The sequence below is a fragment of the Streptomyces sp. NPDC059861 genome, assembly GCF_042731435.1.
Classification (GTDB): domain Bacteria; phylum Actinomycetota; class Actinomycetes; order Streptomycetales; family Streptomycetaceae; genus Streptomyces.
Genome location: NZ_JBHWJQ010000015.1, coordinates 7,221 through 64,891, shown reverse-complemented (window position 1 = coordinate 64,891; position 57,671 = coordinate 7,221). Strand labels below are relative to the sequence as shown.

47 protein-coding genes and 3 pseudogenes (1 of these 50 only partly in view) are annotated in these 57,671 nt (G+C 70.1%); 22 read left to right on the top strand and 28 right to left on the bottom strand.

Annotation, left to right across the window (positions count from 1 at the left end):
- Positions 1–1,126 carry the 5' portion of a phosphodiester glycosidase family protein gene (locus ACFV6X_RS15830; protein ID WP_385383210.1) on the bottom strand. It extends 2,240 nt beyond the left edge of the window, so only the first 1,126 of its 3,366 coding nucleotides appear in the window; it begins with the start codon at positions 1,124–1,126; its stop codon lies off the left edge, out of view.
- A 282-nt stretch (positions 1,127–1,408) separates the two neighbouring features.
- Entirely contained in the window at positions 1,409–2,425 is a 1,017-nt protein-coding gene (locus ACFV6X_RS15825) for a LacI family DNA-binding transcriptional regulator (protein ID WP_385383420.1), read from the bottom strand.
- Positions 2,426–2,708: 283 nt separating this feature from the next.
- On the opposite strand from ACFV6X_RS15825, the gene ACFV6X_RS15820 reads away from it, so the two are divergent.
- The 4 genes from ACFV6X_RS15820 (at position 2,709) to ACFV6X_RS15805 (ending at position 7,591) form a co-directional block, all read left to right on the top strand.
- Complete coding sequence (locus ACFV6X_RS15820; RefSeq protein ID WP_385383208.1) at positions 2,709–4,022, top strand: ABC transporter substrate-binding protein; 1,314 nt, start codon at positions 2,709–2,711, stop codon at positions 4,020–4,022.
- A gap of 98 nt (positions 4,023–4,120) precedes the next feature.
- Entirely contained in the window at positions 4,121–5,137 is a 1,017-nt protein-coding gene (locus ACFV6X_RS15815) for a carbohydrate ABC transporter permease (RefSeq protein WP_385383205.1), read from the top strand.
- Between the two features lie 16 nt (positions 5,138–5,153).
- Complete coding sequence (locus ACFV6X_RS15810) at positions 5,154–6,065, top strand: carbohydrate ABC transporter permease (protein ID WP_385383202.1); 912 nt, start codon at positions 5,154–5,156, stop codon at positions 6,063–6,065.
- A 65-nt stretch (positions 6,066–6,130) separates the two neighbouring features.
- The gene (locus ACFV6X_RS15805) at positions 6,131–7,591 is read left to right on the top strand and encodes a GH1 family beta-glucosidase (RefSeq protein WP_385383199.1); all 1,461 of its coding nucleotides are present in this window, start codon (positions 6,131–6,133) and stop codon (positions 7,589–7,591) included.
- A gap of 89 nt (positions 7,592–7,680) precedes the next feature.
- On the opposite strand, the gene ACFV6X_RS15800 is transcribed toward ACFV6X_RS15805, so the two are convergent.
- Positions 7,681–8,139 (bottom strand): hypothetical protein, encoded by a 459-nt coding sequence (locus tag ACFV6X_RS15800; RefSeq protein ID WP_365455883.1) that lies wholly within the window; start codon positions 8,137–8,139, stop codon positions 7,681–7,683.
- A 334-nt stretch (positions 8,140–8,473) separates the two neighbouring features.
- On the opposite strand from ACFV6X_RS15800, the pseudogene ACFV6X_RS15795 reads away from it, so the two are divergent.
- Positions 8,474–8,659, top strand: a pseudogene (locus ACFV6X_RS15795) (NADP oxidoreductase); the annotation flags it as partial.
- 346 nt (positions 8,660–9,005) lie between these two features.
- Here the strand turns inward: ACFV6X_RS15795 and ACFV6X_RS15790 are convergent.
- Both ACFV6X_RS15790 and ACFV6X_RS15785 read right to left on the bottom strand, forming a co-directional pair.
- Positions 9,006–10,811, bottom strand: coding sequence for a sensor histidine kinase (locus tag ACFV6X_RS15790; RefSeq protein WP_385383196.1), 1,806 nt, complete (start codon positions 10,809–10,811; stop codon positions 9,006–9,008).
- A 19-nt stretch (positions 10,812–10,830) separates the two neighbouring features.
- Entirely contained in the window at positions 10,831–11,532 is a 702-nt protein-coding gene (locus ACFV6X_RS15785; RefSeq protein WP_385383193.1) for a response regulator, read from the bottom strand.
- A 229-nt stretch (positions 11,533–11,761) separates the two neighbouring features.
- On the opposite strand from ACFV6X_RS15785, the gene ACFV6X_RS15780 reads away from it, so the two are divergent.
- The gene (locus ACFV6X_RS15780; RefSeq protein ID WP_385383190.1) at positions 11,762–12,982 is read left to right on the top strand and encodes an Ig-like domain-containing protein; all 1,221 of its coding nucleotides are present in this window, start codon (positions 11,762–11,764) and stop codon (positions 12,980–12,982) included.
- 143 nt (positions 12,983–13,125) lie between these two features.
- Complete coding sequence (locus ACFV6X_RS15775) at positions 13,126–13,923, top strand: hypothetical protein (protein ID WP_385383189.1); 798 nt, start codon at positions 13,126–13,128, stop codon at positions 13,921–13,923.
- 26 nt (positions 13,924–13,949) lie between these two features.
- Here the strand turns inward: ACFV6X_RS15775 and ACFV6X_RS15770 are convergent, their stop codons facing one another.
- A complete protein-coding gene (locus ACFV6X_RS15770; RefSeq protein ID WP_365455901.1) occupies positions 13,950–14,390 on the bottom strand; it encodes an OsmC family protein in 441 nt (146 codons plus the stop codon).
- 588 nt (positions 14,391–14,978) lie between these two features.
- Between ACFV6X_RS15770 and ACFV6X_RS15765 the strand changes: the two genes are divergently transcribed.
- Together ACFV6X_RS15765 and ACFV6X_RS15760 are read left to right on the top strand one after the other, a co-directional pair.
- A complete protein-coding gene (locus ACFV6X_RS15765) occupies positions 14,979–16,052 on the top strand; it encodes a hypothetical protein (protein ID WP_385383186.1) in 1,074 nt (357 codons plus the stop codon).
- A gap of 361 nt (positions 16,053–16,413) precedes the next feature.
- Positions 16,414–20,373, top strand: coding sequence for an RICIN domain-containing protein (locus tag ACFV6X_RS15760; protein ID WP_385383183.1), 3,960 nt, complete (start codon positions 16,414–16,416; stop codon positions 20,371–20,373).
- Between the two features lie 181 nt (positions 20,374–20,554).
- Here the strand turns inward: ACFV6X_RS15760 and ACFV6X_RS15755 are convergent.
- Positions 20,555–20,611, bottom strand: a pseudogene (locus ACFV6X_RS15755) (hypothetical protein); the annotation flags it as partial.
- 370 nt (positions 20,612–20,981) lie between these two features.
- Between ACFV6X_RS15755 and ACFV6X_RS15750 the strand changes: the two are divergent.
- Positions 20,982–21,158: a hypothetical protein gene (locus ACFV6X_RS15750; protein WP_365455904.1), complete on the top strand. Its 177-nt coding sequence runs from the start codon at positions 20,982–20,984 to the stop codon at positions 21,156–21,158.
- Positions 21,159–21,281: 123 nt separating this feature from the next.
- Here ACFV6X_RS15750 and ACFV6X_RS15745 read toward each other — a convergent pair whose 3' ends face one another.
- The 8 genes from ACFV6X_RS15745 to ACFV6X_RS15710 form a co-directional block, all read right to left on the bottom strand.
- The gene (locus ACFV6X_RS15745; RefSeq protein ID WP_385383180.1) at positions 21,282–21,515 is read right to left on the bottom strand and encodes a hypothetical protein; all 234 of its coding nucleotides are present in this window, start codon (positions 21,513–21,515) and stop codon (positions 21,282–21,284) included.
- Between the two features lie 27 nt (positions 21,516–21,542).
- Positions 21,543–23,093, bottom strand: coding sequence for a PTS transporter subunit EIIC (locus ACFV6X_RS15740; RefSeq protein WP_385383178.1), 1,551 nt, complete (start codon positions 23,091–23,093; stop codon positions 21,543–21,545).
- A gap of 34 nt (positions 23,094–23,127) precedes the next feature.
- Positions 23,128–24,069, bottom strand: a complete 942-nt coding sequence (gene murQ, locus ACFV6X_RS15735) for an N-acetylmuramic acid 6-phosphate etherase (protein WP_385383176.1) — start codon at positions 24,067–24,069, stop codon at positions 23,128–23,130.
- A 202-nt stretch (positions 24,070–24,271) separates the two neighbouring features.
- Entirely contained in the window at positions 24,272–27,163 is a 2,892-nt protein-coding gene (locus ACFV6X_RS15730) for an FAD-binding and (Fe-S)-binding domain-containing protein (RefSeq protein ID WP_385383173.1), read from the bottom strand.
- 303 nt (positions 27,164–27,466) lie between these two features.
- Positions 27,467–28,390, bottom strand: a complete 924-nt coding sequence (locus tag ACFV6X_RS15725; protein ID WP_385383171.1) for a MurR/RpiR family transcriptional regulator — start codon at positions 28,388–28,390, stop codon at positions 27,467–27,469.
- A 209-nt stretch (positions 28,391–28,599) separates the two neighbouring features.
- A complete protein-coding gene (locus tag ACFV6X_RS15720) occupies positions 28,600–30,030 on the bottom strand; it encodes an FG-GAP-like repeat-containing protein (RefSeq protein ID WP_385383168.1) in 1,431 nt (476 codons plus the stop codon).
- Between the two features lie 234 nt (positions 30,031–30,264).
- A complete protein-coding gene (locus ACFV6X_RS15715; protein ID WP_385383165.1) occupies positions 30,265–31,377 on the bottom strand; it encodes an aminotransferase class V-fold PLP-dependent enzyme in 1,113 nt (370 codons plus the stop codon).
- A 126-nt stretch (positions 31,378–31,503) separates the two neighbouring features.
- Positions 31,504–32,556: a helix-turn-helix transcriptional regulator gene (locus tag ACFV6X_RS15710; RefSeq protein ID WP_385383162.1), complete on the bottom strand. Its 1,053-nt coding sequence runs from the start codon at positions 32,554–32,556 to the stop codon at positions 31,504–31,506.
- A gap of 47 nt (positions 32,557–32,603) precedes the next feature.
- Between ACFV6X_RS15710 and ACFV6X_RS15705 the strand changes: the two genes are divergently transcribed.
- From ACFV6X_RS15705 to ACFV6X_RS15695, 3 genes are read left to right on the top strand one after another with little or no spacing between them, the layout of a single operon-like run.
- On the top strand, positions 32,604–32,909 hold the full coding sequence (locus ACFV6X_RS15705) for an NAD(P)-binding protein (RefSeq protein WP_385383159.1): 306 nt from the start codon (positions 32,604–32,606) through the stop codon (positions 32,907–32,909).
- On the top strand, positions 32,906–34,321 hold the full coding sequence (locus tag ACFV6X_RS15700) for a GMC family oxidoreductase (protein WP_385383156.1): 1,416 nt from the start codon (positions 32,906–32,908) through the stop codon (positions 34,319–34,321). Before ACFV6X_RS15705 ends, ACFV6X_RS15700 begins: the two co-directional genes overlap by 4 nt.
- Positions 34,322–34,368: 47 nt before the next feature.
- Complete coding sequence (locus tag ACFV6X_RS15695) at positions 34,369–35,784, top strand: NAD(P)/FAD-dependent oxidoreductase (protein ID WP_385383153.1); 1,416 nt, start codon at positions 34,369–34,371, stop codon at positions 35,782–35,784.
- Positions 35,785–35,924: 140 nt separating this feature from the next.
- On the opposite strand, the gene ACFV6X_RS15690 is transcribed toward ACFV6X_RS15695, so the two are convergent.
- Both ACFV6X_RS15690 and ACFV6X_RS15685 read right to left on the bottom strand, forming a co-directional pair.
- Positions 35,925–37,499: a glycerol-3-phosphate dehydrogenase/oxidase gene (locus tag ACFV6X_RS15690; protein WP_385383150.1), complete on the bottom strand. Its 1,575-nt coding sequence runs from the start codon at positions 37,497–37,499 to the stop codon at positions 35,925–35,927.
- Positions 37,496–38,113, bottom strand: coding sequence for a TetR/AcrR family transcriptional regulator (locus ACFV6X_RS15685; protein ID WP_385383147.1), 618 nt, complete (start codon positions 38,111–38,113; stop codon positions 37,496–37,498). Before ACFV6X_RS15685 ends, ACFV6X_RS15690 begins: the two co-directional genes overlap by 4 nt.
- A 67-nt stretch (positions 38,114–38,180) precedes the next feature.
- Between ACFV6X_RS15685 and ACFV6X_RS15680 the strand changes: the two genes are divergently transcribed.
- The 6 genes from ACFV6X_RS15680 to ACFV6X_RS15655 all read left to right on the top strand — a co-directional run bounded on the left by ACFV6X_RS15680 (position 38,181) and on the right by ACFV6X_RS15655 (position 44,803).
- A complete protein-coding gene (locus ACFV6X_RS15680) occupies positions 38,181–39,779 on the top strand; it encodes an FAD-binding oxidoreductase (RefSeq protein WP_385383144.1) in 1,599 nt (532 codons plus the stop codon).
- Positions 39,780–39,870: 91 nt separating this feature from the next.
- Positions 39,871–40,752 (top strand): YegS/Rv2252/BmrU family lipid kinase, encoded by an 882-nt coding sequence (locus ACFV6X_RS15675; protein WP_385383141.1) that lies wholly within the window; start codon positions 39,871–39,873, stop codon positions 40,750–40,752.
- A 71-nt stretch (positions 40,753–40,823) separates the two neighbouring features.
- Positions 40,824–41,069 carry a hypothetical protein gene (locus ACFV6X_RS15670; RefSeq protein WP_385383138.1) on the top strand — a complete coding sequence of 82 codons (246 nt, stop codon included), beginning with the start codon at positions 40,824–40,826 and terminating at the stop codon, positions 41,067–41,069.
- Between the two features lie 264 nt (positions 41,070–41,333).
- Positions 41,334–42,776: a family 2B encapsulin nanocompartment shell protein gene (locus ACFV6X_RS15665; protein ID WP_385383135.1), complete on the top strand. Its 1,443-nt coding sequence runs from the start codon at positions 41,334–41,336 to the stop codon at positions 42,774–42,776.
- A gap of 19 nt (positions 42,777–42,795) precedes the next feature.
- Positions 42,796–43,854 carry a family 2 encapsulin nanocompartment cargo protein terpene cyclase gene (locus ACFV6X_RS15660; protein WP_385383132.1) on the top strand — a complete coding sequence of 353 codons (1,059 nt, stop codon included), beginning with the start codon at positions 42,796–42,798 and terminating at the stop codon, positions 43,852–43,854.
- Between the two features lie 82 nt (positions 43,855–43,936).
- Positions 43,937–44,803, top strand: coding sequence for a geranyl diphosphate 2-C-methyltransferase (locus tag ACFV6X_RS15655; protein WP_365447980.1), 867 nt, complete (start codon positions 43,937–43,939; stop codon positions 44,801–44,803).
- Between the two features lie 56 nt (positions 44,804–44,859).
- On the opposite strand, the gene ACFV6X_RS15650 is transcribed toward ACFV6X_RS15655, so the two are convergent.
- From ACFV6X_RS15650 to ACFV6X_RS15630, 5 genes are all read right to left on the bottom strand, one after another.
- Entirely contained in the window at positions 44,860–45,288 is a 429-nt protein-coding gene (locus tag ACFV6X_RS15650; protein WP_385383129.1) for a thioredoxin family protein, read from the bottom strand.
- Positions 45,289–45,295: 7 nt separating this feature from the next.
- Positions 45,296–45,742: a DUF4395 domain-containing protein gene (locus ACFV6X_RS15645; protein ID WP_385383126.1), complete on the bottom strand. Its 447-nt coding sequence runs from the start codon at positions 45,740–45,742 to the stop codon at positions 45,296–45,298.
- A 231-nt stretch (positions 45,743–45,973) separates the two neighbouring features.
- A complete protein-coding gene (locus ACFV6X_RS15640) occupies positions 45,974–46,831 on the bottom strand; it encodes a serine hydrolase (RefSeq protein WP_385383123.1) in 858 nt (285 codons plus the stop codon).
- A 483-nt stretch (positions 46,832–47,314) separates the two neighbouring features.
- Positions 47,315–48,385, bottom strand: a complete 1,071-nt coding sequence (locus ACFV6X_RS15635; RefSeq protein WP_385383120.1) for a biotin/lipoate A/B protein ligase family protein — start codon at positions 48,383–48,385, stop codon at positions 47,315–47,317.
- Between the two features lie 102 nt (positions 48,386–48,487).
- A complete protein-coding gene (locus ACFV6X_RS15630; RefSeq protein ID WP_385383117.1) occupies positions 48,488–49,090 on the bottom strand; it encodes a TetR/AcrR family transcriptional regulator in 603 nt (200 codons plus the stop codon).
- 185 nt (positions 49,091–49,275) lie between these two features.
- Here ACFV6X_RS15630 and ACFV6X_RS15625 point away from each other — a divergent pair, with 185 nt between their 5' ends.
- Positions 49,276–49,827, top strand: coding sequence for an ATP-binding protein (locus ACFV6X_RS15625; protein WP_385383114.1), 552 nt, complete (start codon positions 49,276–49,278; stop codon positions 49,825–49,827).
- 12 nt (positions 49,828–49,839) lie between these two features.
- Here ACFV6X_RS15625 and ACFV6X_RS15620 read toward each other — a convergent pair whose 3' ends face one another.
- Together ACFV6X_RS15620 and ACFV6X_RS15615 are read right to left on the bottom strand one after the other, a co-directional pair.
- A complete protein-coding gene (locus tag ACFV6X_RS15620) occupies positions 49,840–50,736 on the bottom strand; it encodes an RNA polymerase sigma-70 factor (RefSeq protein WP_385383111.1) in 897 nt (298 codons plus the stop codon).
- A 79-nt stretch (positions 50,737–50,815) separates the two neighbouring features.
- The gene (locus ACFV6X_RS15615; protein WP_385383108.1) at positions 50,816–52,015 is read right to left on the bottom strand and encodes an NAD(P)/FAD-dependent oxidoreductase; all 1,200 of its coding nucleotides are present in this window, start codon (positions 52,013–52,015) and stop codon (positions 50,816–50,818) included.
- A 138-nt stretch (positions 52,016–52,153) separates the two neighbouring features.
- Between ACFV6X_RS15615 and ACFV6X_RS15610 the strand changes: the two genes are divergently transcribed.
- Positions 52,154–52,288, top strand: a complete 135-nt coding sequence (locus ACFV6X_RS15610) for a hypothetical protein (protein ID WP_385383106.1) — start codon at positions 52,154–52,156, stop codon at positions 52,286–52,288.
- 215 nt (positions 52,289–52,503) lie between these two features.
- Here ACFV6X_RS15610 and ACFV6X_RS15605 read toward each other — a convergent pair whose 3' ends face one another.
- Positions 52,504–53,874, bottom strand: coding sequence for an aldehyde dehydrogenase family protein (locus ACFV6X_RS15605; RefSeq protein WP_385383104.1), 1,371 nt, complete (start codon positions 53,872–53,874; stop codon positions 52,504–52,506).
- A 35-nt stretch (positions 53,875–53,909) separates the two neighbouring features.
- Positions 53,910–54,350 (bottom strand): GFA family protein, encoded by a 441-nt coding sequence (locus ACFV6X_RS15600; protein ID WP_385383101.1) that lies wholly within the window; start codon positions 54,348–54,350, stop codon positions 53,910–53,912.
- Positions 54,351–54,547: 197 nt separating this feature from the next.
- Between ACFV6X_RS15600 and ACFV6X_RS15595 the strand changes: the two are divergent.
- A pseudogene (locus tag ACFV6X_RS15595) lies at positions 54,548–54,855 on the top strand (RICIN domain-containing protein); the annotation flags it as partial.
- A gap of 64 nt (positions 54,856–54,919) precedes the next feature.
- Here ACFV6X_RS15595 and ACFV6X_RS15590 read toward each other — a convergent pair.
- Both ACFV6X_RS15590 and ACFV6X_RS15585 read right to left on the bottom strand, forming a co-directional pair.
- Positions 54,920–56,143, bottom strand: a complete 1,224-nt coding sequence (locus ACFV6X_RS15590; protein ID WP_385383098.1) for a cytochrome P450 — start codon at positions 56,141–56,143, stop codon at positions 54,920–54,922.
- Positions 56,144–56,182: 39 nt separating this feature from the next.
- Positions 56,183–57,649, bottom strand: a complete 1,467-nt coding sequence (locus ACFV6X_RS15585; protein WP_385383417.1) for an NAD(P)/FAD-dependent oxidoreductase — start codon at positions 57,647–57,649, stop codon at positions 56,183–56,185.
- Positions 57,650–57,671: the final 22 nt, after the last annotated feature.

Below are 57,671 nucleotides of genomic sequence, written 5' to 3'. Positions count from 1 at the left end.
GCTCCGAGCCGTCGGAGGGGCTGTTGACCAGGCCGGTCGTGCTCTCACCCGGCAGGCGGGCGGCCATGGTGGTCGAGCCGCCGCCGTCCATGTTCAGGGCGTTGGCGGCGCCCAGGCCCTTCATGAAGGCGCCGAGTTCGTTGAGGTCCATGCCGCGGCTGTTGGTCTGCTTGCCGTCGATCGCGACCAGGTACATGGTGCGGCCGTCGGCGGAGAAGCCCACGCCGGTCCGCGAGGTGGCGGTGACCGTGTCGCCGTCGGTGAAGCGCTGCACCACGCCGTCGGCGACCAGCACCTGCCCGCCGCCGACGGCGACCGCGACCTCGCCGAAGTCGGCGCGCGGGTGATACGTGACCTCGACGGAGTCACCGGGCACGAGCCCGGCCAACGCGTCGGCGCCCGCCTCCCGTCCGAGCAGCACGCTGACGCCGGCGGGTATCGGGGCGCTGCTGACAGAGGTGCGCACGTCGGTGACCTTGCCGTCACGCAGCCAGACCTCGGCAACCCGATCGGCGCCGCCCACGGGCTTGGTGCGCGGCGAGGGCCCCCACTGGTCGGTGAACAGCGCGATGCCGCCGGCCGCCAGGGTCGGCGAGTTGACGCCGGACAGCTTCAGGTTCCGCGCACCGCCGACGGTCACCTGGCCTTCGAGGAACACCTGGGCGAGCCGGCCGATGCCGTCCGCCCCGATGGCGACGGTCTGGCTGCGGCCCTCGGTGGGCGAGTTGACGAGACCGTCCTTGCGTGACACCGCCGCGCCGATGGGTGCCTCGGTGTCGTTCATGTCGAAGTAGTCACCGTTGATCGCGGCGACGGCTCCGGTGCGCTCGGCCTGTTCGGTCACCCGGGACTTTCCCGTGACAGTGCCGGAGGAGATGTGGTCGACACTCAGCCGGTCGTCGGCCAGGTCCGCGACGAGCACCTGGCCACGCACCCAGCCGTCCTTCCCGAACCGGTCGAACCGGGTCAGACTCAGACCGGGCGCGATCGGTGTGCGGTTCTCCCTGGTGACGATGGACTGCCCGGGGGTGCTCGGGATCAGGTGCGAAGCGGCATCCGAAGCCGGTGCGTCGTGGGGAGCCGATGCCAAACTCTCGGGAGTCAGCGCCTGGGCGGTCGTCACCATCCCGGCACCGATACTGAGCGCTGTGGCCAGGGCGAGGACGACGGAACCCCGCCGTGCTGCGGCACGCGATCGCGGGCCGGGAGGGTCAAGAAGGAACGACACTGGCTGACTTCTTTCGTTTTCGTGCTGAAAGTCGTGGTCAGCGCTCAGTCGACGCTCCGTGGATGTTGAGGCGTCATGAAGTATGTGACGGTCAGTGATGCACGGGGTGAACACTGCGGCACACACCCGCTGCGCGGGGCGTCGATGGTGTAGGCGGCGAGTGCCCAGCAGCCGCTCTGTTCAGGAAGAGTCGCGGACGACCAGTTCCGTAGGCAGGACGACCTGCCGCCTCGCCACCGCGGAATCGGCGACCTCCTCCAGGAGGATGCGTGCGATGGTCGAGCCGATTTCCTCCACCGGCTGCCGGACGCTCGTCAGCGGCGGATAGGCGTAGCGGGCGATGTAGGAGTCGTCGAAGCCGACGATCGCGACGTCCTCCGGTACGCGCCGTCCCTGACGCCGCAGTTCGAGCATGGCACCGGCCGCCATGACGTCCGATGCGGCGAACACGGCGTCGAGGTCAGGCGCACGTTCAAGCAGCGAACGCATGGCGAGCCTTCCGCCGTCCTCCGTGAAGTCGGCCGTCGCGACCAGTTCCTCGTCGGGCGTCATGCCCGCCTCTGCGAGAGCGATCTTCCAGCCCCGCAGCCGGCTGCGGGAGACATCCATGTCGAGGGGCCCGGAGATGGTGGCGAGTCTCGTCCGGCCTCGGCGGATGAGGTGTCGTCCCGCCTCCTTCGCACCTCCCAGGTTGTCCGAGACGGCATGACTCAGGGATTCCGCGGGCGAACGGCGGCCCGCCAGCACCGTCGGCAGGCCCATGTCCTCCAGTATTCCGGGCAGCGGGTCGTGTTCGTGCACCGAGACCAGCAGGACGCCGTCCACCCTGCGCTCCGCGACACTGTCCGTGAGCCGGTCCCGCTCGCCGCTGTCACGGACGAGCATGAGTTGGAGTTGCGTGCCCGTCGTCGCCAGCACCGTGCTCACGCCCCGGATCACTCCGGCGAAATACGGCTCGGCGCCGAGTCTGCTCTCGGACTCGGGGATCACCAGCGCGACGGAGTTGGTTCGCCGCGTCACCAGGCCTCGGGCGACGGAGTTGGGTACGTAGTTCAGCTCCGCTATGGCTGCGAGCACCGCGGCCTTCGCCTCGTCGCTCACGAGCGTCGAACCGTTGATGACCCTTGACACCGTCGTGCGCCCCACGCCCGCCCGCGCCGCCACGGTTTTGATGGTCGGCCGCTGCTGTGCCCCCACGTCCTTCTCCTCGTCCGGCCCCGGTCGCACGCCGGTTCGCCTGCGCATTGTGCCAGAAACCTCCGGCGGTCAACCGGTGCGCGGCGTCCCCGCCGAGCTTCCACTGTGACGGACAACGTTCAAGTTCTTGACACAAGCCTCGTTCAAGCGCGAGTCTTCCGGCACCTGTTGGGCACGTTCCCATCCGCGTTTGGGAACGTGCCCACCCCTCACTCCGGCCGGTCACCCCAGACGACCGGCCCGTACTCGGTGCGTCGGCGCCGCCGCCTGAGAGGACACACTCATGAAGGTCACCCGGAAGCTGTTGCGTACGAGAGGCTCAGCCGTCATAGCGGCTGTCACCGCGCTCGGCCTTCTCACCGCGTGCGGGGGCAGCGACTCCGGTGGGACGGGAGGCGGCGTCAAGGACGGCAAGACCACCATCACCATGGGCCTGTTCGGCGTCATGGGCTTCAAGGAGACCGGTCTCCTCGAGGAGTACATGAAGCTCAACCCGGACGTCCGGATCGAGGCCGAGGTCGCGGGCGACGAGCAGACCTACTACACGGCCTTGCAGACGCACCTGGCGGCCGGCAGCGGCCTGAAGGACATCCAGGGCATCGAGATCGGGCGTGCCAAGGAACTCGTCGACACCCAGGCCGACAAGTTCGTCGACCTCTCCGAGGTGTCCGGCAACGACCACTTCCTGCCGTGGAAGTTGAGCCAGGTCACCGGTAACGACGGCAAGGTCATCGGCCTCGGCACGGACATCGGCCCCATGGCCGTCTGCTACCGCAAGGACTTCTTCGAGAAGGCGGGCCTGCCGACCGACCGCGAACAGGTCGCCAAGTTGTGGGACGGCGACTGGGCGAAGTTCGTCGCCGCGGGCAAGCGCTTCAAGAAGGACTTCAAGGGCGGCGAGGTCGCCTTCATGGACAGCTCCAGCGGGCTGTTCAACGCGATGATCTACGGCAACTCGCAGCAGTTCTACGACAAGGGCGGGAAGCTGATCTACCAGGACAGCCCCGTCATCCAGGAGGCCTGGGACCTCGCCTCCGAAGCCGCGACCTCGGACCTGACCGCGAAGCTGCGGCAGTTCCAGCCCGGCTGGGACCCGGGCCTCGCCAACAGCACCTTCGCCACCACGGTGTGCCCGGCGTGGATGCTCGCCCACATCAGCGAGAAGGCCGGCCCCCGGAACAAGGGCAAGTGGGACGTCGCCAAGGCCCCCAAGGGCGCCAACTGGGGCGGCTCCTTCCTCGGCGTCATGGAGAAGAGCCCCGTGCAGGAAGAGGCGACGAAGCTCGTCGCCTGGCTGACCGCTCCCGAGCAGCAGGCCCGCCTCTTCGAGAAGATCGGCAACTTCCCGTCCTCGCAGAAGGCACTTGAGGCACCGCAGGTGACGGACGCGAAGTCCGAGTACTTCAGCGATGCGCCCATCGGCCAGATCTTCGGCGCCGCCGCGCAGGAGATTCCCGACGAGCAGGTGCTGGGCCGCAAGGACGGAACGATCAAGGACATCTTCTCCCAGGGGCTGACCCTGATCGAGTCCCAGAACCAGAGCCCCGAGAAGGCTTGGGAGACGACCGACGAGCGCATCGAGAAGGCCGTCGGCTGACCCTCCCCCACAGCTCCGGCGGGCGGAGACGCCTCACGCCTGCGCGACGCCCGCCGGAGTACGCCCAACCCGCACACCGTCACGCCTAAGGACCCCTGGTGGCCACTCAGACCTCGACCGCGGCTGCCGGCCAACAGCCCACCAAAGAGCCGGCCGGCCCTGCCCGACCCACCCATGGGCGTCAGCGGAGGCGGATGAACAGCCGGTGGAGCGCGCTGCTCCACCGCCTGGACGTGAACGGGGCGCCCTACGCCTTCATCGTCCCGTTCTTCATCGTCTTCGCCGCCTTCAGTCTGTACCCGCTCATCTACACGGCCTGGATCTCGTTCCATCGCGCCGAACTCGCCTCCATGGACATGATGGAGTGGGTCGCGCTCGACAACTACACCGCTCTTGCACAGGACGACCGCTTCTGGAACGCCCTGGCCAACACCTTCACCATCGGCGTCCTCTCCGCCGTCCCGCAACTGCTGATGGCGCTCGGCCTCGCGCACCTGCTGAACTACCGGTTGCGCGGATCCACCTTCTTCCGGGTGGCCGCCCTGACGCCCTACGCGACGTCGGTGGGTGCCGCGGCCCTCGTCTTCACCATGCTCTTCGAACGCGACTTCGGCATGATCAACTGGCTGCTGAGCCTGGTCGGTTTCGACAACATCGACTGGGAGAGCAACAAGTGGGCCGCGCAGATCGCCATCTCCACGATCGTCATCTGGCGCTGGACCGGCTACAACGCCCTGCTCTACCTCGCCGCCATGCAGGCGATCCCGCTCGACCGCTACGAGGCCGCCGCGATCGACGGGGCCTCACGCTGGCAGCAGTTCCTCAAGGTCACCATTCCCGGCATCCGGCCCACGATCGTCTTCACGATCGTGCTCTCGACCATCGGCTCCACCCAGCTCTTCGGTGAACCCCTGATCTTCGGCCAGGGACCGAACGGCATCACCGGCGGAGCGGACAACCAGTACCAGACCCTCGGACTGCTGCTGTACGAGGAGGGCTGGAAGAACTACCAGATGGGCCGCGCGGCCACGGTGGCGTGGGCGATGTTCCTGCTGCTCATCCTCATCTTCGCTGTCCAGCGCCTGCTCAAGCGGCGCTCCGCGCGCTCGTCCTGACCAGGAGATGCCGACCATGACCACGAACACTCTCCGGGCCGGCCGGGACGTGACCGGGACCGTGCCCGGCAGGCGTCGCCTCCGGCTGCCCAGGGCGATCGGCGCGGGCCGCCAGCACCACGCGGGCCCCGTCACCTACATCATGCTCATCATCGCGGCGGTCACCTCGATCTTCCCGCTGTACTGGACGATGGTGGCGGCCTCCTCCGACAACACCCGTGTATCGCAGACGCCGCCCCCGTTCCTGCCCGGACCCCACCTCTTCGAGAACCTCGGAAGAGCCTGGCAGGACGCCGCACTGGGCAAGGCCATGCTGAACAGCATGATCGTGGCCGGCACCATCGCCACCTGCACCGTGCTGTTCGCGACCCTCGCCGGATTCGCCTTCGCCAAGCTGCGCTTCAAGGGCCGCAACATCCTTCTCACCCTGGTCATCGGAACGATGCTGGTGCCGCCTCAGCTCGCGGTCGTGCCCCTCTTCCTCATGATGACCGACCTCGGCTGGGGTCAGAAGCTGCCCGCAGTCATCTTCCCGACACTGGTCAGCGCGGTCGGTGTCTTCTTCATGCGCCAGTACCTGGCCGACGCGCTGCCCGACGAGCTGGTCGAAGCGGGCAGGGTGGACGGCGCACACTCACTCCGCATCTTCTGGAGCATCGTGCTCCCGGTCGCCCGGCCCGCCATGGCAGTGCTGTTCATGATCACCTTCGTGCACGCCTGGAACGACTTCTTCTGGCCGTTCATCGTGCTGGACATGACGAACCCGACGGTCCCCGTCGCTCTCACCCAACTCAGCGCGGGCTACGTCCGGGACCAGTCCCTGATCATGGCCGGCGCCCTGCTGGGCACCCTCCCCCTGCTCGCGATGTTCATCGTCTTCGGGCGCCAGATCGTCGGCGGCATCATGCAGGGCGCGGTCAAGGGCTGACGAGGCACTCCCCCGGCCCTGCCTCCTCTCCTTCACCCGTCGACCGACACTCCGAAAGGTACTTCGTGGTTATCGCCGCTGGACACGACCTGTCCTCGACCGAGGCCCCCACCGCCCTCACGTTCCCCTCGTCGTTCACCTGGGGCACCGCCACCGCCGCGTACCAGATCGAGGGCGCCGCCACCCTGGACGGACGCACCCCCTCCATCTGGGACACCTACGCCCGCACGCCGGGAAAGGTACGCAACGGCGACACCGGTGACATCGCCACCGACCACTACCACCGGTGGCGTGAGGACGTCGCCATCATGGCCGACCTCGGCGTGGGCGCCTACCGCTTCTCCCTCTCCTGGCCCCGCGTCCAGCCGACGGGACGCGGCCCCAGCGTCCAGAAGGGCCTGGACTTCTACCGCCGGCTCACGGACGAACTGCTGGAGAAGAACATCCAGCCCGTCGCGACCCTCTACCACTGGGACCTCCCCCAGGACCTGGAGGACGCCGGCGGGTGGCCCGAGCGTGCCACCGCCGACCGCTTCGCCGCCTATGCCGCCCTCGCCGCCGAGGCGCTGGGTGACAGGGTGCGGACCTGGATCACGCTGAACGAGCCCTGGTGCAGCGCCTTCCTCGGCTACGCGTCCGGAGTCCACGCCCCCGGGCGTACCGACCCCGTGGCGGCGCTGCGTGCGGCGCACCACCTCAACCTCGGTCACGGCAAGGCCGTCCAGGCCCTCCGCTCGAACCTGCCCTCCTACGCACAGGTCTCCGTCACACTCAACATCCACCATGTGCGGCCCCACTCCCAGGAGGCCGAGGACGTCGACGCCGCGCGCCGGATCGACGCCCTCGCCAACCGCGTCTTCACCGGCCCGATGCTCCAGGGCGAGTATCCGGAGGACCTGCTGCGCGACACCTCGTCCCTGACGGACTGGTCCTTCGTCAAGGACGGTGATCTGCCGGAGATCTGCCAGCCACTCGACTTCCTGGGCGTCAACTACTACACCCCGACCCTGGTCTCGGGAGGCGCCGCCGGCTCCAGCCACCGTTCCGACGGTCATGGCAAGAGCGAGCACACGCCCTGGCCGGCCGCGGATGACGTGACGTTCCACCTGCCGCCGGGCTCCACCACCGCGATGGGCTGGGCCGTCGACCCCACCGGGCTGCACGACCTGCTGGTCCGGATGGGGCGCGACTTCCCTCGCCTGCCTCTCATGATCACCGAGAACGGCGCGGCGTTCGACGACTACGTCGACCCGGCGGGCGAGGTGAACGACCCCGATCGAATCGCGTATCTGCAAGGCCATCTCGCGGCCGTGCACCGCGCCATCGAGGCGGGCGTCGACGTCCGCGGCTACTTCCTGTGGTCCCTGCTCGACAACTTCGAATGGGGTTACGGCTACAGCAAGCGCTTCGGCGCGGTCTATGTCGACTACCCCACCGGCAACCGCATTCCCAAGGCCAGCGCCCGCTGGTACGGCCAGGTGGCACGCTCGGGCGTCCTGTCCTCGCCGGACCCGATGAGCGACTGACACGGGCCGAGGGGCTCGGCGAGTGCGGAGGGGAATCGCACGCGCCGAGCCCTTTGTCGTCTCCGGCGAGAGGGGACACGTCCGGGCCATCAGCTGCAGACCGTGTCACCCCCGTGGTACTTGGTGCCGTTGATCTCCACCCATCCGGAGATGTAGGCGCAGTGGATCTCCGCGTCGGCGACGTAGATCGCTCCCGCGTACCTGTCGTAGTAGCCGTTGTCGTACCAGGAGGTCTGCCAGCCCACGCGGCGGATGCGAACCTCCATGTGGTGAAAGCCGTCCATGCGGTCCATGGTCATCGCACAGAACGTGCCGCTGCCCTCGATCGAGCGCCAGACGCCGATGTACGCGTTGTTGGGACCCGAAATGTGAATGGCGTCGTGTTCGTTGCCCTTGCAGTACGAGAACGGGCCCGCGTAGCCGGGTGGGGCATCGTCCGGATCGGTCGCCGAGGCGACGCCTGCCCCGCCGAGGACGGTGCCCGCCGCCATGGCGCAGACCGCGACGGCCGACACCACGCAGCCTCTGATCTTGTCGATCCTGTTCAACGGGAACCCTCCTGGTCCTCGTGCGACCGCGATCGACGGCCCAGACCCGCAGGACGCGATGACGCGACCCACCCGGGCGAGACCCTCGATCCCGTGCCTGGCCAACCCACCATAGGGCCGGGCAGCCTGAGGCCGTGCCACTTTCCATCGATCGCACGGGCAGCGACGCAGAGCTCACTTCGAGGGGAGCACGGGTCCCGGGTCCATCTCCCTTGCGCCGGCTCGACCGTGTGGCCAGGGGTCACCGCTCCGTGTCCTGGTGATTCGGTCCGGCCGCGTACGCCAGCGGTGGTGCGATGGCTCGGGCATCCGCTCCCTCTCCGACCCACAGCAGCTCGACTGCTCTAATCCGGTCGGGCCGGGCTTTCGGCTACTGGCGGAAGGGGGCCCCTCAGCCGCGCGGCAACTGACCATGGCGGCACCAGGAGCTCAGGTGGTCAAGGCGTTCAACCTCTGCCATGAGGACGTGTGGCGCATGCGGCCGCCCGTCTTCGACGGGAGACCACTGGCCGTACCGGTCCGACGGTGGACCGGTCCCTCCTCTCCACCTCTCGGCGACTCGCGGGAGCGCAAGCGCCGGTCAGGGCTGGTCAGTCGGCGTCGGGTTTCCGCCCCACCGCGGCGTCGTAAGCAGGTTCCGGCGATGGCGAAGCGGTGCCGCTCGGCCCGGAAGCGGTGCCGCTCGGCCCAGCCAACCCGTCCGGTCAGTGAGCGTGGAGTTCTCGGGCCATGGGCGTGAGGCGGTACTCGACCTCGGGCGGCACTCGCCGTCACCGGCCGCACCTTCGACCACGTGCCTCCCCTCCATCCGCCGGCGTGGCGCACATCGCGTCGTGACTGTGAAGCATGAGAACGAGCCAGGGCTCTCAGTCCCGGCTTCGGGCACCGGTCTCCGGCCGTTGGCCGCCGGGGAGGCGCAGGGTGAACGTGGCTCCGGCGCCTGGCGTGCTCGCGGCGGTCACCGTTCCGTTGTGGGCCTCGACGAACTGGCGGACGATGGACAGGCCCAGGCCGCTTCCGCCCGTGCTCCGGCTGCGGGACTTCTCGGCGCGCCAGAAGCGCTCGAAGACATGGGGCAGATCCGGCGGGGCGATTCCGTCACCCGTGTCCCGGACCGTCAGGACCACCTCGTCACCCTCCGGCCGGGCGGTGAGCGTGACGCTGCCGCGCGCGGGAGTGTGCCGCAGGGCGTTGGAGACGAGGTTGCCCATGACCTGGCGCATCCTTACCGGGTCGGCGTCGAGCCACAGGCCGGGGTCGGTGTCACTGCGCAGATCGACGTCCGCGGCGTCGGCCGTGCCGCGGTGGGCGACCACGACCTGGGCGACGAGGTCGTCCGCGCGGACGGGTTCCCGGTGCAGTTCGAAGGTGCCGGCGTCGACCGCGGCGAGGTCCTGCAGGTCGTCGATGATGTGCTGGAGCAGCAGGGCCTCGTCGTGCAGGGAGGCGATGAGGTCCGGCTCCGCGTCGACCAGACCGTCGCGAGTGGCCTCCAGCCAGCCGCGGATGTTGGTCAGTGGGGTGCGCAGCTCGTGGGCTATGTCACTGACCATGGCCCTGCGCTGTGCCTCCAGTTGCTCTCGGCGGGCGGTGAGGTCGTTGAACGCGGCGGCCAGGATTCCGGTCTCGTCCTTGGTGGTGACGGGGACGCGTGTGTGCCGCTGCGGTGGTTGCAGGGCCGCGGTCGTCAGGGCGCGCAGGGGGCGGACGAGGCGGATGGCGACCGCCGCGGTCAGGGCGAGGCTCAGGGTGAGAACCGCCGCCGTCACTCCGACGATCTTGGTCTTGTTGGCCGTGGAGAGGTCGAACACCGAGATGCGCTGGTTCTGGCTGCCCAGGTAGAGGAGTGCCCGGGGCGCGACGAACGGGTCGAGTTGGGTGCGGCGCGCGCTGTCGAGGCAGTCCTTGGCCTTCTGCCGGTCCTCGGCCGAGAGGTCGCCGGAGTAGGCCGGGGCCTTGCTGCTCTCGGTGACGACGTCGATGCCTACGCCGAACTTGAGGGCGTAGGCGATCCGCCCGGAGCCGAAGCAGTCCCGCAGCAGTTCGCCGAGTTCCTCCAGGGCCGCCGCTTCCGTCCGGGTCGGCGTGTTGATCTTCCCGTCGGCGCACTCCAGGGGGACGGCCGCGTCCCCGCCGTCGGGGGTGACCACCGTGCGTCCGCTGGGGCTCCGGTGCAGGGTGCCGTCGCTGCCATGCCGCCGCATGCACGACAGACGTAGCTCGGCCAGTTCCCGGACGAACCTGGCTTCGCCGCGGTCGAGTGCGTACGGTCCCACCGCCCGCGGGTCCACGCCGGAGAGCTGGGCGCCCGGTTCGGTGTAGGTGTCGGTGCGCAGGGGGTCGATGGTGGCCGAGGCACGGTCGGGCAGGGCGGAACCCGCCGGGGCGGAGTCGGCGATGACGCGACCGGTCGCGGTGGTCACCGCTATACGCCGGTCGGTCGTCCGGGAGAGCGCCAGCACGGTGGCCCGGACCCCGTCCCAGTCGGCGTGGCCGGCGGCGAAGCCGCTCAGCTGCCGCAGGATGTCGGTGTCGTCGGAGAGCAGCTGACCGCGTTCCTCCTGCACGGCGCGGGTGGTGGTCTCCACCGCCAGCCATGCCGTGGCGCCCACGGAGAGCGCGGTGATCACCATCGAGGTGAGCAGCAGCCGTACCAGCAGGCTTCTGCGCATGGGGATACCCGGGCGGGGCTCAGCCGTCATCGCGACCGCCGACGAGTTTGTATCCGATACCGAAGACCGTCAGCAGCCGGACCGGTCTGCGTGGGTCCGGTTCGATCTTCTTGCGCAGGTTCATGATGTGCACGTCGATGGCACGCTCGGTCGAGGCACGGTCGTGGCCGCGGGTGTGGTGCAGCAACTGGCGGCGCGTGAAGACCCGGCCCGGTTCCGCGACCATCGCGTGGAGGAGGGCGAACTCGCCGGGCGTGCACGTGACAGCGGTGCCGTCGCAGGTGGCCATGTGCCGGAGCGGATCGACGGTGACCGCGCCGGCGCGCAGGACGTGGGACGGCTCCGAGGGCCGCATGGTGCGGCGCAGCACGGCACGTATGCGTGCCATCAACTCCCGGGGACTGTACGGCTTGGTCATGTAGTCGTCCGCGCCGGTGTCCAGGCCGAGGAGCAGGTCGTCCTCGGTCGAGCGGGCCGTCAGCATCAGGATCGGAATCGGCACGTCCTCCTCCTCGCGCAGCACACGGCAGACCCCGTACCCGTCCACTCCGGGCAGCATCAGGTCCAGGACGACCAGATCGGGCCTGTGGCGGCGGGCCTCGTCGATCGCGGCCCGCCCGTCGGAGACCACGACGGCGTCATGGCCCTCCTTCACGAGCAGTCGACGGATGAGTTCCGCCTGCAGGAGGTCGTCTTCCGCGACCAGGACATGTGCGCACACGACGCCGACTCTAAGCGTCCGCGAGCACCGTACGGCCGGGTGGTCGCCCTTCCCACACCCTGACAACTTCCTGATAAGTCCACGTCAGCCTTGGGGCATGCCCCGGGGGGCGCGCGGTGCGGGCGCTGCCGTGGTGACGTCCAACAGCCTTGCGCGCTCGTCGAAGCCGGGGCCGGTCACGTTCCACGCCTGCGTGGAGCACACCGTTCACGGACACGACGGAGACACGATGCACCACAGCGCTACCGACCTGCCCCGCCTCGCCCGGGCGCTGGCCCTGCTGTCCGTCTCGGCATGCGTGCTGGCCGGATGTGGCCCTGAGGCGCAGTCGGGGGACAACCGCCCGGACGAGTCGTCGGCCTCCGACCGTGCGGCGGGAAAACCCCGCATAGCTCTCCACGCCTCCGACGGGCAGAAGAACGTCTCCGTCCGCAGCGGTGGCCGTGTCGTGGTCGAGCACGGCACGATCACCGAGGCGTCACTGGTCACCGTGGACGGCCGCCCCGTGCAAGGCAGGCTCGCGCGGGGCGAGCGGGCATGGTCCCCGGACGCCGCCCTGGAACACGGCACGACCTACCGGCTGACAGCCGTCGCCACTGACGGCCGCGGAGCGACGGCGACCAGGAGGATCACCTTCACGACCCTCGCCGAGGCCGACCGCTTCACCGCCACCTACACGCCGGAGAACAAGTCCACGGTCGGCGTGGGGATGCCCGTCTCGTTCACCTTCGACAAGGCGATCACCGACCGGAAGGCCGTGGAGTCCGGTATCGAGGTCAGCTCCAGCAGCGGGCAGGAGGTCGTCGGCCACTGGTTCGGCGCGCGTCGCCTCGACTTCCGCCCACAGCACTACTGGAAGGCCGGATCCGAGGTCACGGTCCGCATCCGCCTCGACGGCGTCAGAGGCGCCGAGGGCGCCTACGGTGAGCAGGACAGAACCGTCCGCTTCAGCGTGGGCCGCAGCCAGGTATCGACCGTGGACGCGGCCACGCACCGGATGACGGTCGTCCGCGACGGGCGGACGGAGCGGACGATACCCGTCACGGCCGGTGCCCCGTCCTCACCCACGTGGAACGGCCGCATGGTGATCTCCGAGAAGCTGAGCACCACCCGGATGAACGGCGCCACCGTCGGGTTCGCCGGTGAATACGACATCCCCGACGTCCCGCACGCCATGCGCCTGTCCACCTCGGGCACCTTCATCCACGGCAACTACTGGGGCGACGACTCGGTGTTCGGCCGGTCCAACATCAGCCATGGCTGCGTGGGACTCAACGATGTGCAGGGGGGCGGTGACCCCTCGCAGGACGCCGCGTGGTTCTTCGACAACTCCCTGCTCGGCGACGTGGTCGTGGTGCGGAACTCGCAGGACGGGACCATCGCCCCCGACAACGGCCTGAACGGCTGGAACATGCCGTGGCACGACTGGAAGGCGGGTTCCGCGCGGTGAGGACCCACTCCCCCCACAACGAACCGGCCGCGCTGACCAGTTCCTCACAACTGCCCTACAGGCTGATCAACATGGCTTCGCTCCCTCGCGTCGCACCGACGCGTTCGAACACACCGTGTCCCGACCGGCGGACAACGATGTCCATGAGCCGCCTGGCGATACCGGCCCTCGCGCTGACCCTGTCCGCGACTCTCACCGGGTGCGGAAGTGTCGGCGCCTGGTCCGACGACAACCGGCCGGACACCGGCGCCACGGCGCGGGAGATGACGGAAAGCCCGTCACCGGGATCTGGCACGTCGCAGGCGAAGCCCCTGCCCGCCGGCGGACAACGTGGGGAAAGCCCGACGGCCGCTCCCACGCCGCTGCCAGGCGTGGGCCCCCGGACACTCGCCCAGATCCCACGGAAGACCCGCCAGGTCGTCCTCGTCACCGGCCGTGGCAAGAACTCCTCGGACTCGGAGGTGACCGTCTACCGCCGGACGGAGGCGGGGTGGCAGCCGGGAGCGACCTGGCCCGCCCACAACGCCTACAAGGGCTGGACCGACGACCACCGCCTGGGCGATCGGCGTTCTCCCATCGGTGTGTTCACCCTGACCGACGCGGGCGGCCTGCTGCCCGACCCCGGCACCGAACTGCCGTACGACCAGTCGCCCGGCTTCACGATCAACGGCACCGGAGTCCTGGGCGAGCCGCTGTCGGGCTCCTTCGACTACGTCGTCGCGATCAACTACAACCGCGAGCCCGGCCTCTCCCCACTGGACTGGACCCGTCCCCTCGGCGCCGAGAAGGGCGGCGGCATCTGGCTGCACGTCGACCACGAGGGGCCCACGCAGGGCTGCGTCAGCCTGAAGAAGCCGCACATGAGGGAACTGCTGCTGACGCTCGACCCCGAAGCGCATCCGGTGGTCGTGATGGGAGACGCCGGGTCACTTCGCCGGTGACGCGGCGCGCGGACACCTCCCGGACGTCATGCGTCCCTGATCGTCGCGGTCACGGGGGTGCCGATCTCGACGGTTCGGCTCACCGTGCACAGACGGTCATGGGACGCCTTGACCGCGCGGGGCAGGATCGCGCGGGCGCGCTCCGCACCCTCGTCGTCCGCGAAGGCGACGGTGAAGGTGACTTCCAGGTTCGTCATGCGGTTGCCCAGGTCGTCGCTGATCTTGTCGCCCGTCACCGCCACGGAGAACCCGGTGGGCTCCGCGTGGCGGCCGGTGGCCACGTCGACGTCCGCGGCCGTGCAGCCCCCGATCGCGGCCAGGAACAACTCGACCGGGGTGAACCCGGTGCCCTGCCCGTCGTCCGAGGCCGTGCCGAAACCGATCGTTCCGCCGCGGGCGTTGGTCGCGACGAACTGGCCGCTACTGGTGCGCTCGACGACGACCGAACGCTTCGAGTTCTCGCTCATGCCGCCGACACTAGTCGCGCCGACGCACGGCGCCACGGCGACCGACCGGCCGGGACGACACGGGCCAAGTCCGCGCCACGGCCGGGGGCGTCCCTGCGCAGAGGTGCTGCGGCCGTCGGCGCCGGCGCCGGGCAATCGGTATCGGTCGTCGGGCGCGGTGGGCCGGGCTGCCATTGGTCCGACGGCTGGAGTGACGTCCCGGCGTGTGAGCGCCGAGTCGCTGTCCTGCCTTCCTCGGTCCCCGTCCTGTCTGCGCAGGCCGCGAAGGGCTACCCCACAGTCGTCAGGTCGAGCATGGCATCAGGTGGGCGCCGAAGGCCGGGAGAAAGAAGCGGTCGGAGCCCCACCGTTTCGACGGCACCAGGCACCGGCCGCTTTGGGGGACGGCGCCAGCACCCGGACAGGGCACCCATCCCTGACAGCCGACCCTCATAGCGTACCGTTCAGGATGATGCTTGACCCGTCAAGAATCCTGCTAGGATCGCCTGGTGGTAGATGACCAGTCGGTTATCTACTCGTGCAGACACCCGTATCGGTCGGGGTCTGCGCCGCCGTCGTTCAGAGCACCTTGGAGTACACGTGTCCCACATGCTGAAGAGAGTTCGACTGGGAGCTGTCTCGCTCGTCGCCACCGCGACCGCCGTCGTCGTCGCCGCGGCGCCGGCTTCGGCCATCCCCGCCCTTCCCGGTGAGGAGAACCAGTGGCACCCCTTGACCTACGCGAGCGGTCAGGTGGCGAGCAACACCATGGAGGGCGAGGCGCGGGACAACCGGAGCAACATCCTCCACGCGTGGGGCGGCGCCAACAACGACTACATCTGGGTCTCGTTGAACAACGGCCCCGCCTACCCCCTGCCGGCCACGGCGGGTTCCCCCGACCACGCGCAGTCGTGGGCCGCGCCGACGGTGATCTGGACGAACGACGGTGGCCGGGGCAACTTCCGGATCTTCCACACCGGTAAGGACGGTCATATCTACCAGCACCGGATACAGCTGACCACCAGCTACCAGCTGCCCGCCACCCTGCCGGCCGCGACGCAGGTCCCCAACAACGCGCGGACCTACGACCACCAGTCCGTGGCGGCCGCCGCCCTGCCGAACAACTCGTACATGCTGGCCTGGAACAGCCAGACCAGCGACGAGATCTACACGATGTACTACGACGCGCCCACCACGACGTACGCCGCCCCGTCGATCGTGCCGGGCGCCCTGAGCAAGGACGCACCCTCCCTGGCGGCCCAGGTGAACGACGGCGACGACCCCGCGCCCTGGGACCAGGTCGTCCTCGCCTTCAACGGCACCAACTTCCACATCTACACGGCCCGGCAGCAGTACGGGAAGTCCACGTGGACCGGCCCGACCGAAGTGCCCGGCTCCTACTCCACCTTCTCCCCGTCCATCGCCCTGACCGACAACGGCTACGGCGCCATCGTCATGCGCGACTACGACGGAAGAATGGCGTCCTACGGCATCTCCCGGAACGGTTCCGTCGTCGCGTCGAGCGCCGACTGGGCCTACGGGTGGACCAACACCGCGCCGCTGGCCACGTCCAGCGGCCCGCTCGTCTACTACGTCCACAACGCCGGGCTGTCCAGCGGGCTGAAGTGGAAGCAGGGCGCCGACTTCCGGTCGCTGCCCACGCCCCCCGCCCCGCAGTGGTAGGACGCAAGTAGATCCCGACGCGGTCACCGGCCCGCCCACCTGGGCCGGTGACCGCGGGAGCGGCGCCGGGCGCAGACGCGCTCCGTGTCCGATCCGGTGCGGGTGCTGCACCCGCGCTCGATCAATCACCCCGTCGTGACCAGCTGCCGGGACCGCTCGCAGCAGAGGGCCTGCCGGTCGATGACCGTCCCTCTCATGCGGACCTGGCGCACCTGCGCGCGCACGACGTTCCTCACGCGGTCTCCCTACGGAGGCCGCGCACTTCCGCATGCCATGGGCGGCTGTCCCGGCGATCGCGCGGTCAAGGTTCCGCTGTGGCCGTGAGCCTCGCACGAGCAGCCGCATATCGAAACGGAGTCACGTGAAAGGCCCACGACCAGCGGCCACTCGGTTCCCTGAGCCGCCGCTCCTCTTCCCCGTCCTGTTCAGAAGACGCAGAAGCCCGTCGCACGGCAGGAGAGTCTTCCTGATCTTCGCGCTGGCGATCGCGGTGGTGGCGGGACTCCTCGACCTCGGCACCGCGCAGCGTGCCACCGCGGTCGTCGGTGACCGCACCGTGGTCAGCTGGAACATGGAAGGCGCCAACTCCCCGACCGAGGACAGGTGGCGGACCGGTGTCGCGTTCCTGGCCGCCAGAGCTGATGTGGTGGCCCTGCAGGAGGCGGGAACCACCAATCCGCCATCGGCTCCCGGCACTCAGCCTCACTTCATCGACGACAGCAACGGTCTGCTGATCGGGCGCAACGCCACCGGCCAGATTCCCGTCCTGCCGCCAGGGGTCGGCCGCCGCGTCAGACACAGCATCTGGGAGTTCGGCACCAGCCGGAACCGCCAGCAGCGCCACGTCTACTTCCTGGCGACCGACAGGGGGGCGAACAGCAACGATTGGGATCACTCCACGAACCGCGTCAACCTCGCCATCGTCTCGTCGGTGCAGGCGGACAGTGTGGCGATCATCCCCAACCCTCTGGCCAGGGACACCGGTGACCACCCGTACTCGGCCCGGGCGGCTCTGGGCATTCGTATCGGGGACACCTGGTACTTCGATCTGCACGGCCTGTCGGGCAGCGGGAACGACGACGCCCCCCTTCTGCGGAGCATCGACGACTTCGTCGACGCCACTCCCCTGAGCTGGGGTGCCCGGCACTGGATCGCGGTCGGTGACTACAACCGGGATCTGCAGAGGACAACACTGGAGATCCCGGCCGAGACGCAGATCTACCGAACCGGCACCTTCACCCACGGTGTGGGGGGTCAGGGAACCGGCACCCCCAGTGAACTCGACTACGGGGTGGGGACCGCGGGCAACATCGGACTGATCGGACGGGTCACCAGCAACGGTTTCGCTTCGAGGTCCGACCATCTTCCCGTGCATTTCGGAGCCTTGCGGGCCGCCGCGGAACCGACGGATCTCTACGAAGACGCGACGGTGGAGAGCATGGAGGCCGGCGGTGTACTCGACGCCGTCAACGGTGGTACCACTCAGGGCACGCCCGTCAACAGCAACCTGCGCAACGGTGGGACGAACCAGCGCTGGAAAGTGCGTCAGTATGACGACGGGTCACTCCAGTTCGTAGGAGTGGGCAGCGGACGCTGCATCGACTACCTGAACGACGACGACCCCGCTCCAGGTGAGCCGTTGCAGCTCTGGGACTGCACCACCGGCCAGAGCCAGCTCTGGATGCCGGAGGACCTGGGCAACAGCGAGTACCAACTGCACAACATGGTCGACGAGGACCTGTGCATGAACGTCCGAGGCGGCCAGCCCGACATCCACGACCCCCAGCGGATCGAGCTCGCGTGGTGCCTCAACAAACCCAGCGAGCGGTGGATCTTCACCCCGTCGGTGGCCCACACCAGCCCCGACAGCGAGCCCTGGGACTTCTCCCAGCATGTGTCCGGCCCCATCGCACTGGAATCCTTGAAGGCCGGCGGAGTCATGGACGTGAGCCGCAACCAGACCGGAAACGGCGCGCTGGTCGTTCAGTACCACCGGACCAGGAAGCCCAACCAGGGCTGGTACCTCGACTACATCAAGAACGCCGCCACCACCAGGGCGGCGGGCGACGACGGGAACATCGTCACGTTCCGGGGCGTGCAGAGCAACCGGTGCCTCGACATCCACAACCCTGACAGTGCCGTGTCCGAGCGCGAGGTGGTCATCTTCGACTGCCAGGCGGGTCGGACCAGCCAGCAGTGGAGGCTCGAACAGCTGCGGGGTGAGGAGGTCGTGGTGCACAGCCTCGCCCACCCCGAACTGTGTCTGGACGTGTTCCACGGCCCCACCGACCCGGACGAGGGCTTCCTGGACGTCTTCACGTGCAGCAGCCCCGACGACCGCTACAAGAACCAGACGTGGTTGTTCACTCCCTACGACCTGTCCGGCGACCCCGTTCCCGACTCGGACGACGACACGTGGGACTGGCCGGACGACAACGTGCTCCTGGCCGGGCCCGGAGGGGCCGGAGCGGATCTCACTTCCGGCAACCGTGCCGCCCCGCGCCCCGGCATGCCCGACTGGTCGCGCGTCGGCTATCTGGGCGGCCAGCCGCTGCCCAGCGGGAACAGCAGCAGCCTCACCAGTGACGCGTCCTGCGTCATCACCGCCGCGGAACTCGACTCCGCCTTCGGAGTGAAGGCGAACGACGGGGCCGACGACACCACGGGGCTGCAGAAGGCGATCGACGACATCAAGGCCCGCTGCTCACCGCAGGCCGACTACCGCCGGATCTCCCGCATCGAGCTCCCGGCCGGCACCCTGAGCGTCTCCCGCCAGATGTACGTCGACGCCAGCTTCCTGGTCATCCGTGGCCAGGGCTCCGGCAGCGACGGCACGAAGCTCGTGTTCCGGCCCGACACCAACACCCGCTACGACACGCTGATCAACGGGCGGTGGGACCAGGACACCATGAAGGCCGGCACCGCCCCCGACGAGGGCTCCGGTGGCTGGATCTGGCCGGGCCGCGGGCTGTTCCGGGTGCAGACGCGGGAGGTGGCCACGCGGTACCAGGACGACTGGGCAGCGGCTCCGGCCAACCGCAAGGACCTGTTCGAAGGCAGCGTGAACCAGCACTGGGCCTCCGGCGTCAAGCTGTCCGCGGCCGCCGACGACCCCGGGTTCTCGGCCCGCCGAGGGCAGAACGAGATCCATCTGGATCCGAAGGCCGTCATGACCAAGTTCACCCCGGGCGCGTACGTCTGGGTGGGCGCGGCCAACAGCAAGAAGTTCTACGCCGAGCAGGGCATCAGCGGCGCTCAGGAGTCCCTGGAGGACGCCCTGCACATGCGTCAGCAGATGTTCCAGGTCGCCCGGGTGGACACCACGGCCAAGACCGTCACGCTGGACCGTCCGCTGGAGTGGGACCTGCCGGTCGACGACACGTCGGACGGTTCGGCCCAGTTCGGCGACAAGCCGTTCCCCAGCAAGATCACGCCGCTGAAGATCGTCGAGGGGGTCGGCTTCGAGAACTTCGCGTTCACCCAGGACATGAACGGGCTGCCCAAGCTGGGCGGCGGCACCTACCAGCTCACGCCCGACCAGGCCGTGCACAACTACGGCAACATGGCGCCCGAGTACGCCATGCACGGCATCGTCTTCAAGTGGGCCGCCAACAGCTGGGCGCGCGGTCTGACCGCCACCATGACCGGCTCCCACCCCATAGTCACGGAGGACGCGCTCAACCTGCAGATCGAGCACAACAGCTTCGACGGCGCCTGGAACAAGGGCAAGGGCGGCAACGGCTACCTCCGCGGCAGCCGTGTGTGGCAGTCCCTGTACGCCTACAACCTCAGCCGCAACCTGCGCCACTTCACCTTCCAGTGGTCGGCCAGTGACAACGTCGCCCTGCGCAACGACCTCGACTCGGACCTGAACCTGCACGGCGGATGGGAGCACGGGAACCTGTTCGAACAGAACACGGTGAGGACCCCGTACGACCACCGCTCGGGCAGCTGTACCGCCAACTGCGGCGGCGAGGGCGGTGAGGTCGACGAGGGGACCTGGTACCCGATCTGGTGGGCGGCGGGCCCGAAGGCGATCAAGTGGTCCGGATCCTCCGGTCCGCAGAACGTCTTCTACAACAACTCGCTGACCAAACAGACGACACCGGGCGGTGCGTTCGTGCCGTACGGTCCGTACGGGTCCCAGCGCGGTACCGCGTACGAGTTCGGCTCGGACAGTGCCGACCCACGCCAGTTCCATCACCTGGCCCAGTCCGGGCAACCGATCCCCGACTGGACCGGCAGGGAGACCGCGGACTACGCCGGGCAGGGCGTCGCGACTCGCGAGGAGAACCTTCCGTCCCTCTTCCTGCGCCAGTGATGCCTGCCCTCTGATGCGTCGCGGGGCACGGAAAGTGGTCGTTCCGTGCCCCGCGGCGCTCAGCCATGGGGGGGGCGGGGCCGTGCCCGGTACCGCGACCGGCAGGCACACCCGCTCGAGCAGCGCTCTCAGCGGCTCCGGGCCCAGTCGTCTGCGGGCCCGGACCCTGTGTCAGGAGCCGGGCCACCCCCTCATAGCCCTGCCCGGAGAACAGACACATCGCGAGGACGAAGTACACCACCACCCGGGCCGGCAGCGACCGCGACCGCTGCTCCACACGCCCGACTCAGCGACTGCCTCATCCACCAACTCAGGCGGAAACACCCGCGTCAGCACACCCAACGCGATCCGGTCCGACGACCGCTCACCCGACGACTTCACCTGCCAGGCCTTGGCACACCACCCCAACGACCCACCATGAACAAACTCACCAGTATGCACTAACACGAACAAACAGGACAGGCAAAGGTCTTCAGTGAGACCCGGGCGGGGCGAACTCGGTGGCGGCCGCCACGACTCGCTCACCGGGCTCTGCGTGCTGCGGTCCGCCGGGGGCATACGCGTGACACGGCACCTACTGGCCGGCTCCCCACCCAAGGAGGCACACCGTGCTCGGCATCATCGCGGCGGTCCTGTTCTTCATCGCCTTCCTCATCAACGCGGCGGAGATCTCCACCAACGACGTCTTCACCTCGACCAACTTCATGCTGATCGGGCTTGCTCTGCTCGCCCTGCACGTGGCGGGAATCGGCAGCGGCTGGGCCGCACGGGGCCGCAGGCGCTGACGTCCGCCTCCGCCTGGTCTCGCATGTGTGGAGTGTGCGCAGTGAGCGGGAGGCCCCGTGGAGTGGTCCACGGGGCCTCTCGTGCTGGGGGAATGCGGGTGTTCGTGGCCGCAGGGGCCGTGGCTAACGCGTCGCCTTGTGGTTCGGGCGTCTGACCGTGGTGGTCGTGGCGGTGGTGCCGCCGCCGGTGACCAGGGCCCTGTTGGTGACCCGTTGGGGAGCGTTCCTGGCGATGTTCACCGTGAGTGTCAGCGTCGGATGGTTCTCGCCAGGCTGCAGGATGTCGTCGCGGGTGCAGGCGAGCGGAGTGCGGGTGCAGGTCCAGCCGGTGCCGGAGAAGCCGACGGCCCTCCTCACCCGCGGTCGGTTCTCCGTGCTCGCCCGTCAGCGGACCGGGACGCCGGTCGGCGCGGCCGGCGCCGCGGGGTCCGTACCGGCGGTCGCCGGAGCGGCCGCGGTGTCCGGGACGGACTGCGCGGGCGCCACGTTGAGTTCGGCGAGCATCGTCTTGGTGAAGCCGAAGTAGTACGTGGCGACGAAGCCGCCCAGGTAGCCGACGACCAGACCCGCGGCGTAGACGGCCACCGTCCGGCCGAGTCCGTGGTCTCCGTCGAGCAGCGGGAAGAGCGCCCAGCCCGACGGGCCGATCGCGGTGGAGCCGACGTCGGTGCCCAGCTGGTTGAAGAGTCCGACGAACGCGCCACCGAGGGCGCCGCCGGTGCAGGCCGTGATGAACGGGCGGCCCAGCGGCAGGGACACGCCGTAGATCAGCGGCTCACCCACGCCGAGGAACCCCGGCCACAGGGCGGACTTGATGGTCGTACGGATCGAGGTGTTGCGGTGCAGCCGGAAGTAGACGGCGATCGCCGCGCCGACCTGGCCCGCGCCGGCCATCGCGAGGATGGGAAGCAGCACGGTGTAGCCCTGCTGCTCGATGAGGGTCGTGTGGATCGGGATCAGGGCCTGGTGCAGGCCCAGCATGACCAGCGGCAGGAACAGGCCGCCGAGGATCAGTCCGGCACCCGCGCCACCGTTGGAGAGCAGCCAGTTGGCGGCCTCACCGATCTTCGTGGAGACCTCACCGGCGAGGAACATCAGCCCGAAGAGGGTGGCCAGACCGGCCACCAGCACGGTGATGGTCGGGGTGACCAGGACGTCGATGGACACAGGGACCCAGCGACGGCACCACTTCTCGATCTGCACGGCGAGCCACGCCGCGCCCAGGGCACCGAGGACACCGCCCTGTCCCGGGGAGAGCTCCTGGCCGAACGCCTCCACGTTGGCCACGCCCGCGTAGACGATGATGGCGGCGACGGCGCCGCCGAGGATCGGTGTGCCCCCGAACTCCTGCGCCGTGTTGTAGCCGACGAACACGGCGATCAGCGCCATGAACCCGGAGGCCATCGCGGCGAGCGCGGGAGTGATGCCGGGCAGCCAGCCCAGGTTGACGAGCAAGCCGTTCAGGCCCGCGATGATGCCGCAGCCGATGAGGGCGGGGATCAGCGGTACGAAGATGTTGGCGATGCGGCGCAGCAGGAGCTTGAACGGGGTGGCGTTCTGCGCCTTGCGCTCCGCGCGCAGCGCCGCGCCCTGCGCGGCGAGGTCCTCGGCGGTCACGGGCTCGCCGTCCGGGACGCCGCCCGCCCCGGGGGCGGCCTCGGGTGCCTCGGCGCGCTCCTGCTCGACCAGGGTCTCGAACTCCGGGGTGACGCGGGCGACGGTGCCCGGGCCGAGCACGATCTGGTAGGTGTCGTCGTCGACGACGCCCATCACCCCGGGCAGTGCCTTGAGCTGTTCCTCCTGCACCAGGGCCCGGTCGCGCAGGCCCAGCCGGAGCCGGGTCATGCAGTGGGCCACCGACGCCACGTTCCGCGCTCCTCCGACGAGGGGCAGGATGGCGGCCGCGGTGTCGCGGTACTTGTTCTCGTTCGCCATGAGATCGGCCTTGCTGTGAGTATCGGCTGGTACGTCAGGCGGCTGCGGTTTCGAGGGCCCTGCGCAGGTGCCCGTGCGCGTCCTGGAGAAGGCGCTCGGCCGTCCGCGCGTCCACGGATCCGAGCAGGGTGAGAATGGCGTTCTTGACCTCGCCGCCGGTGGCGGCGAGCGCCGCGGCGATGGCCTCGTCTGAGGCGTCGGTCGCGAGGCCCACGATCCGGTGGGCGCGCGCCCGCAGCTTCTCGTTGGAGGCGCGGACGTCGACCATCAGGTTCCCGTAGGTCTTGCCGAGCCTGATCATGGTGATGGTGGAGAACATGTTGAGCACCATCTTTTGCGCGGTGCCCGCCTTGAGCCGCGTCGAGCCCGTCACGGTCTCCGGGCCGACCACGACCTCGATGCCGTGATCGGCGGCCGCCGCCAGCGCGCTGTCGGCGTTGCAGGACAGCCCCACCGTGAGCGCGCCGAGGGACCGCGCGTGGCGGACGGCCTCGACGGCGTACGGGGTGCGGCCCGAGGCGGAGATGCCGACCACCACGTCGTCGGCGGACAGCTTGAGCCCGTCCAGGTCCTGACGGGCCCCCTCCTCGGAGTCCTCGGCACCCTCGACGGCGGTGACCATGGCGGCCGGGCCGCCCGCGATGAGGCCCACGACCTGCGAGGGGTCGGTGTTGAAGGTGGGCGGGCACTCGGAGGCGTCCAGCACCCCGAGCCGTCCGGCGGTGCCCGCCCCGGCGTAGATGAGCCTGCCGCCCCGGGCCATCCGCTCGGCCATGCCGTCGATCGCGGCGGCGATCTCCGGGAGCCGGTCCGCGACCGCCGCGCTGACGGTCGCGTCCTCGGCGTTCATGTGGCGGGCGATGTCCAGCGTGGACAGGCGGTCGATGTCCGCCAGTTCGGGGCGGTACGCCTCCGTGGCCATGGTGGCCAGCTGGTCCCGCAGTAGGCCGTTCCCCACGGCGTCTTGGGTGGACATGAACGTTCACGGCTCCTGTGGTTCGGACATTCTGGTGACTTCGGTGACTCTCACGCGTATCCGTCATACGCGACGGAGAGCGGGGTCGGCCGGTTCGTGTGACCCGAGAGACAGTGACGAAATTTTCTTTCACTTCACTCCGGCGACATGAAACATATTTTCAGCGGGAGGTCGCGTCAAGGCTCCGCCGACGATCAGTGGGTCACATCCCGGCCACGGCCGGGGCGGTGGCCTCGTCGAGGAGTTCGAGGATGTGCCGGTAGGGGCGCCCGGTGGCGCGGGTCATTCCGATCTCGCAGGTCCGGTTGCAGGAGGCGTAGGCGTCGTAGGACCGGGTGTTGATCTCGGCGGCCTGGCGTGCCGTGGCCACCGCGGTGACCTCGGGGTGCAGCAGCCCCCGGTCGCCCGCGAAGGCGCAGCAGCCCCACGAGTCGGGCACGGTGACGTCCGGGCTCAGGGCTGAGGCCACGGTCCTCAGGGCGTCGTCGGCGCCCAGGTGGGTGGTCGAACAGGTGGGGTGCAGGGCCATGGACCCGAGGGGCCGCACTGCGGGCAGGGCGGGCAGCAGCCGCTCGGCGGTGAAGGCCACGCTGTCCACGAACCGCAGGGCCGCGTAGCGGGCACGGTCCTCCTCGGGCAGCGCCTCGGCCAGCCGTTCCAGGCCGTGCGTGCAGGAGGAGGCGTCGCAGACGACGGGCAGCCTGCCGTGATCGGTGGCCGCCCACAGGGCGTCCAGCGTGCGGGCCGCCATGGTGCGGTGGCCCTGTGTGTATCCCTTGGACTGCCAGGGGGTGCCGCAGCACAGCCCGCCCAGTCCGTCCGGTACGGCGACCGGGACCCCCGCCCGCTCACACAGGCGCAGGAAGGCGTCGGCCGATCCCGCGCTCCGGCCGGCGTCCTTCTCGGGGGCGAAGAGGCTGCCGATGCACGCCGCGAAGAACACGGCCTCCGCCTCGGCCGGATGTCGCGGGGAGGGGCGGTCCGGCCCGCTGCGTGGCATGTCCCCGGTCCATACGGGCACAAGTTCCCCGGCGCCCAGTCCGCGCACCGCCCGGGTCGCCGCCCGGGTGACGGGCAGCGGAACGGCGTGGGCCGCCTTGAGCGCCGTGCGGACGCCCGCGACCGTGCCCTCCCAGTGCCGCGCCACCCGGTCGGCGACACCTTGGGCCGCCTTGCCGTGCCGGTCCGCGCGGAGCCGTTTCATGACCTCGCCCGTGTCGATGTGGACGGGGCAGGCGGTGACGCACAGGCTGTCGACCGCGCAACTGCCGACGGCCGCGTAGCCGTAGTCGTCCTCCAGGGCGCGGCGCGTGTCGTCGTCGCCCGCGGCTGCGGCGAGGGCGATCTCGCGCAGCAGGGCGATGCGCTGACGCGGGGTCGTGGTGGCGTCGGCCGTCGGGCAGACGGGCTCGCAGTAGCCGCACTCGACGCAGGCGTCCACGGCCGGGTCGACCTCCGGCACGCTCTTCAGGTGGCCGAGGTGCGCTCGGGGGTCGTCGTCGAGCAGGACACCGGGGCTCAGCAACTGCTGTGGGTCGCACAACCGCTTGAGCTCCCGCATCACGTCGTAGAGCTCGTCGCCGTACTGGCGCCGGACGAACGGGGCCATGGCGCGGCCGGTGCCGTGCTCGGCCTTGAGCGTGCCGCCGGCTCCGAGGACGAGGTCGACCATGTCGTCGGTGAAGCGGGCGTAGCGGTCCAGTTCTCCGCCGGAGTCGAAGTCCTGGGTCAGCATGAAGTGCAGGTTGCCGTCCCGCGCGTGCCCGAAGATCACGGCGTCCTCGTAGCCGTGCCGGGCGAACAGGCCGATCAGGCCCTCGCTGGTGGCGGTGAGCCGCTCCATCGGCACCGCCACGTCCTCCAGCAGGGCCGTCGTACCGGGGCGGCGCGCGCCGGCGACCGCGGTGTACAGCCCCTTGCGCAGCCGCCACAGCAGGTTCCGCTCCCCCGCGTCACGGGTGAGCACGGCCGGGGTGACCGTGGGCAGCAGCCGCAGCGCGGGGTGGGCGGCGGCGACGGTGTGTTCCAGCGCCTCGGCGTCGTCCTCCGCGAACTCGACGAGCAGCGCCGCGTGGCCGGTGACGGTGAGGCCGCGCAGGGCCTCCACCGGGTCCGCGGACCGCTGCGCCACCCGCAGGGAGGCGGCGTCGAGGAGTTCCACGGTGCGGGCCCCGGCGGCGAGCAGCGCGGGCAGGCAGTCGGTCGCCTCGGCGAGCCCCGGCAGTACGAGCAGTCCCGTGGCGGTGTGCGGCAGGAGCGGGACCGTGTGGAAGACGGCCTCCGCGACGAACCCGAGAGTGCCCTCACTGCCGATCATGAGCCGGGCGAGGATCTCGGCCGGGGTGGAGTGGTCGAGGAAGGAGTTCAGTCCGTACCCCATGGTGTTCTTCATGGCGAAGAGCCGCTCCACCGTGGCCCGCGACGCGGCCGATCCGCGGACCCGTTCCCGCAGTCTCAGCAGCCCCGCGTGCAGTTCGGGCTCGCGGGCCCGCAGCACCTCGTCGGCGTCGGCGTCCGCGGTGTCGACGACGGTGCCGGAGGGCAGCACGAACCGCAGGGACTCGATGGTGCGGTAGGCGTTGTCCCGGGTGCCGCAGTTCATGCCGCTCGAGTTGTTGGCCACCAGGCCGCCGATGGTGCAGGCGCTCTCACTCGCCGGGTCCGGGCCCAGCCGACGGCCGTACCGGGCGAGCCGGGCGTTGGCCTGGCGGACGGTCAGTCCGGGCTGGAGACGCACTCGGTCCCCGTCGTCGAGGATCTCTGCGTTGCGCCAGTGCGTGCGTACGTCGATCTGGATGCCGTCGCCGCCGGCCTGACCGGCGAGGCTGGTGCCGCCCGAGCGCAAGGTCACCGGGACGCCGGCCGCGCGGGCCCCGGCCATCAGCGCGCCCACCTCGCCTGCCGACGCCGCGCGGACCACCGCGCGAGGAGTGAACAGGTACGGAGAGGCGTCATGGGCCGCCGCGATCCTGCGGGGCAGTGCGGTCGTCACCCGGGCCGGGTCGCCGACGCACGAGGCGAGGAGTTCGGCCAGACGTTGGTCGGAGGGGCGCGTGGTGGGGGCGGGCGTGGCGGAGGCGGTGGGGTGGCTCATGGCTCCTCGGCGGCGCCGCCGGTTCGGCGCGGGACGACGGTGGGTCTGGGCGCGGCGACCGGGTGCGCGGGTGTACCGCCCGCTCGGTGGGCCGGGGCCGGTCGGCGCGCGGTCCGGCCGGTCCGCGGCTCCCGGGAGTATCGGGATCACCGTCGGGGTATGTCAATAACTTACGTCTGGATGTGTGACATGTAATTTAATGACATACGGGGCACGGGCAGGCCGGGGCGCATGACGGACCGGAACCTTCCGGCCTGCTGCCACGTAGGGGACTCGCGAGCGGCTCGTGCGCCGGCGGAGGTGCTACGGGCGACGCCGCCGGCGCCGCTGCACGGCGGTGTAGGTCTCCTGGAGGGCCGACGCCGCGGCGTCGTAGGAGCGTTGCGCCACGGCGACGAACAGGCAGTCGACCAGCGCCAGCTGGGCGATCCGGCTGACCGTGGCGCCCGAACGGAACGGTGTCTCGCGGGCGGAGGTGGTCAGGACGAGGTCGGCCGCCTCCGCCAGGGCGGACCGGGGGAAGTTGGTGAGTGCGACGGTGGTGGCTCCCCGAGCGGCGGCCGCGGCCAGCGGCTCGACGGTGTCCTCCGTCTCCCCCGAGTGGGAGATGCCGATCGCCACGTCGCCGGGACCCAGCAGCGCGGTCGCCGTCAGGGCGGCGTGGACGTCCGTCCACACGAACGCGATGTGGCCGACGCGATGCAGCTTCTGGTGCAGGTCCTGGCCGACGAAGGCGCTGGCGCCGACGCCGAAGATGTCGATGCGCCGGGCCGCGGTGATGGCGTCGACGGCCCGGCCGAGGACCGCCGGGTCCACACTGCGGGCGGTCTCGTCGAGCGCGCGGACCTCGTTGTAGATGATCTTCTTGACGATCTGTTCCAGGGTGTCGGACGGATCGATGTCGGTCCCCAGCGCCGACCGCTCCCCGCCGACCGCCCGCTCGTGCGCGACCGCGGCGGCCAGGGCGAGCCGCAGCTGGGGGTAGCTGCCGAAGCCGAGCGTCCGGCAGAAGCGCAGCACGGTGGCGGGTGACGTGGCGGCTCGTTCGGCGAGCACGCCGATCGAGAGTTCCGAGCTTCCGGCCGGATCCGCGATCACGGCGTCGGCCACCCGCCGCTCCGAGGGCGGCAGCGTGGGCCGGCCGGCGCGGATACGGGTGAGGGCGTCTGCTCCACTCGCGCCGGCGGGGCCGCGCTCCGGCGTGGGGGGCTCGTCCCGGCGACTCATCGGCTTCCTCCTGCACCGGACGACGGGGGCGTACGCACCGTGACAAGCAGTTAATCACAACACAGGGTCACGTCGGTGCCGGGCGGGGGCACCTGAGTGGGCCTGGTCATTCCCGCGCACGCCGGTACGGGGACGTGACGTCGCTGGTCCGTCCGGCGGTGTCGCCGGTCACGGCGGCTCACCGTGCGGTGCGGTGAGCCGCCGGTCGGTCAGCCGCCGAGGATCCACCACAGCCCGTTGCCGCCGAGGAGTGTGCTGTTGCCCTGGGTGAAGCCGAACATGTTCGGTGTGAAGGCGTAGCTGCCCCTGCCGGTCGGGCGGGAGGTACCGCCGGGGAGCACGAACACCGCGCCGGTGTAGTGGTTCTCGCAGGCGGCGCCGACGAGCAGTTCCGGCATGCCGTCCCGGTCGACATCTCCGGCGGAGACCGTGGTGCCGAAGCAGTCGCGGTGTTCGGAGATGCTCGGGACACCGGGGGTCTCCTGGTGGAAGGAGTACGCCCCCGCGCCGAGCCCGCCCGCCGCACGGCCGGGGATCACCGTGACCATGCCTGCCCTCCTGACGCTGCCGACGGCCTCGTTCGGAGCGCCGACCACGATGTCCGCGAGCCCGTCACGATCGAGGTCGGCCACCGTGACCCCGGCGCCGAAGGTGTCACCGCGCTCGCTCGAACCGGGCACGCCCTCGGTCCCCTGCGTGATCTCCTCGGGCTGCGCGTCGGTGGCGATGCCGTCCGCCGACCCTCGCCAGAGCAGCACACGACCGCCCAACTGGCCGTCGCAACAGCGTGTCGCCTCCTGGGGGTCACCGACCACGAGGTCGGCGTACCCGTCACCGTTGACGTCACCGGTGGCGGCGATGAGACCGTTGCCGTTCTCCAGCCCTTCCGGCCAGGGCTGTCCGCCCGTCGGGTTCACCCTGACCTGGCTGCCCGACAGGTCGTCGCGGTAGCCCGCCAGGGCCACCTGGTCGGGGATGCCGTTGCGGTCCAGGTCGCCGAGTGCCACCGACCCCACGGCGTCGTCCTCCGCGCTCCGCACCGCGGAGCCGAACGCGCCGGCGCGGGTGAACGGGCCCTTGAAGGCGACGGTCACCCTGGTCCCACCGACCAGGACCTGGGTCCTGGCGCCCGCCCCCAGGCTGACCGCGGCCACGTCGAGGCCGTAGTCCTGGTTGGCGGAGGGGGACGGCGGTGGCAGCACCGTGCCCCGGCCCAGTCCGTCCCTGCCGCCCCACAGCACCATCACCACACCTGAGTTGACGCCGTACGCGGTGTCCTCGTAGGGCGAGCCGACCACCAGGTCGGCGTATCCGTCCCGGTTCAGGTCGGCCGTGGCCGTGGAGGCGCCGAAGCGGTCGTACGGCTCGACCGAACCCGGCACACCGAACGTGTTCTGAGTGATCGTCTTCCGCCGGCTCGCCGAGAGCCCGGAGGACGAGCCGTACAGCACCACGACGGCGCCCGCGGCCTCCCTGCCCGAGACGTTCGCGCCCGGTGCCGGCAGCACCGCGTCACGGTAACCGTCTCCGTTGAAGTCACCGGGTGCCGCAGCGTGCACTGCGGCGGCCGGAGCGGCGGGTGACAGCGATCCCGCGATCAATCCGACAGCCACCACCGCGGCCGTCCCCCATCTGCCCATCTGCGTGTCCCCTTCCCCGAGGCGCGGCCACAGGACTCGCGCCGACAGCACGGGGCGCAACGTGGTCCAGCCCCATGACACCCACCGGACATCGTGCGGCAACCCGCTCGACACAGTGAGGACTCGTGGCCGCGGGGGAAGGTTGTGGTGCTGCGGGCGCACTCGACGTCCAGCACGAGAACCCGGACATCCGGCGGAAGGCGGCGGCCGGTCCTGTACGGGAACCCGACCGGGTCAGTTCCGCAGTGACGACAGCGCTGCGGCCACGCGCTCGGAGATCTCCGGCGGGGTCGAGGCGTGCGGGGAGAGCCTCAGCGAGTCGGCCCGCGCCGTCGCGGTGACCCCTTCGGCCTGCAACGCCTTGGCGACGAGGAGGGGGTCCTGGTCCGGCAACCCGAAGGAGAGGATGCCCCCGCGCCGTGCCGGATCGGCCGGGGACAGGACGCGGCCGCCGGACCGCTCGACGACTTCGCCGAGTTCGGTGACCCGCGCTTCGATCGCGCTCTCGATCGCCGCGACGGTATGCCGCTCCACGAGGTCCAACGCGGCGGCGAAGGCTGCTGCCGCCACCGGGCTGAGATGGGTGATCGACCATCGCCGGGCGTCGGGGGCGGGCTGATGTTCCGTACCGTCGAAGAGGCCGGCGTCCTCGACCCCCGTCCAGCCGGTGAGGACAGGCTCCAGGGTGCCGAGCGCCCGGTCGGACAGGGCGGCGAAACCCGTGGACCAACCCGCCCGCAGCCACTTCTGGCCGCCCACGACCAGCACGTCCGCCGCCTCCCACGGCATGTCAGTCACGCCGAACGCCTGGATGGCGTCCACGATCAGCAGCCGCTTGTCCCCGATCACCTCGCGCAGTGCCGCTAGGTCGGCACGGAACCCGGTGCGGAAGTCCACGGCGCTGACGGACACGGCCACGGTGTCGTCGGTCAGCGCCGCGCGGACCAGGTCGGGGCCGATGCCCTCGCCGGGCGCCGGGTCGAGCCAGCGGGGCGTGACCCGGCCCAGGCTCGCGGCGCGGCGCCACGGGTACTGGTTGGAGGGGAAGTCGGTGCGCGGTGCGAGGACCACGCCCTCGCGAACGCCGAGAGCGGCATGGAAGAGGCCGGTGGACGCGTTCGGCAGGAGCACGGTGTGCTGGGGGTCGGTACCCGCCAGGCGGGCCGCGATCTCCCGTGCCGCCTGATCCGCCCGCATCAGGCCGTCCACGGTGCTGTGGTCGGCCCGCGCGGACTCGTCCATGGCACGCGCGGTAGCTGCCACGACCTCCCGCGACGGCGGACCGAACCGTGCGAAGTCCATGTAACCGGCGGGTGTGTCGAAGTGGGCTGCGTACGACGTGAGCACGGGGGCTCTTCCTTCCAGGACGGTGCGATCGAGCACGGCGCTGCGGCCGCCGATCAGGAGAGTAAGGGTAGATCCACCGGCTTTTCACCGTCTGTCGTGTGCGCGCCCCGCGGCTGTCAGCGGCGGCTACGGGCGCAGCAGGCTCGTGAGTTCGCGGCGACTACGAACTCCGGTCTTCGCGAAGACGTTGGTGAAGCGATCCTGCACCGTCCAGGGGGAGATCATCAGCTCGGCCGCCGTCTGTGCCGTGGAACGGCCCGCGAGCATCCTGTCGACGACGTCGCGCTCCCCGGCCGACAACCCGTACCGTGCGGCCCAGGCTTCCGGCGACGTCGGGGGCTCGACGGGGTTCAGGATGAGCGCGACGTGCCCGGCGCCGTGGTCCGATGTGGTCGTGCTCGCGTGCAGCGAGAACCAGTGGGCCGTCCTCGCGCGCACACGGGCAGCGACGGGCACGTCGGGGTTGCCGGGGCCGGGTCGCGAGGAACGGATCCGGGCACAGACGGCCATCATCACCGCGATCTCCGGTGTCTGCCCGTCCGGTTCATCCGGGTCTCGCAGATCGGCCAGTATCTTGTCCGCCAGGGTCGTCGACTCGACGATGCGATTGCTGTCGTCGAGCATGACGAGCGCAGGTTCCTGATGGCCTTTCGTAGGCGCTGATGACGTGAGGACCGCGTTGCGGATGCCGACCGCCAGTCGTTGGGACACTTCAGCGACCGAACCGATCTCGTCCTTGTCGAAGGCGGGCTGCTTCTGCCGACGGAACAAATGGAGAAAACCCCAGACCCGGCCGTCTGTCATGGCGACGGCGCGGATCTCGTCGCCCAGCCCGAGCGGACACAGCAGGTCCCGGTAGCGCGGACTGCACTCCAGGCGGCCACCGGTCGCCGCGGACAAGGAACTGGCCGGCACCGGGCCGTCCGCCAGTGAGCGAAGCTTCAGAAAATCCCGCTGCCCGAATTCGTTGAAGTGCAGCAGCGGAGCCCCGGACCGGTCGAGATTGCCCGTCGCGTAGTTGGTCGCCAGGCCTGACTCCGGGTCGATCTCGGCGAAGCAGTAGGCCTCAGCGCCTACTGCCGCGGTGATCCGGGCTGCGGACTCGTGCCGGAACAGAGACGAGTCCAGGCCTTGTGTGACCAAGCCCTGAAGGCCCCGGTGGAGCCTGGTGATGCTCACGATCGCCCTCGCCTGATGCAACAGACCGCTGGTCCGGAGCCTTGATCATGTACGCCGTGCAGCGTCAGGTCCCCAGCTTACTGGGTGGTCGGTGCACAAGGACGCGACCTACGCTGATCAGGAAAGCCGGTCGGAACAGGATTTCAGGAATTCCCGGGGACGTATTTTCGTCGAAGGTGCATTGCGAGGAGAATTCGATGCAGGAATTCGATTACGTCTTGGTGGGTGCGGGTTCTGCGGGGTGCGTCGTCGCTGCGCGACTGCTGCAGGAGACCGACGCACGCGTGCTTGTTCTCGAAGCGGGTGACGGGCGTACGATGCCGCGAGCCTCGTACGCCCCGAGCAGTGGGTGACCAATTTCGGTTCGGTGTTCGACTGGGACTACCGCTACGCCCCGAATCCGCACACCGGCAACCGCACCATGCCGATGGCGAGAGGCAAGGTCGTCGGCGGATCGGGCGCTGTCAACGCACTCGTGTGGGTCCGGGGCCACTCCTCCGACTACGACGGCTGGGCAGCGGCCGGCAATCAGGGATGGGACTACGCATCCGTCCTCCCCCACTTCAAACAGGCTGAGGACTGGGAGGATGGTCGGAGCGCCTTTCGTCGCGCCGGCGGGCCGATACGGGTGGAGCGAGCAAAAGACCTCCACCCTGTGGCGCAGGCACTGATCGACAGTGGTCTTTCCTACGGCATGCCCTACCTCGACGACATCAATACGCCCGAGCCCCTCGGTGTCGGTCCGGTCAGCATGAACATCCGCGACGGAAAACGATGGAATTCCTGGCACGGATACCTCAAGCCGCTCCTCGGTGTTCCACGACTCACCCTCGTGACAAGTGCGCACGTGCGAAGACTGACGATGTCCGGAAGCCGCTGTACCGGCGTCGAGTTCGCACACAACGGTCAAGTCCGCCGAGTCCGTGTCTCCGGCGAGGTAGTGCTGTCCGCGGGTGCCGTGGACAGTCCCCGGTTGCTCATGCTGTCCGGGATCGGGCCGGCCGACGACCTGCGGCGGCTCGACATCGAGACGGTCACCGATCTGCCCGGCGTAGGGCGGAACCTGCAAGAGCATCCCCTGGTCGCGGGGTTGTGCTTCCAGCCCCGGCAGACCCTGCCTCCCTTCAACAACAACCTGGAGGGCAGCACCTTCTTCTGGAAGAGCGGCTCCGGCCTTCCGTCGTGCGATCTGATGTTCGTCGCGATCCAGATTCCCTACGTCTCCCTCGCGGTCAGCAGGGCATGTCCTCCGCCGCCCGACGCCTTCTCCATCCTTCCAGGACTGATGCGCGTCGAGAGCCGCGGCCATCTCCGGCTCCTCTCCGCCGACCCTTGCGGAGATCTGGAGATTCAGCCGAACCTGCTCACGGAACAGGCCGACGTCGAAGCCTTGTCGGCCGGTGTCGAGTTGGGGATGGACATCGCCGCGCAGCCTCCCTACCGGAAGCTCATCCGGCGTCGTGTCGCACCGCACCGGCCCATGAACCGGAGGCGGACACGGGCGTTCCTCCGTGCGGCGACCATGCCGTACCAGCACGCGGTCGGCACCTGCGCCATGGGAACGGGATCAGAGGCTGTCGTCGACTCCAGGCTCCGCGTGCACGGGATCGACGGTTTGCGGGTTGCCGACGCCTCGATCATGCCTTCCATCACTTCCGCCAATACGAACGCGCCCTCGGTGATGATCGGCGAAGTCGCGGCTCGGCTCCTCACGGCGTGCTCGTCGGCAACTCCCCCGAAGGCGCACGCGCATCACTGCGCATGACGCAGGACAGGCACATGACGCACGACAGGCAAGGGACGAGGTCTGTGATGTCGGACGTACTGGTGCTGGGCGGTGGCCCGGCGGGACTGTTGACGGCCGTCATGCTCGCGGCGGAGGGCCGAGGGGTGACGGTGCTCGAAAGTGATCCTCCGCCGCCGAGGCGGGACGGCGCCGCGCTCTACGGCGGTTGGAAGCGTCCCGGCGTCCGCCAGTTCCTCCAGGCGCATCTCCTCCTGCCCGGGGGGTTTCGCGTGCTCATGGCTGAGCGCCCGGCGGTGGTTGACCGCATGCTCGACCTGGGCGCGCTCCGACACAACATCATCGCCGGGGCCTGGCACGTCGGGGCCACGGGCGGCCCTCAGCCGGGCGACGACCGGTTCGAGACCGTGGCCGCTCGGCGGCCCGTACTGGAGGCGGCCCTGCTGGCCGAAGCCGAGCACACCCCCGGCGTCACCGTACGGCGCGGGGTGAAGGTCACCGGGCTGCGGACGAAACAGGCCCGGACCGACCGGTGCCGGCACGTGACGGGGGTGTTGTGCGAGGGGAGCGAGCAACTCGACTCGGACCTCGTCGTCGACGCCTCCGGCCGCCGGGCAAGTGGAGCGGCCATGCTGAGCGATCTGGGGCTCGCACCTCACGAGCAGCGGGCGGACTCAGGTTTCCGCTACTACACCCGGTTCTTCCGCTCCGGCGACGGCCTGGCTCAACCACCGCCACCGTGGGTGGGCTTCCAGCATGACAGCGTCGCCATCCTCATCCTGCCCGGCGACCATGGCACCTGGTCGGTCACGATCGCGACATCCGACCGCGACCAGGAACTGCGTCGCCTGAGCAACAAGGACACCTGGCACCGGGCAATGCGGCTGTACCCGACCGAGTCGCCCTGGGCCGAGGGTGAGCCCGTCACCGAGGTGATCGCGACCGGCGGCGTACGCAGCGCTCACCGTCGGCTCGTCGTGGACGACGCGCCCGTGGTCACCGGGCTGGTGGCGGTCGGCGACGCCTGGGCCACCACCAACCCCCTCTTCGGGGCCGGCATGACCACGGCCTTCCGGCACGCGGCACTGCTGCGCGACACCCTGCGTCGTGTCGGCTCCGTCGACGCGACGGCCTGGTCGGTGGCGTTCGCGGCCGCCACCGAGCACCACCTGCTGCCGCTCTGGCACGGGCTCGACGGCTGGGACCGGCACCGCCTCGCCGAGATCGACCACGAGATGAAGGGCGAACGCTACGCAGCGGACGACCCCGCCTGGCAGCGGCGCATCGCCCTCGAAGCGGCACGCTTCCAGGACCCCGAGATCATGCGGGCCCTGGCCGAGATGACAGCACTGCTGGCCGGCCCGGAGGTGCTGACGACACCGCGCCTCAAGGGACGGGTGGCCGCGCTGAGCACGAATGCTCCGCGCTACCCCACACCGGGTCCGTCACGCCGCGAACTGCTCTCCGCACTGGCCGATGCCTGAGGCACAGCGGCCGCCCGCGGTCAAGGCACAGCGCACGGGGCCCCACCGTCGCCCGCTGCTTCGACGCCTTGCTCGCTGCGGGGTGTGGCGCTCACAACCTGCGTCGGCACCGGCGGTGCTGCCGCCGGTCCGGCTTGGCTTCAGTGCCCGATCGCCAAGGCCGCGCCGACGAACCCCCGTACGGTCTCCAGCGCCTCGGCCCGGTCCGCCGGGACGAGTCCGATACGGGTGCGCCGGTCGAGCAGGTCGGCCTCGTCCAAGGCGCCCTCGTGGCGCAGTGCCCACAGGAGTTCGGCGCCCGTGATGGGGTGGCCCGGCAGGACCGGCTCGCCGAGCCGTGGATCGTCCACGGCCAGGGCCCGCACCGCCGGTGCCTCGGTGCCGTAGCGCTGGACCAGGCGGCGGGGCGCGCGCAGCTCGGCGAGCGTGCGGGGCGCGGCGGCTCCCACGAGCGGGAGCGCGGCGGTCGGGGAGGGGCCGACGGCGAGGCCGCGGGCGGCGACCGCGGCGTTCACGGCGTCCTCGGCCATGCGACGGTACGTGGTGAGCTTGCCGCCGACGATGCTGACCACACCGTCCGACGAGGTCAGTACCGCGTGCCGGCGGGAGATGTCCGCCGTGCGTGAGGCTGCGCCGGGCGCCGACGTGTCCAGCAGGGGGCGCAGCCCGGCGAAGGCGCCGACGACGTCGTCCCGTCCGACGGGGGTCTCCAGCACCGAGCCGAGCACGTCGAGCAGGAAGCCGATGTCGGTCTCGGGTACCTCGGGGACGTCGGGGAGGGGGCCGTCCAGAGGTTCGTCGGTGAGGCCGACGTAGACCCGGCCGTCGTCCTGGGGCAGGACGAGGACGAAGCGGTTCGTCTCCCCGGGGATCGGGATGTGCAGGCCGGCGGGGAGTGGCCCGATGTGCTCGGAGCGCAGGACGAGGTGGGTGCCTCGCGAGGGGCGGATGCGGAGGCCGTCCACCAGGTCGCCGGCCCACACTCCGGAGGCGTTGATCACCGCGCGGGCGCGGATCTCGCCCTCCTCGCCGGTGAGTTCGTCGCGGATCCGGGCGCCGGACGCGGTCAGTTCCAGGGCCCGGACGCGGGTCAGGACGCGGGCGCCGTACGCGGCGGCGGTGCGGGCCAGCGCGGTCACCAGGCGGGCGTCGTCCGTGAGCTTTCCGTCCCAGGACAGCAGACCGCCGCGCAGCCCGTCGGGGCGCAGGGCCGGGGCCATGTGGCGGGTCTCCACCGTGGTGAGCCGACGCGGGGCGGGCAGCGTGGCGCGGGCTGTGCGGGCGGTCAGGCGCAGGCCGTCGCCTGCCCGGAGCCCGGCCCACGTCAGGGCGGCCTGCCCCCGGGAGACGAGCGCGGTCAAGGGCAGCACGAACGGCTGGGCGCGCACCAGATGTGGCGCCGTACGCTCCATCAGCACGCCTCGCTCGACCGCGCTCTCGTGGGCCACGTCGAGCTGCCCGGAGGCCAGGTAGCGCAGCCCGCCGTGAATGAGCTTGGAGCTCCAGCGCGACGTACCGAACGCCAGGTCGTGGGCATCGACGGCGACGACGTCCAGGCCACGGGCCGCGGCGTCGAGGGCCGCTCCTGCGCCGGTCGCGCCGAGGCCGACGACCAGCACGTCCACGACGCGGCCGTCGGTGGCCTCGGCCAGGTCACGGATGCGCCGCGGGGCGGACAGGGAGCTGCCGGCGGCGGGGCTGCTGGTCGGGCTCATGGGGTGAGGGTCCTCTCCAGAACGGTGCGCAGTTCGGCCAGGAAAGCCGCGGTGGTCAGATCGGCGTCGTCCTCGTCGGTCATGGTGCGCAGCGACAGCGCGAAGGACTGCAGGATCAGCAGGACGGACCGCGCCTGGCGTTCGGCGTGGGCCTCGCGCACCGAGCCGTCTACGTGTCCCTTGCGCAGCGCGTCGGCGAGCAGTTCCAGCAGTGCCTCCTGGCTCGCGCCGCGCCGGTCCAGCATGTAGGGCAGGAGGAGTTCGGGATCCACGTCGACGATCTTCTGGAAGAGCGGGTGGGCCCTGAACGCCTTCACCCCTGCCACCAGGCCGTCGACCAGTGGCGCGCGCGTGCCCGCCTCCGGCCCGCTCTCGGGCATGGCGTCCATCGCCACGGCGATCCACTCCCGCGTCATCAGATCGCCGACGAGGGTGCGGACGTCGGGCCAGCGCCGGTAGAGCGTCATCCGGGAGACGCCGGCGCGGCGGGCCACGTCGGTCATGGTCGTGCGGCGAACGCCGACCGCGAGGACACAGTCCCGCACGGCGTCGAGCACCACGTCGCTGTCGGAGGAGTTCTGCGGAACCGATCTGTTGTGACGAATTGGCGCCATGTGTAACAGTGTAACGCCCGGACCCGCTCCGGCGGCACACCCTCGGAACTGTGTGAGGACGACAGGCATGGACATGCTGTGGAACGGCTGGGGCGACCCGGCGAGGGCGACGCCGCTGCCCGACAACGTGACCGGGCTGCTGCGCGACTGGCTCGGCGTCACACCTCACCCCGTCGCCTCGGCATCGCTGGAGGAGGTCAAGATCGCCGCGCCCGCCCTGGACGGGGCCGCCCACCAGGCGCTGCTCTCCGCGGTCGGCGACCGGGCGGACCGGGTCCGCACGGACACGGAGACCCGCCTGAGGCACACCCGCGGCAAGTCCACCCCGGATCTGCTGCGCATCCGCACCGGCGACACCGCCGACGCGCCGGCCGCCGTCGTCCTCCCGCAGAGCCACGACGAGGTGCTCGCCGTGCTCCGAGCGTGCGCGCGACACAGCCTGACCCTCGTCCCGTTCGGCGGCGGCACCTCGGTCGTCGGCGGACTCGTCCCCGGCGGCCGGACCCCCTTCGTCGCCCTGGACCTGCGGCACATGAACCGCCTGCTCGACCTCGACACGGTCTCCCGCACCGCCACGCTCGAACCGGGACTGCGCGCCCCCGAGGCAGAGGCGCTGCTCGCCGGACACGGCTTCACCCTCGGCCACTTCCCCCAGTCCTACGAGTGGGCCACCATCGGCGGCTACGCCGCGACCCGCTCCAGCGGACAGGCCTCGGCCGGCTACGGCCGATTCGACGAGATGGTCCTGGGCCTCACCCTCGCCACGCCCGAAGGCACTCTGGACACCGGCCGGGCCCCGCGCTCGGCCGCCGGCCCCGACCTGCGCCAGCTGCTGCTGGGCTCGGAGGGCGCCTTCGGCGTCATCACCTCCGTCACCGTCCGCGTCCGGCCCGTCCCGCAGACACGCCGCTACGAGGGCTGGCGCTTCGCCTCCTTCGACGCGGGTACCGCCGCACTGCGCCGGCTCGCCCAGGACGGGCCGCGCCCCACCGTCCTGCGACTGTCCGACGAGACCGAGACGCTGATCGGCCTCGCCCAGCCGGATGCCATCGGCTCGGCCGTCGCACAGCAGAGCGCCGGGTGTCTGGCCGTGGTCGGGTTCGAGGGCACCGAGGACGACACCGCGCGGCGCCGGGCGGGTGCCGCGGCCGTCCTCGCCGAGTGCGGCGGTACCTTCGCGGGCGCGGAACCGGGCGAGCGCTGGGCGCACGGCCGCTACTCGGCGCCGTACCTGCGTGACGCGCTCCTCGAAGCGGGCGCGTTCGCCGAGACGTTGGAGACCGCCGCCTACTGGTCACGGCTGCCCGATCTGTACGCCGCCGTCCGCGACGCGCTCACCGGCACGCTCACCGAGGGCGGCGCCCCTCCGCTGGTCATGTGCCACGTCTCGCACGTCTACGAGAACGGCGCCTCCCTGTACTTCACCGTCGTCTCCGCGCAGGGCGACGACCCGGTGGCGCACTGGGCGCGCGCCAAGCACGCCGCGAACGATGCGATCCTCGACGTGGGCGGCACCATCACGCACCACCACGGCGTGGGCACCGACCACCGCGACTGGTACGTACGGGAGGCCGGAGACCTGGGTATCGCGGCGCTGCGGGCGGTCAAGCAACGGCTGGACCCGCGTAGCCTGCTCAACCCGGGCGTCCTGCTGCCCGCGGACTGAGTCCGGCCGCACTCCTTCGCTCCAGACCGTCCCCCCGTCGGACAACAGCCCGGCACCAGCCCGGTACCACCGTCAGCCCGGAGGCACATCGATGCGACAGTTCACCGCCGTCGTCAACCCCACCGCGGGCGGAGCCACCGGCGCTGCGGCCCTGCTGAAGGTGGCCCGGCTGCTGCGGGAGGCGGGCGCCGAGCTGGAGACGGAGTACAGCCGCAGCCTCGCCCACGCCTGCGAACTCGCCCAACGGGCCGGGGAACGCGGGCGGGTGGTGCTCGCCGTCGGCGGCGACGGAATCACCGGGGGCATCGGCGGTGCGCTCAGCGGCACCGAGACCGTCTTCGGCGTCATCCCGGCCGGCCGCGGCAACGACTTCGCCCGGGCCCTGGGGCTGCCCGGCGACCCCGATGCCCTCGCCAAAATCCTGCTCGACGGCACACCGCGAGCCGTCGACACCATCGAGGTCACCTCGGCCGTCCACGACCGCACCGTCGTCCTCGGCAGCGTCTACGCCGGGGTGGACGCGCTCGCCAACCGCCACGCCAATCGCGCCCGGCTGCTGCGCGGCACCGCCTCCTACTACGCCGGGGCCCTGCGCGCCATCAGCACCTGGCGTCCCGCCCGCTACCGGGTCACCGTCGACGGCCAGGAACACGCGTACGCCGGCTACACCGCGGTGGCCGCCAACTCCGGCTACTACGGCTCCGCCCGCCTCATCGCCCCCGAGGCCCGGCTGGACAACGGCCTGCTGGACGTCGTGATGATCCACGACGCGCCGCGTCGGCTGTTCTTCGCCCTGATGAAGGAACTCGACACGGGCACCCACGTCAACCGGCCCCAGGTGAGCGTCGTACAGGGCAAGGAGATACGCATCGAGGCCGACAGGGAGATCCCCTACGGCGCGGACGGCGAGGTCGAGGCGGTCCTCCCGGTCACGGCCAGGGTCCAGCCGGGCGCACTGCGCGTCCTGCACTGAGGGGTACCTTGTCCCCGTCAGGGGTGAAGATGCCACAGACCGTTCTCGAGTCCGTCAGGTACACCACTCCTATGCTCGCCGAGCAGGGGCCGGCAACACTGCGAGTGACCGTCCCGCCGGTCAGGAACGTCGTCGTCATGCGGGTGCTGCGAACTCAACTCGGCGTCGACCGGGCGGCGGCCAAGGTCGTCCTGTCCGGCGTGCTGAGCGGTGATTACTCAGGAACTCTTCCTGAGATGGAACTCCTGGCCCGGAAGCTGAGGGCGGCCGGCATCGCTGCCGTGGCCGGGCGTGACGGGGTCGCCGGCCCCCAGTGACCGAGCCCCGGCTACGGCAGCGCGAACCACGGCTCTCGGTGTCACGTCAGGTGTGGCTGGCGCGAGTGGTGAGTGCGGGGCGCGAGTGCGGTTCGATAATGCGCCGTCCGCCTCATAAGGGATGTTTGTGCACCCTGGGGGCAAGACCGCCCCTTTCGCGCCGTACCGTCCGCCCCATGGGACTGATTGTCTTGCTGCAGCACACGGCCACTCGCGCACCACTGGCCGTTCTGCTCACTGCCGCTCGTCCATCCGGGAGGGAATGTGTCCGCTGCGGACAGCGTCGCCGGTCCCGCCACCGAGGAACCCGCCGCCGCGGCACCCGAGGAACGTGAGCTCACCAGTCTCGGTACTCGTGCCGCGCGTCAGCTGGCGACCACCACCAAGTCCGAGCCCCAGATGCGGGGCATCAGCTCCCGGTGGCTGCTCCGGAAGCTGCCGTGGGTGGACGTCAGGGGCGGCGCCTACCGGGTCAACCGCCGTCTGCAGTTGCGGGCCGGCGAGGGGCGGGTCCACTTCGAGCACAACGGCGCGGACGACGTCCGGGTGATCCCGCAGACCCTCACCGAACTGCCCGTTCTCCGCGGCTACAGCGACCACGACGTCCTCCAGGAGATCGCCGGCCGACACACGGTCCGTGAGGTCCGCGCCGGGCAGGTCCTGTGCGAGGCAGGGCAGCCCGTCACGGAGACCTACCTGGTCGTCCACGGCCGCTTCACCCGCTTCGTCGCCGGGAAGTACGGCGACGAAGAAGTGATCGGCGTGGTCACCGACGGCCACCAGCTGGGGGACGAGGCCATCGGCCGGACCGACCCGCTGTGGCCGGCCTCGGTACGCGCCGAGACGGCCGGTGTGCTACTGGTACTGCCCTCGGACGCGGTCAGGGAGTTGACCGGCCGGGTGCCGTCGCTGGCCGCTCATCTGGCGGCGTACGCGGACCGGCAGCGGTTGCCGATGAACCGCGGGGGCGAGGCGGACATGCCGGTGCAGGCCGGCCACACCGGTGAGCCCACGCTGCCCGGCGGCTTCGTCGACTACGAACTCTCACCGCGCGAGTACGAACTGTCCCTGACCCAGACCGTGCTGCGCGTGCACACCCGGGTCGCCGACCTCTACAACGATCCGATGGACCAGACGCGGCAGCAGCTGCGGCTGACCATCGAGGAGATCCGCGAGCGCCAGGAGTGGGAGCTCGTGAACAACCGGGAGTTCGGTCTGCTGCACAACGCCGACCACGGGCAGCGCATCAGCACCTTCACCGGCCCGCCCACCCCCGACGACATGGACGAACTGCTGTCCATGCGCCGCAAGACATGCCTGTTCCTCGCCCACCCCAAAGCGATCGCCGCGTTCTTCCGGCAGTGCAACAAGCGTGGCCTGATGCCCGGTTCGACCACCGTCGACGGGCACAAGCTGCCCGCCTGGCGGGGAGTCCCGATCCACCCCTGCGGCAAGATCCCCATCTCCGCGTCCCGCACCACCAGCATCGTCGCCCTACGCACCGGCGAGGCCGACCAGGGAGTCGTCGGCCTGTACCAGACCGGTATCCCCGAAGAACACCAGCCCGGCCTCAACGTCCGGTTCATGGGCATCGACAAGGCCGCCCGCGTCAACTACCTCGTGACCGCCTACTACTCGCTGGCCATCCTCGTACCCGACGCGGCCGGAGTCCTGGACAACGTCCAGATCGGCCGGACCGCCGACTGACCAGGTGGAGCACACGTCTATGCACAGCCCTTCGAGTACCGCGGCCGGCATCCCGCTGCCCGGCCCGCCCAACCTCGCCCGGAGCATCCGGGCACGGCGCAGCGGAGCCATTCCGGGACTGACGTACCGGCCCGCCGCGCCCGCCGACCCGGAGAAGGTCGCGGAGATCGACCGCAGGCTCGAGGCCTGGGCCCGCGGCCTCGACCTGTTCCCCGCGGAATGGAGCGGGGACTTCGGCCAGTTCCAGTTCGGCCGGGCCGTCGTCCTGCAGCACCCTGCGGCAGCCGACCTCGAACGCCTCACCGTCGCAGGCAAACTGCTGCTGGCCGAGAACATCGTCGACAGCTGCTACTGCGAGGAGGACGAGGGCAGGGGCGGTGCACGGCGAGGTCTGGGCGGCAGGCTGATCATGGCCCAGTCCGCCCTCGACCCCTTCCACGCCACCCCCGAGACGGAACAGGAATGGCGCGACGGCGTCCAGGCCGACGGCCCGCTGCGGTCCTACCACTGGGCGATGAAGGACTACGCGGTGGTCGCCACGCCCAGCCAGACCGACCGGCTGGTGCACGACCTCGCCCGGCTGCACCTGGGGTACCTCTCGGAGGCATCCTGGTCGGAGACGCGTCACGTGCCGCGCGTCTGGGAGTACCTGGTGATGCGGCAGTTCAACAACTTCCGTCCCTGTCTGTCCATCGTCGACGCCGTGGACGGCTACGAACTGCCCGAAGCCCTCTACGCCCGCCCGGAGGTGCAACGCATCACCGTCCTGGCCTGCAACGCCACCACCATCGTCAACGACCTGTACTCGTTCACCAAGGAACTGGCGAGCGACCCCGACCACCTGAACCTGCCCCAAGTGGTGGCCGCGAACGACCGGTGCGGCCTGAAGGCCGCATACCTGCGCAGCGTCGACATCCACAACGAGGTCATGGACGCCTTCGAGACGGAGGCCGCCGTGCTGTCCGCCACGTCGCCGCTCCTCGAACGCTACGCCCGCGGCCTGGCCGACTGGGTGGCGGGCAACCACGAGTGGCACGCGACCAACACCCACCGCTACCGACTGCCCGACTACTGGTGACCCACGTCGTCGGCACGACCTGCCGAAGGCCGATCAGCACTCGCACCTGCACCACAGCACGAAGGAGTCAGCGTTGACCACCATGCACACCGGCACCGCGTCCGCAGCGGTTCCCACTCAGTCCACGTACCAGAACCGCATCGCGGACTACTGGAACGCCGAGGAAAACCCGGTCAACCTCGAACTCGGGAAGCTCGACGACCTGTACCACCACCACTACGGCGTCGGCGAGGCCGACCGGTCGGTGCTCGACGAACCGGACGCCGACCGGCGCCGCGAGCGGATCACCCATGAACTGCACCGGCTGGAACACGCACAGGCCGAGCTCCTCGCGTCCCACCTCGGCGAACTCGCCCCCACGGACCGGGTTTTCGACGCCGGCTGCGGCCGGGGCGGCGGCAGCGTGGTCGCGAACCTGCGCTACGGCTGCCATGCCGACGGGGTCACCATCTCCGCCAAGCAGGCCGACTTCGCCAACGAGCAGGCACGCAAACGCGGCATCGACGCCAAGGTGCGGTACCACCACCGCAACATGCTCGACACCGGGCTGACCACGGGCGCCTACGCGGCGTCCTGGAACAACGAGTCCACCATGTACGTCGAACTGGACCTGCTTTTCGCGGAGCACGCCCGCCTCCTGCGGCGGGGCGGCCGTTATGTGGTGATCACCGGTTGCTACAACGACACGTACGGCCGGGCCTCCCGCGAGGTCTCCCTCATCAACGCCCACTACATCTGCGACATCCACCCCCGCTCGGCCTATTTCCGCGCCATGGCCCGCAACCGGCTCGTGCCCGTCCACGTCCAGGACCTCACAGCGGAGGCGATCCCTTACTGGGACCTGCGCCGCCAGGCCGACCACCTGGTCACAGGCATCGAGGACACCTTCCTGAACGCCTATCGCAACGGCAGCTTCCAGTACCTCCTGATCACCGCCGACCGCGTCTGACGCTCCGGAGCGGGGCGGGCGGCGAGCACATACCGCCCCTGTCCCGCTGCCTGCCTTCAGCCCGCCGTGGCGAGGTCCACCGCCGACACAAGGTCGGCCCGGGTCGGCGGCCCGGAGGCGCGGCGTACGACACGGCCCGCGTGGTCGAGGACGAGTACGGTCGGGGTGCGCATCACGTCGGCGCGCCGGACCAGGTCGAGACGCGCCTCGGCGTCGATCTCCACGAAGGCCACGCCAGGCGTCGAAGCGCTCACATCGGCCAGCAGCCGCCTGGTGCCGGGGCAGGACACGCACAGAGTCGTCGAGAACTGCACCAGGGTGGCCCGCTCGCCGAGCGTCTCCCCCAGCTCACCGGCAGACAACCGCAGGATCTCGTCCCGTCCGCCACCGCGCAACCTGCCGTCGCGGCGGGCCCGGAACAGCCCGAAGACGATCACGGCCAGCGACACCACGGCGGCCACGATCAATCCCGTCGGATCGCCCACGGCCACCTCACCCGCCCAGGCGGGCGCGGCCGCGTACCGCGAGGAGGTACACCTCGCAGCCCAGGCAGTAACCGAAGGCGGCGTTCAACAGTGCCGCCGCGAGAGCCGCCGCGGCCGCCGTGATGCCGAGCCACGTGACGCCGGCGAGGTATCCCGCCGTCCCCACGAGCGCGAAGCCCAGACCGACGGCCTGCGCGAACCGCGGTGGCCGCTCGTCCTCGAGTTCCCTCGGCGGGCCGAGTCGGGGGCGTACCAGTCGGCGGTAGAGCCAGCCGTACGGCGACCAGCGCAAGCCAAGAGCAGCACCGACAGCGAACACGACGGCCTGCGCCGCGAGCAGCACGCCACTGCCCGTGCCCAGGACCAGGAAGAGGACGAGGGTGGTGAGGGCGGCGGCGAAACGAGGCCCGCGCGGGTCGACACGGACAGACGCAGCGGGGGTGCTGTCGGGCATGACGTACTCCGGGACGGAAGAAGACGGATCCTGAGGGGACGGGGGTGCGCGCGTCAGCGACACGCTGCGGACCACACCCGACCGAAGTCGATGTGAGCCCTGATCACCAGGAACGCCGCGGAGGACATGCCGGGTATTGCAGCAGCCGCCCCGACCGCCGTCAACCACCGCCCACTCACCGGACATCCACGCCGCCGGGCCTCGCTCCCGCTCGCGCCGCGTCCGGGCGACTCAGCGCCGGACGGCGAGGTCCTTGTGGACGGCTCGGGCCACCGCCTCCACGGTCGCCACGCCGGCCTTCATCGTGCTGTTGTCCTGGGTGAGCACGGTCAGCGTGTAGTCGCGCCCGCCGCCGGTGAAGGCTCCCATGCTGTGCACCCGCCAGCCGTGCGCCGCGCGCGGCAGCCAGCCGTTCTTGACGTGCACCAGGGCCGCGCGTGGTGCTCCCACGGGGGTGCCCCAGCGCTGCGCGGGGATGACCTTGTTCATCAGCTTGAGGATGTAGGCACGCGCGTTGTCGCTGAGCACCGTGTTGCGTTCCGTGATCAGGTTCATCAGCTTCTGCGTGTCGGCGGCCGTGATCTGGGTCAGGCCCCAGGTTCGCTTGCCGCCCGGCACAGTGCTGGTCATTCCGGCCGCGGCCAGGAAGCCCTTCACCTTTGTCACGCCGATCTGCTTCCACAGCGCGTTCGTGGAGGCGTTGTCCGATGCCGTGATCATCTTGGTGGCGCGGTCGGCCTCACGCTGAGTGAGGTGGCGGTCGTGCTTGCGCACGTCCCACAGCAGCGTCGCCAGGAGAGTGACCTTGACCGTGCTGGCGGAGTCGAACCTCTGGTCCGCCCGAAGCGTGCACACGGTCTTCGTCGACCGGTCGCGCAGAGACACCGCCGCGACGGCGGTCGTGTGCTCCAGGGAGGCCGTGATGTCCCGTTGCAGCTTCGCCGCGAGCCCTGCCTGCCCCGAGGCGCACTTCACCGGCGGCGTCGCCGCGACGGCGCCACCTGCCCCGAACCCCACGACGGCGGGAACCGCCACGCCGGAGACGATCGCTGTGGCCACGAGACGCCGGGATATTCGCGTGAGCCCCATTCGCTCCGCCCGTTCTTCCGTTGCTGTCGGTCGCTATGGGCGACCAGTCTGGATGCGTGGCGGTATCGAATGGAACGTGACGTTCGCTACGGACTGTCCGCTCGGCATGGGCCCTCGGACCGTCGGACCGGTGCTGAAGGGCCCTGCAGCGCACCTGTCGGCGCGCGCCGCGCGACCGTGCCCGGACGCGGCGGGCCCGCCGGGCCGCGGCGGACCTGCCCGAAGCAGCGCAGGCCCCAAGTGGGCGGGGTCGAAAGGCCCCTGGCGATCGGGCCGCCGTGCGCGGGTGGGCCGCAACTCGGGATCGCGGACGGCTGCGATCCTGACTGTCTTGCCGTGGGCGGCTCCCGTCGGGCGGACCTGCCGAGCCTGACGCGCGGCCTTCCCCCGGTGCGTAGTGGGCGCCGTCCGCTGTGACGAAGGACTCGCCGACCAGCCGGCGTCGGCACCCGGGGAAAAGGGGCGACGCCCGACCCGCCCTTGTCATGGCACGCGGGCGGTCCACTCCGGCGAAGTGAACTTCGTCCGTGCCAGCTCCTGTGCGCGGGTCAGTTCCTCGTGCGTCACGTTGCCGTCGCTGAGTCCGTACCGGAGACGGAACGAATCGATCATCCGCGCGATCACGGCCTCCCGTGCCAGACCGGTCTGCCGGCGCAGCGGGTCGACCCGCTTCTTCGCGCTCTTCATGCCCTTGTCCGACAGCTTCTCCCGACCGATGCGCAACACGTCGAGCATCTTGTCCGCGTCGATGTCGTAGGCCATGGTCACGTGGTGCAGCACGGCGCCGGCTCCGCCGTCGGGTCCCACGATGCGCTTCTGGGCGGCCCCGGCGATCTTGCCCTGATCAGTGGCGATGTCGTTCAGCGGCTGGTACCAGGCGTTGATCCCCATGTCGCCGAGCGCGCCGAGCACCCAGTCGTCGAGGTAGGCGTAGCTGTCCTGGAAGGACAGGCCCTGAACCAGCGCTTCCGGGACCGACAGCGAGTAGGTGATCGTGTTGCCGGGCTCGACGAACATCGCCCCGCCGCCGGAGATGCGGCGCACGACTTCGATGCCGTGCCGGTCCGCGCCCTCGGGGTCGACCTCGTTGCGCAGGGACTGGAAGCTGCCGATGATCACCGCCGGGGCGCCCCACTCCCACACCCTGAGTGTCGGCGGTCGGCGTCCCGCGGCGACCTCGGCCGTGAGGACCTCGTCCAGCGCCATGTGCAGTGCCGGAGCCTGCGGGCCTTCGTGGATCAACTGCCAGTCGTAGTCGGTCCAGTCGGTGGCGTGCGCGAGGGCACGCCGCACCGCGACGGCGATGCCCTCCGAGGTCAGCCCGTACATGACGGTCCCCTCGGGAAGCGCCGCGTCGATCCGCGCCGCCAGTCCGGCCGCGTCGGTGTCGGCGGGGGCGCCGTCCAGGGCTTGGTTGACGGCGTCGAGCGCCTCGTCCGGTTCTAGGAAGAAGTCGCCCGCGACCCGTGCGTGCCGCAGCACGCCGTGCTCGACGTCGACGTCCACATCCACGACGACGAGCTTGCCGCCCGGAACCTTGTACTCACCGTGCACGGCTTCGCCTTCCTTTTGCACTGCCGGAAAAACCGCGCCCGGCCCGTGTATGTTCCCCGGCCGGTGACCACTCGTCTGCGGGCCGGTGGTGCCGAGACGGGGTCAGGACATCGCGGGGTGCCACCCGGGTTCCAGGCAGTCGAGGAGTGCGCGGAAGGCCGCGTCGGCCCGGTCCCAGTGGTCGTCCACCAGCGGGGCGACCAGGAGACCGAACACCGCGTCGGTCAGGAGCGTGGCCTGGGTCAGAGCCCGGCCCTGGTCCATGCCGAAGTCACGGAAGACCGACGTGAGCAGGTTTGTCCATTCCGTGACGACATCGTCCAGGACGGGCCCGTACCGGTGCGGATGGAGGATGCCGGCGCTCATGATCTCGAGGTACAGAGGCAGTGAGGCGCGTACGTCGGGGTCGCTGAACTGCTTCCACACCTCCTCCATCAGACGACGCAGACCGGCGGCGTCCGTGGGCGGCCCGACGCTGCGCAGAACCTCACGGGCCTGCAGCAGGGGCCGGCGCTCGTAGACGGCGAGCGCCTCGGCGATCATCCGTTCCTTGCTGCCGAAGTAGTAGAGGAGCATGCGGTCGCTGGTGCCGAGTGCCTGGGCCAGCCGGCGCAGGGAGAGGTCCGCGAGTCCGTTGCGCAGCACGTACTGGCGGACGTGGTCCAGGAGGCGGCGTCGCTTGGCCGGGTCGGGTGGGCGTGACATGGAGTTCCTGGTTGCACCGGGTCGGCGACCTTCGCGTGCCCGATTTGGGAGCTTGGCGAGATCTTTACTGTAGCACCCGTTACGTGTATATTTTAGGTGTAGCAACTGCTACATGAATGAGCCGGCACATGGGCGACACACCCGCCGACGGCTCCCCACCACCAGCACAGTAAGGACTGATTTCCATGGCCGCCCAGGCCATCGGCCTCCTCAGCGCCTTCTGCCGGGCAGAACGGCCCTCGCACGGCGACGCCCCCTCGTGGGCCGCCCGGCAGTGGGCCCTGTGGTCGCGCATCTTCGCGCCCCTGCGGCCGTTCGACGCTCCGCGCTGCCGCGCCAGCGCATGGGAAGCGTCCTGGCCTCTGGGGCGGGAGCTCACCTCCGTGCGCGACGCCCGCCATCTGGTGACGGCGCAGCTGACCACCTGGGCCCTGGACGATCTCGCGGACACCGTCGAACTCCTGGTCAGCGAGCTCGTCACCAATGCCCTTCGGCACACCCGCGGCCCGCTCAGGCTCAACCTTCAGCTCCGCCGATCCCGGCTGGTGTGCGAGGTCGAGGACACCGAGCGGACCGGCCCCGTACGCTGCGTGGTCGACGCGGATTCCGAAGGCGGTCGCGGCACCAAACTCCTGGACCTGCTCGCGGACGCCTGGGGAAGCATCCGGATGCCCACCGGCAAGACCGTCTGGTTCGAAGTGCATGTCGAGCAGGGCACCGGGGCGCGGACACCCTAGGCAAGACGTGTCTCAGCGGGAGGTGAGAGGAGTCTCGGACTCGACGCGGGTGAGCTTTTCGGGGTTGCGGACGTAATAGAGGCCCGTGACGCGGGCGTTCTCCACGCAGAAGGCCAGCACGCCGTCGATCACGCCGTCCAGGCGCAGGACGAGTCCGGGGTTGCCGTTGACCGTCGTGTACTCACCGCTCAAGGTGCCGCCGGCCTTGTCGACGCTGCCGGCCATGTAACGGAGCACGTTCTCGGCGCCGACGACCGGCCGCAGAGCCGCCAGCTTGAGACCACCGCCGTCGCTGACGAAAACGACGTCCGGGGCGAGTACGTCGAGCAGCCCCTGCAGGTCCCCCGTCACGAGCGCCCGCTGGAACAAGTCCAGCGCTGCCCGGGCCTCCTCCGGGGAAGCCGCCGCGCGCGGCCGACGGGCGTCGACGTGACGGCGGGCGCGGTGGGCGGTCTGGCGTACGGCGGCGGGGCTCTTGCCGATCGCCGCCGCGATCTCGTCGTAGCCGAAGTCGAAGACCTCGCGCAGTACGAAGACGGCGCGTTCGGTCGGTGAGAGCGTTTCGAGGATGAACATGAGCGCCAGCGACAGGTTCTCGGACAGTTCTACGTCCTCGGCCACGTCCGGCGCGGTGAGCAGGGGCTCGGGCAGCCAGGGGCCGACGTAGGCCTCCTTGCGCCGCTTGAGGGTGCGGAGCCGGTTGAGTGCTTGCCGGGTCGTGATCCGTACGAGGTAGGCACGCTGGTCCCGCACCTGCGCCAGGTCGACCTCGACCCACCGCAACCAGGTCTCCTGGAGGACGTCCTCGGCGTCCGCCGCCGATCCGAGCATCTCGTAGGCGACGGTGAACAGCAGGTCGCGATGGGCGAGGAACGCCTCGGTCGCGGAGTCGGTGACGTGGTCGTTCATCGGCGTGCGCTTCACTCTCTCGCGGTCGGCGTCCTTGGGCCGGACCGGCCGGTCCGGCCCAAGGAGCGGGTTTTGGCAGCTAAGCCGAAGGTCGGGTGCTGGACGGCGTCGGGCGGTGTTCCGGCCGGGGCGATTCCACGCGAACGGTGCTGCCGCCGTCGGATGCGCGGGGGCCGGCCTTGCGCGCCCCCGACAGCAACTTGTCGAGGGTGAACCGGCAGGCGATCTCCTTGACGCCGGCACCGGGCCGCCCGCTGACGCTGAGTGCGTTCACCTTGTCGTTCGGGTAGGAGAACTGGGTGACACCCTCCTTCCGGCCGAGGCTGAGACACTGCCCGGCGAAGAACATCCGGACGGGAGCGGGCTGCTTCCCCGCGATCCGGCGCAGGATCGTGGCGGCGGCCGCCGGGCCCAGTTGCACGGCGGCCTGGCAGCTCATCCGGAACGGTCGGTCCGTCATCACCGCCGCGTCGCCGGCGGCCACGATACGCACGTCGTCCACGCTGGTCAGCGTCGCGTCGGTGACCAGACGGCCTTCGGCGTCGGTGCGCAGCCCGCTGCGGGCGGCCAGGTCCGGCACACGGAATCCCGCGGTCCAGATCGTCACCGCGCTGGGCAGCTTCCGGCCGTCATCGAGCTGTACGCCGTCACGCGTCACTTCCGTCACCCGCGCACGGGGACCTTCGAGGACGGTCACACCCAGCTTGGCGAGCCGGCGGGCGACCGGGCGGCGGGCCCGGGCATGCAGGGAGGGGCCGAGCACGCCGCCGCAGACCAGGGTGAGCTTGCGGCCCGCTTCCGCCAGCTCCGCGGCGGTCTCCAGGCCGGTGGGGCCGGCCCCGATCACGGTCACCGGATCCGACGCGGGCGTCTCGGCCAGCGCCGACCGCAGTCGTTCCGCCCCTTCGAGGTCCGACACCGCATGAGCGAACTCCGCCGCTCCGGGCACGCCAGGATCGGAGGCGCCACTGCCCACCGCGTAGACGAGGTAGTCGTAGGAGACCGTGCCACCACCCGCCAGCGACACCTGGCGCTCGGCAGGGTCGATCCGGGTCGCGGTGTCGACCACCAGCCGGACGTTCCCGCCCAGCACCTCGCCGAAGCCCTCGACCGCGTCATCGGAGCCCGTCACGAGCTGGTGCAGGCGGATGCGCTCGACGAAGCGGGGACGCGGATTGACCAGGGTCACCGACACACCGTCGCGCCGAGCCAGGCTGTTGGCCGCCGTGACGCCCCCGTATCCGCCGCCGACCACGACCACCTCGACGTTTCCGTTCATCTTGTCTCCCTCGCGTTGTGGACTCGGCATGGAGACACCAGTGGCGCGTCCGGTGTAACAACCTGCGAATGAGACGTAGGGCACAGGGGACGCGCCTGAATCGCCGCCGCGGGACACCGCAGGCAGGACGTCGGCATCATGAGCGCTCGCCTGCTCTTCTCGGTCCAGAAGGAACTCCTCCAGAAGCTCGCCGAACAGGGTCACCCCCGACTGCGTCCCCAGCACGGCGCCCTGGAACGGCATCCGGACCCCGGGACAGGCGCGCCAAGCTGATCATGCCCACCGCGCTCGGGTGTGATCAGATGCGCAGGTCCGACGCCATCGTCGCCTCCATCGAGCGGCGCCACGCCGAGGTGATCGGCGAGCAGGAGTACGAGGACTTCAAGACCGCCTTCCGGCAGATCACGGCTCTGCGCAAAGAGCAATTCGACGAGGCGCCGACATGGCGGGAGCAACCTCCCGAAGCCGCCGCGGGCCCGCCTGAGGCGCTACGGCGCGACCCTCACCAGCTTGCGGTTGAGGAACTCGCCGATGCCCAGTTCCGACAGCTCGCGACCGAACCCGGAGTTCTTGATCCCTCCGAAGGGCAGGCCTGGCGAGTCGGCGAAGCAGGAATTGATGTACACCATGCCGGACTCCATGCGACTCGCGACCTGTTGGGCGTGCTCGACGTCGGCGTCGAACACGTAGCTGCCCAAGCCGAACCTGGTGGCATTGGCCAACTCGATCGCTTCCTCCTCGCTGTCCACGCCGTAGAAGGACAACACGGGTCCGAAGGCCTCTTCCCCGTAGAGCGGGTTGTCTTCTCTGATGCCCGTGATGATCGTCGGCTCGATGAAGAACCCGGGGCGGTCCACTCGGTTGCCGCCCTGAACGACGCGAGCTCCCGCGGCCTTCGCGTCCTCGATCTGCCGCAGCAGGACTTCGAGGGCGCGCTCACTGGACAGCGGGCCGAGCAGGGTGTCCTCGTCCTTCGGATCACCCACCTTGATCGCGGCGAAGCGCTCCTTCAGCGCGGCCAGTATTTCCTCGCCCCGTTCCCTGCCGACCACGATCACGCGCTTGACGTTGACGCAGCCCTGCCCCGAGTTGTAGGTACGTCCCATCACGACGTGCTCGACCGCGTGCTCCAGAGGTGCGCCCTCCAGAACGAGAGCGGGGTCGCTGCCGCCCAGTTCCAGGACCGTCTTCTTGAGGTTGTGCCCGGCGCGCTCGCCGACCGAAGTCCCCGCCCTCTCGCTACCGGTGAGGGTGACGCCGCGCACGCGGAAGTCGTCGATCAGCCTGGCGACCTGGTCGATGCTGCAGAAGAGATTCATGTAGGCCCCTTCAGGGGCTCCCGCCTTCTCGAAGAGTCGCGCGAAGGCCAGGGCGCACTGGGGCACGCTCTCGGCGGGCTTCATCAGGATCACGTTCCCGGCGACCAGTTGGGGCGCGGCCACACGGGCCAGTTGGTAGTAGGGGAAGTTCCACGGCTCGATCGCCAGGATGACGCCGATCGGCTCGGCGACCAGCTTCGCGCCGGGCTCACCGGGCAGCGGCCGCTCCGCGAGGAACCGCTCTCCGTGCTCCGCGTAGTAATCGAGGATGTCGGCCGCGAGATCGACCTCGAAGTAGCCGAAGCGGGTTACCTTTCCTATTTCCAGGGTCAGGTATTCCACGTATGCATCCCGCTTCTCCCGCAGGATCTGAGCGGCGCGGCCGACGACGCGGGCCCGTTCCGCGACCGGCCAGTACTTCCAGTCTTCGTGGTAAAGCCTGTCGGCGGTTTCCAGCTCGTGGAGAATTTCCTCGTCCGACTGCAGCGGGAATTCCTTCACCAATTCTCCGGTTGCCGGATCGGTGGTACCAAAGCTCATTTTCTACTCCTTGGTATGGGGCCGCACAGCCGCATTCATTTATTGGCGTCCCCGTCGAACCTCATCCGGTCGGCGTTCGGTTCGATCCAGTCTTGAGCTCGACGCCACCATACCTCCGTGGTCGGCTTCAGTCCTGTTGGATCATCGAGAGTTCCGGCCTTGACGATCACGAGATCGGGTCGTTCATGAAGGATCGTGAGAATCGGCGTACCGCATTCGCCGCAGAAAAGCCTGTCGCGCAGATTTCCGTTTTCCGCTCCGACGGTCTGATAGACCTTCGGCATGCCCATGATTTCCAGGGCTTCGCGCGCCACCAGTACGTTCACCGAGAATGCCGCACCAGTGTGCCGCTGGCAATGAGCGCAGTGGCAGAGGACCACGGTCTCGGGATTCACGTCGAATCGATAGCTGACCGATCCGCATAAGCAATGTCCGGTGCGTGCGTTGTGGGCGGGCGCCGGGACCATGTCACTCATATCGATGCTCCCTGTATCTCGGCCAGGGTTTCGGAGACGTTGCCCTGGCACAGATCGAGAGTGCTTCCGGCGGACGAGGTCGGCCAGACACCCGTTTCGCCTACGCCTCGCAGGGCTGTCCCCGACAGGAACACGGGGCGTGCCCCGCGCGCAGTCGCCGGCGCCTGCTCGCCTCGACCGCCCTGAGCCCAAGCCCCTGGCAGTTCCGTCCCACCGGTGACGGCCACTACCAGGTCGTCAACCGCCACAACGGCAAGGCCTGGGACGTCGACGGCGGCCCGGGCGCGACCGGGGACGGCACCAGGGTCCACCTGTGGGACTACGTCGGGGCCTCGAACCAGCAGTGGCGGCCGGAATCCACCGGTGCGAGCGGCCAGTACCGCTTCGTCGCACGCCACAGCGGCAAGTGCCTGACCGTCGACAACGCCTCCACCGCCAACGGCGCCCGGCTGTCCCAGCAGCCTGCTCCGGATCCGCCGCCCAGACGTTCACACTCGCCGGCTGAGCCGCTGTCACCTGCCCGCCCGCGGGGCCCGGCGTGCCGGACCGGGCCCCGCTCACCCGTGGGCTCAGTCGGTGAGGCCCTCGATCGCCACGCGAAGGTGACGGGGGCCGCGCAGCACGGCGTTGGCTCGGTACGACGGTCGCTCCTCCAGGAGCCGGAAACTCTTGACCCGGCGGAACAGTTCCCGCAGCGCGAGCTGCGCTTCGATCCGCGCGAGCGGGGCGCCGAAGCAGTAGTGGATTCCGGTGTAGAACCCGAGGTGTTCGTTGTCCTCGCGGGCGGGATCGAACCGATCGGGGTCCTCGAAGCGCAGGGGGTCGCGGTTGGCCGCGGCGATCATGAGCCAGACCGGCGCCCCCTTGGGGATGGTGACGTCGTCGATGTCGATGTCGGCCAGGGTGACGTTGATGGGCACGAACTGGACGGGCGGCTCGTAGCGCAGCACTTCCTCGACGAGGGGGACGGTCAGCTCCGCGTCTTTCTGGAACCGCTCGAGGACGTCGGGGTGACGCAGCAGGGTGAGCGTCGCGTTGGTGATGAGGTTGACGGTGGTCTCGTGGCCGGCGACCAGGAGCAGCACCGCGGTGGCCACCAGGTCCGCCGGTGTCATGCTGCCGCCCGGGCCGGTCTCGGGAGCGAGGGCGCTGAGGAGCCCGGGGCCCGGGCGGCGGCGTTTGGCGTCGATCAGGTCGGCCAGGTAGGCGCCCAGTTCCCGGCGCCCCTGCTGGGACTTCTCCTGGCCGATACCGCCGTGCTGGGGATCGATACCGGACGCCACGGCGTCCGCCCAGCCGTGGAAGCGGGGTTCGTCCTCGTGCGGCACGCCGAGCACCTTGCAGATGGCGGTGACGGGGAGGGGGTAGGCGAAGGCGTCGACGATGTCGATCTCGTCCTTGCCCTCGAAGGCGTCGATCAGTTCGGCGACGACCGTGGCCAGTTCTGCGCGCAGGTCCTCCAGGAACCTGGGGCTGTGCGGGGGGCCGAACGGCCGGTTCGCGGTGGCGCGCAGCCGGTCGTGCTCGGGCGGGTCGGTCAGGATGAAGCTCGGCGGCAGGCCCGTGTCCTCCTCCGACTGACCGGGGTGGGTGTAGCCGGGCGGGCGGTTGCGCGGATCCTGGCTCAGCCGAGGGTCGTTGGCCAGGCTCCGCACCGCGTGGTAACTGCTGACCAGGTAGGTGCCGTCGTCCTCCCGCATGACCGGTGTCTTGCGCAGTTCCGCGTAGAGCGGGTACGGATCGGCTCGGTTGGCGTAGTCGAGGATCTGCGCGGAGAGGGTACCGGGCGTCATGGTGTCTCCAGGGGGCTCCGGGCGGTACAGGGCCGGTGATCAGGCATGCGACGGAACGAACTGGACACGCCGCTCGCTCGGTGAGTGACCCGACAGCGTGACGGTGGCCCCGTGGGTGGGCAGGTGGGGGTCCGGGAATTCCGCGTCGACGCTGTGCAGCGTGGTGGTTCGGCGGTCGACCAGGCGGTAGTCCGGCGGGAACGGCGCGGCGGCCGCGATCTGCTCCTCGTAGAACCCGAGCCACCTGGCTCCGTCGAAGGACGCCGCGGCGATGACCCGGCCGCGGTATCCGTACACCGCGACGAACCGCTCGTCGGCGAGTGCCCCCTGGGCGATGACCAGTTGGTCGCCCAGCGAGGGGACATCCACGGACTTGATGTTGACGTGGAACTGCGTGGACCAGAACATCGGCAGCCACAGGTGCGGGCGGCGATCGGGCCCCGCGCAGATCATGTAGTGGGCGGCGATCTCCGCCTGTTCGACGGCGTTGCCCCAGTGCTCCAGCGACAGGAACTGGTAGTCGAACAGCGGGTGCGGGCTGCGTGCCACGTCGCCGGCGGCGTAGATGTCGTCGGTGACGATGCCGTTGACGTCGAACACCCTGCACCCGGCGTCGCAGGCGATGCCCCTCGGCCCCGCGGCCACACCCGAGCCGGCGAGCCATTCGGTGTTGGGGACGGCGCCGAGCGAGACGACCGCCACCTCCACGTCGATCGCCGTGCCGTCGGAGAGATGGGCGCGCCTGAGCCGTCCGGAATAGTCACCCTCCAGGGCAGTCACACTGACGCCGCAGCGCAGGTCGACTCCGTTCCTGCGCTGCATCCGGTCCGCGACCGCGCCGATCACCCCACCGAGGGGGCCGACCAGCGGGGCCGGGCCGCGCTCGACCACCGAGACCTCAAGATTCAACTCCCGGCAGGCGGAGGCGACTTCGCAGCCGGTGAAACCGGCTCCGATCACCAGCACCCGGGACGGACGGCCGGCCAGCTTCCGGTTCAGGCGGGCGGAGTCGTCACGGGTCCGCAGCACGAACACGCCGTCCAGCGCTGCCTGTTCCTGATGGAACCAGGGTCGCGCCCGGGTCCCGGTGGTGATGAGCAGACGGTCGTAGGGGACCGTGTCGCCGTTCGCGAGGCGTAGCTGCTTGGCGTTGCGGTCCAGGCCCTCGGCTGCGACACCCAGGCGCCATTCGGCGTCGATCTCGCGCCGCCGCGGCAGTGCGGTGTCCTCGGCCCGCGCCCGACCGAGCAGCACCTGCTTGGACAGCGGCGGCCGGTCGTAGGGCTCGTACGGTTCGTCGCCGATCATGGTGAGCGATCCGGCGAAACCACGCTCGCGCAGGGCCTCCGCCGCGCGCAGGCCTGCCAGCGAGGCACCCACGACGACTATCCGGCCTTCCCTGCGCAGGATCTCGACGTCGGAGTCATCGGCCCGCGCCCGACCGAGCAGCACCTGCTTGGACAGCGGCGGCCGGTCGTAGGGCTCGTACGGTTCGTCGCCGATCATGGTGAGCGATCCGGCGAAACCA

Excerpts from the sequence above, each read along its gene's own strand:
- ACFV6X_RS15810 (WP_385383202.1), top strand. The coding sequence starts at position 5,154 with ATGACCACGAACACTCTCCGGGCCGGCCGGGACGTGACCGGGACCGTG.
- ACFV6X_RS15625 (WP_385383114.1), top strand. The coding sequence starts at position 49,276 with ATGGCCGCCCAGGCCATCGGCCTCCTCAGCGCCTTCTGCCGGGCAGAA.
- ACFV6X_RS15670 (WP_385383138.1), top strand. The coding sequence starts at position 40,824 with ATGCTCGCCGAGCAGGGGCCGGCAACACTGCGAGTGACCGTCCCGCCG.
- ACFV6X_RS15605 (WP_385383104.1), bottom strand. The coding sequence starts at position 53,874 with ATGAGCTTTGGTACCACCGATCCGGCAACCGGAGAATTGGTGAAGGAA.
- ACFV6X_RS15685 (WP_385383147.1), bottom strand. The coding sequence starts at position 38,113 with ATGGCGCCAATTCGTCACAACAGATCGGTTCCGCAGAACTCCTCCGAC.
- ACFV6X_RS15770 (WP_365455901.1), bottom strand. The coding sequence starts at position 14,390 with ATGAGCGAGAACTCGAAGCGTTCGGTCGTCGTCGAGCGCACCAGTAGC.
- ACFV6X_RS15655 (WP_365447980.1), top strand. The coding sequence starts at position 43,937 with ATGCACACCGGCACCGCGTCCGCAGCGGTTCCCACTCAGTCCACGTAC.
- ACFV6X_RS15675 (WP_385383141.1), top strand. The coding sequence starts at position 39,871 with ATGCGACAGTTCACCGCCGTCGTCAACCCCACCGCGGGCGGAGCCACC.
- ACFV6X_RS15690 (WP_385383150.1), bottom strand. The coding sequence starts at position 37,499 with ATGAGCCCGACCAGCAGCCCCGCCGCCGGCAGCTCCCTGTCCGCCCCG.
- ACFV6X_RS15630 (WP_385383117.1), bottom strand. The coding sequence starts at position 49,090 with ATGTCACGCCCACCCGACCCGGCCAAGCGACGCCGCCTCCTGGACCAC.
- ACFV6X_RS15820 (WP_385383208.1), top strand. The coding sequence starts at position 2,709 with ATGAAGGTCACCCGGAAGCTGTTGCGTACGAGAGGCTCAGCCGTCATA.
- ACFV6X_RS15660 (WP_385383132.1), top strand. The coding sequence starts at position 42,796 with ATGCACAGCCCTTCGAGTACCGCGGCCGGCATCCCGCTGCCCGGCCCG.
- ACFV6X_RS15615 (WP_385383108.1), bottom strand. The coding sequence starts at position 52,015 with ATGAACGGAAACGTCGAGGTGGTCGTGGTCGGCGGCGGATACGGGGGC.
- ACFV6X_RS15585 (WP_385383417.1), bottom strand. The coding sequence starts at position 57,649 with ATGATCGGCGACGAACCGTACGAGCCCTACGACCGGCCGCCGCTGTCC.
- ACFV6X_RS15620 (WP_385383111.1), bottom strand. The coding sequence starts at position 50,736 with ATGAACGACCACGTCACCGACTCCGCGACCGAGGCGTTCCTCGCCCAT.
- ACFV6X_RS15640 (WP_385383123.1), bottom strand. The coding sequence starts at position 46,831 with ATGGGGCTCACGCGAATATCCCGGCGTCTCGTGGCCACAGCGATCGTC.
- ACFV6X_RS15705 (WP_385383159.1), top strand. The coding sequence starts at position 32,604 with ATGTACGCCGTGCAGCGTCAGGTCCCCAGCTTACTGGGTGGTCGGTGC.
- ACFV6X_RS15590 (WP_385383098.1), bottom strand. The coding sequence starts at position 56,143 with ATGACGCCCGGTACCCTCTCCGCGCAGATCCTCGACTACGCCAACCGA.
- ACFV6X_RS15645 (WP_385383126.1), bottom strand. The coding sequence starts at position 45,742 with ATGCCCGACAGCACCCCCGCTGCGTCTGTCCGTGTCGACCCGCGCGGG.
- ACFV6X_RS15740 (WP_385383178.1), bottom strand. The coding sequence starts at position 23,093 with ATGGCGAACGAGAACAAGTACCGCGACACCGCGGCCGCCATCCTGCCC.
- ACFV6X_RS15725 (WP_385383171.1), bottom strand. The coding sequence starts at position 28,390 with ATGAGTCGCCGGGACGAGCCCCCCACGCCGGAGCGCGGCCCCGCCGGC.
- ACFV6X_RS15730 (WP_385383173.1), bottom strand. The coding sequence starts at position 27,163 with ATGAGCCACCCCACCGCCTCCGCCACGCCCGCCCCCACCACGCGCCCC.
- ACFV6X_RS15720 (WP_385383168.1), bottom strand. The coding sequence starts at position 30,030 with ATGGGCAGATGGGGGACGGCCGCGGTGGTGGCTGTCGGATTGATCGCG.
- ACFV6X_RS15600 (WP_385383101.1), bottom strand. The coding sequence starts at position 54,350 with ATGAGTGACATGGTCCCGGCGCCCGCCCACAACGCACGCACCGGACAT.
- ACFV6X_RS15680 (WP_385383144.1), top strand. The coding sequence starts at position 38,181 with ATGGACATGCTGTGGAACGGCTGGGGCGACCCGGCGAGGGCGACGCCG.
- ACFV6X_RS15790 (WP_385383196.1), bottom strand. The coding sequence starts at position 10,811 with ATGCGCAGAAGCCTGCTGGTACGGCTGCTGCTCACCTCGATGGTGATC.
- ACFV6X_RS15695 (WP_385383153.1), top strand. The coding sequence starts at position 34,369 with ATGTCGGACGTACTGGTGCTGGGCGGTGGCCCGGCGGGACTGTTGACG.
- ACFV6X_RS15610 (WP_385383106.1), top strand. The coding sequence starts at position 52,154 with ATGAGCGCTCGCCTGCTCTTCTCGGTCCAGAAGGAACTCCTCCAGAAG.
- ACFV6X_RS15765 (WP_385383186.1), top strand. The coding sequence starts at position 14,979 with ATGCTGAAGAGAGTTCGACTGGGAGCTGTCTCGCTCGTCGCCACCGCG.
- murQ (WP_385383176.1), bottom strand. The coding sequence starts at position 24,069 with ATGTCCACCCAAGACGCCGTGGGGAACGGCCTACTGCGGGACCAGCTG.
- ACFV6X_RS15780 (WP_385383190.1), top strand. The coding sequence starts at position 11,762 with ATGCACCACAGCGCTACCGACCTGCCCCGCCTCGCCCGGGCGCTGGCC.
- ACFV6X_RS15775 (WP_385383189.1), top strand. The coding sequence starts at position 13,126 with ATGAGCCGCCTGGCGATACCGGCCCTCGCGCTGACCCTGTCCGCGACT.